This window comes from Aliarcobacter thereius LMG 24486 (assembly GCF_004214815.1).
In the GTDB taxonomy this organism is placed as follows: domain Bacteria; phylum Campylobacterota; class Campylobacteria; order Campylobacterales; family Arcobacteraceae; genus Aliarcobacter; species Aliarcobacter thereius.
The window spans coordinates 115,344-171,689 of sequence record NZ_CP035926.1 but is presented as its reverse complement, the minus strand read 5'-3'; the positions used below and the strand labels follow the sequence as shown (position 1 = coordinate 171,689).

The window sequence follows — 56,346 nt, the reverse complement described above, 5'->3', positions numbered from 1 at the left end:
GTGCAACCGTTAGTTCAACATTTGGTTCAACCGTTTATATTTTGTAGAGTGAAATTATATGTAAAGAAATATTAATATTAGCTTAAGGTTTAAATACTGTTTAAAATCATTTTAAGGCACTTATTAGGCATTATTATCTCTTTTTCGTATATTTGTATGGATTAAGCTAACTTTAAGTTTTAGAGCTGTTTCTGTTTGTTTTTTATATGTATTGATTTTTTACTATTTTTTTTATGATTTTAAAGTAGGGAAAAAATAGGGTAATAAAAAAAAGAAAGAAAAGAAGCAAAAGAAATAAAAAAAATATAAGAAAAGAGTGTTCGTTTTGAAAAATGATACTAATGCCTTAGTATATCGGGCTTAGTGATAGTTTTCAATGTTTGGATTTTTCCATACATCTTGTTTGTATTTTTCCAAACATTTTACTACTATTTTTTGATTTGTTTGTATTCTTCCATACATTTTTATCTTTATTATTATCAACTCCCCTTATTATATCGGCTTTTATAGATATATTTGTTTTATTTTATAAGTTTTTTTTGTTTGTATTTTTCCAAACATTTTAGATTAATTCAAAAATACATGCTAAACTTAAAAATAACTTAAACATAGGAGAGTGAAAAATGTCTATAAATAAAATAATAGGTAAAGAAAGTTTAATAAGAGTTGATACTGGGGAAGTAGTAGAAATGGATATTGTACTTCAAAAACAAAGTGATACACTAAACAAAAGAGGTTGGAGGAGAACAAATATAAAAGAGTTAATGGAAATCTTAGCACTTGTAGGAAATAGAAAGATACAAGTATTAAATCTTTTAATACAAAAAATGAATGGAGCAAATAAAGTAGAAATTACACAAAGAGAAGTTGCTAAAATTTTGAATATAGATTTATCAACAGTATCAGCTGCATTTACTGAATTATCAGGGCAAGATATAATTAAAAAAATTAAGAACAATTATATAATCAATACTACAATAATTTCATGTTTTGGAGATGTAAAAAATAATGGAATCTTAACTAAGGAATATGGCTTTGAATATAAAAATAAAGAAAAAGATAAAATCAAATCTGAACAAATAAGAGTAATTCAAATCTCAAAAAAATTGAAAGAAATTGAAAAATTAAAAGCTGATATAGAACAATTAAATAATAAAAATTTTGTATGTAATAAAATTGCTAATACTAAAAACATAGAAGAGATAGAAATATAAAACTTATTCAAATTCTTTTACATTTCGTAGCTATTCGCTTTTGCGAGTAGCTTAATTTCACAAATGCACTTCATCTTCATTTTTAATATTAAATTATACAGAGAAATGTGTTTGGTCTAATTAGGGATAATATTTTAAGGCAGGATAAGCACCCCCGATGGGGGTGTCTGGCGGAGCCGTGGTGTTCGATTTCATCGATGTTTGTTGAGGAGCTTAACAGCACCTATGGACACTTTGAGGTGTCTAAATTGGAGCTATTGTTTTCTACAAAGCCCCATTGTATGGGTATATTATAACATTTTCTAGAGGTTCTATTTGTGTGTTTTTAGCCTAAAAACAGCATTAATTTAACAAATTGATAAAAAAGAGGTGTCTAAATTGGAGCCATTGTTTTTTACAAACCCTATCTGTATAGGCTTTGTTTGTTTTTTCAGAGGTTCTGTTTATGTATTTTTAGGCTAAAAACAACAAACTATGAAATTATTAAGATATACTTAATTTAAGCTTAAAAATATAAAAATAATAGGAGGGAGTTTTACAATGGAAAAAAAAACAATGCAACAAAGAAGAATAGATTTTTATCAAAATGAGATTAATGTTTTAGAATCTCATCTTAAAGAATTAAAAGAAGAACTAAAAGAAGAAAGAGAGATGAGAAGATTTGAAACTCATCATATTAAAGAAATGTTCACACATCTAAATGATAAAGAAAAAGAAGAGTATGGACATTTTCTTTTGTTTCTTGAGGAAGTGTGATATATTATTTCCTTTTGAAAATCTTAAAAGTTTTTAAGCTTTTAAGAAGAAAAAATATATCTCTAACACTTAACAAAAACAAGAAAATAAAAACTCATTAATCTTTTTTATAAAAATTTTGTATCCTAGCTTTTAAATCTTCTAAACTATCTAAATCATAACTAGCTTTATCTAGCTCTTCTTTTAAAAATTCATAAGATTGTTTTCCGTATTGTTGAGTTTGATTTAGTTCATGCCCTAAAATTACACTAATATGTTCTTCACTAACTCTTCCTTTTCTCATAGCACTAGCTAAGCTATGCCTAAAACTGTGTAAATCTAACAAGATTTCTCTATTTAAGATTTTTTGTAATGTTTCAATACTTAGCCATTCTCTTTTATATTTATTAAAAACTTTTCCAAAAGATTGTCCGTAGCCTTTTTTAGCAGTAAAATATAAATCATCGAATAATCTATCTACCCCTTTTGCTTTTTGTTGTTTTAAAAACTCTTCAAATCCATAATCTAAAATAATTTGAGGTATAGGTATTTTTCGCTTAGAAGCATAATTTTTTAATTTTTGGTCGCTATCTTCTTCTTTTATATCAAATACTAAAACATTATCTCGCTTTACAATTTGTTTTAATTTCACTTGTGCTATTTCGTTTGTTCTTGCTCCACAATGTAATAAAATCAAAGGCATCCAAACTTTTGATGGATTATTTTCTAGATTCTCTTCCAATTCTTCCTTATACCATCTACTAGTAAATAAAGCCTCTAGCTGTTCGTTTTTAAAATCTTTTCTCCTATTCTGTCTAGCAAATTTAACTTGTGAATGATTTAATCTATTTTTATCTAAATACTCTAAATTAACACAATATTCTAAAAAAGCATTAATCCCTATTAGCTTATTTTTAGTTGTCGTGGAATTAACTCTAGTTAAATTTTCTTCTCTTGTAATTCTTATCCATTCTTTATATTGCCCCTCTTTTCCTCTTATTTTTGGTTTAACACCTTTAGCATTTTCGTTTGGCATATCTTGAAAATCATATACAAAATTTAACATCTCTTCTGCTGTTATATCGATTAGATACTCTTTATCGCCCGTAAGTTGTAAAAAAATATCTAAAGGCTTAACATATCTGTGAAGTTCTTTAATTCCTTCTCTTTGTTTTTGAGTTTTAAACATCTCTACAAGTTCTTTAGCTGTGTATGTTTTGTATTTTGCCATTAATGGATTTTCTTTGTAGATTGTTGTTATTTCTTGTTGCCTTTTCTCTTCCATCTCAATTTGTTTTAGATATGCTTGGCTAAGTAGTTCAATCATTTTTTCTTTTTCGTTTGTCTTTTTAATTCTTGTTTCATTATCTTGTTTGTCTAAATGCAGTAACTCTATTTCTGCTTTTAAGGTATCATCAATCAGGAAATTTTGAAGATTTGTATCATTTTTAAATCTAGTTTCTGCTTTTCTAAATTCATCTTCCATTTTTGATTTTTTAATAATTTCATTATATTTTTCAATTTTTAAATCTTGATTAGATGAATGAACTACATCTACCATATTTTTTATTGCCTTATCGATTGCTTTTGGATGGCTTCCACTTCGTAAGATATTATCTTCTGTTATATATTCCCATCTTTGTTCTCTAGCTATTCTTTGCTCACTATAATCTTGTTTTGCTTTTTCTACATATTTACCTATCAGCTCTTTTATATACTTAACATTTTCTTCCCAATTCATTTTTATAACCATCTCCTCTACTTTTGGGTTGATTATACTTGTTATAAACTTAGCTTCTTTGTAGGAATCTGTTTTTAAAGTTATTGTAAAGTTTTTTCTTGTTTGTGGTATTTTTCACTTATAGTAATATTGTTCTCTATGTTTTATTATATAACTCATAATGATTTAACCTTTTTTGGTTCAACCACGGGTTCAACATTTGGTTCAATTTTATGATTTTTTCTCTTTTATTATATAAAAAGTATTTAGAGAGTTCGATTTTATGGGGCTTGTAGGGGTTATATGGTGCGGATGAGAAGACTCGAACTTCCACACCGTGAGGCACTAGATCCTAAGTCTAGCGTGTATACCAATTTCACCACATCCGCACAATATACATAAATGGTACTCCCAGTACGATTCGAACGTACGGCCTACGCCTTAGAAGGGCGTTGCTCTATCCAGCTGAGCTATGGAAGCATAAAAAAAGAATGGGGTAGATAATGGGACTTGAACCCACGGCCCTCGGAACCACAACCCGATGCTCTAACCAACTGAGCTATACCTACCATATTTATTAAAAAAATGGTCGGGGCGAGAGGATTCGAACCTCCGGCCCCCTGGTCCCAAACCAGGTGCGCTAACCAGACTGCGCTACGCCCCGACACGCACCTTTTATCTCAAAAAGTGGACGGAATTATATTATATAATTTATCTTTTGTCAAGTGTTTTTAGGTTTTTTCTTAACTTTTTATCTTTTTCGTATTTTCTAATATATAATTAAAATATTCTTTACTTATATTACTTATCTCTAGCTCGGTAACTTGGGGCACTTTATATGAGTGATTTTTTATAATAGTTTTTCTAACTTTTTTAAACAAATCTTTTCTTGTTTTTATATTTAACAAAAATTCATCCTCTTCATAAAGTTTATCTTGCCAATTATATAATGAAACTATTTTTTCTATTTGAATACATGCTGCTAGTTTTTTATCTAATAGTATTTTTGATAAATTCTTTGCTTCTTTTAGCTTATTACAAGTTGTTTTTACAATAGTAGTTTTCATTTGTTTTTAAACTTCCAAGAACTGCTTTCTAGAATTAATCTAGCTTTATCTTTTAAATCACCTTGAAGTTCTATATATTCATCTTTTATTGCTCCTCCACAAGCAAGTTTTGATTTTAAAAGTTTTAAAACCTCTTTTTTTTCATTCTCTTCTAATTGAAATCTACCAATAATAGTAACTGGTTTGCCATTTCTTTTCTCATATAAAAAAACTAATCTATGTTCATTTTTTGGTAAAATTAAACTCTTTTCTATATTTTTATTTTTTCTATCCTCTTTTTGTGTATCAAAGCTACTTATTTCAAGTTTTGAGCCAATATTTTTTGCTAAAAGATCTGCTAAACTCATTTTAAAGCTCCTTTACTCTTGTTTTTATATCAAGTTCTTCTAAATTTATAAAATCTTTTATTTTATATTGTTCTATAGCAACTCTTCCAATCATTGCTGCATTATCTGAACAATATTTTAATGAACTTAAAAGTAGTTTTGTATCATATTTTGCACAAAGTTCCTCTATATTCTCTCTTAGATATATATTTGCACTTGCTCCTCCAACTATTGCAAAAGTTTTTGGTGCTGATTTTTTAAATAATTTATTTAATTTTTGTAAAATATGTTTTGTTGCTGCTTTTTGAAAACTTGCTGCTATATCACAAATATCATCTTCACTAAGTTCATTTTTTTCTTCTTTTATCTTTTCTATTTCGACTCTAACTGCATTTTTTAAGCCAGAATAACTAAATTCAATATTTGGACTTTGAGAAAGTGGAATAGGAAAAGAAAATCTATTTTCATTTCCTTTTTTTGCTTTTTCCTCAATTATTGGACCACCAGGATATGACAAATTCATCATTTTTGCAACTTTATCAAAACTCTCTCCAAAACTATCATCTAAAGTTCTAGCGACTGTTTTCATACTATTTAAATTATTAGCCTCAATTATTTGAGTATGTCCTCCTGAAACTAAAAGAATTGTTATAGGAAAACACTCTTCTTTTTCAATAAAAAGTGAATATATATGACCTTTTAGATGATTTACAGCTATTAAAGGAAGATTTAAAGCTATACTTATAGCTTTTGCCATAGCAACTCCTTCTGTTAGTGTTACACTAAGTCCAGGAGCATTTGTAACAGCAACTGCTTTTATATCTTTTAAATACTCTTTACACTCTTCAAATATCTTAGGCAATGCTTCTATATGAAGTCTTGCTGCAAGTTCTGGAACAACTCCTCCATAAAAACTATGTTCTAATTCTTGAGATATCTTTTTATGAAAAACTAAGTCTAAACTATCTATCTTTGTAATTGATATTGAACTATCATCACAAGATGATTCAATTGCTAAAATCATTTATCTTCCTATATATTTTGTGAATTCTCTTCACAAACTTCTTCTCTTTTCACCCAGTCTAAAGCACAGTCAAGTTTTCCAAATCCAGCACTTGTATTTATATGTCCAGCATTTTCCATAATTTTCATACCAATATTTAATTTACTTTGCAAATTTATAGCTTCTTCTATGCTCATAAAAGGATCATTTGTAGATGCTGCAATTATTGCTTCTTTTGATTTTAAATTTTTTGGTACAGGATAGGGGAAAAAGCTTTTTGCCTCTTCTAATTCTTTATTTCTAACAGGGGCAACAAGCATTAATTTATCTAAACTAATATCAAGTTCCTCGCAAATATGAAACCATAAGATATTTGCTAAAGAGTGACAAACTACGATTTGTGGCTTAAAATGTTTTATCTCATCTTTTATAAACTCTTTCCACTCATTTAAATTTGGACTATTTTTATTTGGTAATAAAGGAAAAGATACAACATAGTTATCTTTTATTAGATCACTTGCAAGATGTGCTTGCCAATGTGGAAAATCACTTCCATTTAGTCCATGTAAAATCAAAACTCTTTTTCTGCTCATTTTAATTCTCTCTTTTTATATATTTAATATCAAATTTAGCACTTTTTATTCTATCTTCTAAACCCTCTTCAAGTAATTCACAAGATAGTTTATATTTCTCTTTAAAAATAAGTCCAACTAGCTCTTTTTTCTCTATTTCATTCTCTTTTGAAGGATTATGTTTTTTCCACTCTTCAAATTTCTCTTCATAAATATTTACAATATCTTTTTCAAATTTTGTTCTACTATATATTAAATAGATTGTTATTATTATTAAAATTCCAAAAGGAATTAACATATCAATTCCCAAAATAAGCTCTTACTTCTTTATCTATTAAAAAAACATCCTCTATATTTGTAGCTTTTAAAGAAGAAAATTTTTCAATAGCATTTAAAGTTATTTTTGAAATATCTAAAAAACCAATCTCACTATTTAAAAATTTAGAAACAGCTATTTCATTTGCAGAGTTTAAAACAACTCCTAAATCAGGATTAGAAAGAATTTCATCTTTTATTTGCCAAATTGGATATCTATCTTTTTCTATTTTTAAAAAGTTTAAAGATGAAACTTCAAGTAAATCTACTGGCTTTAAAATCTCATCTTCAACTTTATCTAAAATTGCATAAGCTATTGGAAGTTGCATTGAAGTATTTGCAATATGAGCTGTTGTACTTCCATCTGTAAAGTTTATAAAAGCATGAATCATTGATTTTGGTTCTATTATTGCATCAAGTTTTTTTGTATCAAAAAGCCAAGCTGCTTCAAGAAGTTCAAACATCTTATTTGTCATTGTTGCACTATCTATTGTAATTTTATTTCCCATCTTCCAATTTGGATGATTAAGTGCTTCTTTTACAGATACATTCTTTAAGTTTTCAATTGGATAATCTCTAAAAGAACCTCCACTTGCAGTTATTATCATAGAATCTATTTTTTTATTTTGATATAAATACCAAAGTGCAAAATGCTCACTATCTATTGCTCTTAAATTTGTTTTATCTATAAATTTTCCTGCAACAACAAGTGACTCTTTATTTGCTAGACATAATTTTTTATTACACTCTATTGCTTTTAAAGTTGGTTTTAATCCTAAAAATCCAACAAGTGCATTTACAACAATATTTGAAGAGCTATTTTCAATAGCTCTTAAAATTGCATCTTCTCCAAAACTTACATTTTTGTGATTTACTTTGTGTAAATCTTCTTTAAAAGCAATTATCACTTTTTTAGGATTATGCTCTTTTATCTGCTTATTCAAAAGTTCTATATTTCTTCCAGCTACTAAAACTTCAATATCTAAGCTGTATTTTTTTGCAACTTCTAAAGTATTTACACCAATAGAACCTGTACTTCCAAGTATTATCAAATAACTACCCTAAGAAGAACAAGCATCACAACTGCACCAAATAAATATCCATCAACTCTATCTAAAATTCCACCATGTCCTGGTAAAATATTTCCACTATCTTTTACTCCAGCTTCTCTTTTTAGATAACTTTCAAATAAATCTCCAAAAACTGAAGATAAAGATACAATAGCTGCAATAATAATTGAAGCAATAAATCCAATATCATCAATTGAAGTTAAAGCACCTAAAATAACAGCTAAAAGCATACCTCCAAAAACACCTTCTAAAGTCTTATTTGGACTTGTTTCACAAAATTTCGTTTTACCAAAATTTTTTCCTGCAAAATATGCTCCTGTATCAGTAGCTGCAACTATTATTAAAAGCCAAAAAAGTGCTCCAACTCCATATTCACTATAAAGTGCCATCAAAAATACAAAAGATGCAGTAGGATAAAATAGTGGTAAAACCATTTTTTTATCTAGTTTTCTTTTATATGCAAGTTGAGAAGCATATCCCATAGCTACAATGAATATAAGATCAACTGGACTTGGATAAAAATAAACTGCAACCCAAAGTAACACTATATAAACATAAATACTTTTGTCTTCTAGTTTGTATAAAGTTTTTGATTCACTAACAGCAATGATTAAAGCTACTCCAAAAAATAGCCAAAAAATAAAATATGAATCAATAATTCCTAAAATAAGCACAAAAGCAATAAGTGCTATTCCTGTTTTGACTCTTAAAGATAAGTTTCCAATAAGTTCTAACATTTTGTTACCTTAAAATAAAATGTGTATATATTACACAAATTTAACTTTTATTCTAATATATTTATTAAAATTATTGCTTTATAATTGATATAGAAGAATAATATTCTTTATTGTGTATATTCTACTCATAAATTATTTATTTATCTATCTTCTTGAAATAATAATGGACTAAAGTATATTTTTTATATATAATCAAATTTATTTTTATAGAGGAGAATATTATGTTAAAAACTTTTAAAGTTTTATTTTTATCGTTAATTACAATCACTTTTATTACAGGTTGTACACAAAGGGTTACAGATTTTACTGTTATTTCTACAAAAAATGTAGATTTAAATTCTAAATCATTAAAAAGAGCTTCAGAAAGAGTTCGAGGTGAGGATCCAGCTTATATGATTATTATATTTCCAACTGGTACTACTCACTTAAAACAAGCTATAGATAATGCCATAGAAAAAGTTCCAGGAGCAGTAGCTCTTGCTGATGGTGTTGTTTCTTTTACTAGTTTTTATATACCACTTATTTTTGGAAAAACTACTTATGTTGTTGAAGGAACTCCATTAATTGATCAAAATTTAGTTTCTAGTTTACCTTCAAACTATATAATTTCGACTTATAATAATGAGCTAAAAGATTTTGAAACTAAATATGTTTCAAAAGAAGAATTTGAATTATATAAATCTAAATTAAAGTCTTAATTTACAAACTATGAGAGTATTAATTATAAAGTTAATACTCTCTAAGTTTTTCACTCTGAAAATTTAATATTTATTTATTTTAAAGTTAATCTTATATTTTAAAAAGGATCCAATATGAAAAAAATATTTTTATCAATATCTTTGTTTTTAATTACAAGTTCATTGTATGCAAAGCATCCAAATACTGGTTGTGGTCTAGGTAATACAGTAATTAAAGACCAAAGCACAACAGTATCTCAAGTATTGGCAATAACTACTAATGGCTCAGCAAGTCAAACTTTTGCTATTACAAGTGGAACTTTTGACTGTGAACAACCAAAAAGTTTTGCATCAAATGACAAATTAAACAGATTTGTAAATGAAAACATGGATGAATTAGCAATGGATATTTCATCAGGAAATGGTGAAACTTTATTAACTGTTGCAAATTTAATGAATGTTGAAAACAACGATGCATTTTTTGCAAAATTACAAGCTAATTTTTCAGAAATTTATTCAAATGAAAATGTAAGTTCTGCTGAAGTTATTGATACTATTGCAAAACTTATGTAATCTTTCTAAAAAAGTAACAAAGAGTTTTCTCTTTTGTTGCTTTTTTTTATCTCCATTATTTTCAAATGATATTTACAATTTAGCTATTGAAAAGAAATTATATGAAGATAGTTATTTTAAAAAACTGTTTCATTATAAATCATCTAGCAGTGAAATAGATTCTAGTAATTTTTTTATTTCCAAAAATGGTAAATATGATTTGAAAGATGAGTTAATTGAAACTCTAAAAGCCCTAGAAAACGGAACAGATAATATTTTATGTAGGTTTCCATTAAGAGTAGATTTTCTTAAAAATAGTATTCCTAATTTAGATAATATTATTAAAAAATATGAATGTAGTGAATTAGAAGAGTATAAAAAAACTCTAAATGCAAATTTTATAAGCCTTGTATTTCCAGCTTCTCATATTAACTCTCCTGCTTCAATGTATGGACATACTTTTCTAAAAATTTCATCGCAAAAAGATTCTCCTTTATTATCTTATGCTTTAAATTATGCAGCTGAAACAAATGAAAAAAATGGTTTGATTTTTGCTACTAAAGGTATTTTTGGTGGATATGAAGGTAAATATACCATTCAACCTTACTATGAAAAATTAAAAACATATAATAATATAGAACAAAGAGATGTTTGGGAATATGATTTAAATTTAAAAAAAGATGAAATAGATAGATTAATTTTACACTCTTGGGAATTAAAAGATTCATATGCTGATTATTTCTTTTTTAAAGAAAATTGCTCATATTCACTTTTATGGTTATTTGAAGTAGCCAGACCTAATTTAGAGCTAACAAATCATTTTACTTTCAAAACTATTCCTCTTGATACAATAAAACTTTTAGATAAAGAAAATTTAATTGATGATTCAAAATATAGATACTCAACAATGAAAAAAATGAAATATCTTTTGAATGAAAAAATAGAAAATAAAAAGTTTATAAATGATTTTATAAAAAAAGACAAAACACTTGAAGATAGTTTAAGCCAAGAAGACAAAATAGCATATCTAGATCTTAAAATTGCTTATACTCAATATTTAAGAAGTGAAAAAGGTACAGAAAAAAATAAATATGTAAAGAATTATCTAAATACCTTAAAAGAGAGGAGCTCTTATCCAATCTCTTCTGATTTTGATATAAAAGCTCCAACAAATCCTATATACTCTCATAATTCTTCAAGAGTTGGGCTTTTCTATGATTCAAATGATAATTTTGAATTTACTATAAAACCAGCTTATCATGATATTTATGATGTTGAAGATGGTTATTTACAAGGTGCATATATAGATTTCTTTGAATTAAAACTAAAAAAAGAGAAAAATGAAGATATAAAAATCGATAAAATAACTCTTTTGAATATAGAATCTTTCTCTCCAAGAGATCAACTTTTTAAATCACTCTCTTGGACTATAAATACTGCTTATGAAAAATTTGATTTTAACAATGATGACTCTTTTAAAATAAATCCTAGCTTTGGTACTAGTTTTGGTTTAGATTCTACTTTTGCATATATTTTACTTGATTTAAACTCATTTTTTACATCTAAAGAACAGTTTTATTCAGCTGGTACAAGAGTTGGAATAGTTAGTAACTATTTTAAAAATACCAAATTTGGTCTAGATTATCGTTATGCAAAATTTGATAAAGGTTTTGAAAGAAATAGCTTTGAAGCTTTTTATACTTTGAAACTAAATAAAGATTTTGCATTAAATTTAAAATATCTAAATAATGACTTAGAGAAAAATCAAGATAGTCTAAAATTTGGTTTTTATTACTACTTTATCCCTTAAAATCTATATCTTTACAACAATAGTATTATAAGGATTATATAATACATTTGCACCATGTTGTATTTTTACATTTCTTCTTTGTGTATAATCGACTTCAAAAACACCTTTGCTATCAACACTAAACTCAACACACAGCTTAGCAGCTTTTTCTATAAGACTATTTGGAATAGTTTTTTTACTATTTTGTACAATTACATGACAAGATGGTCTATCTTTTAAATGAAACCAAAAATCACTTGCTTTTGAGTTTTCAAGTAGATAAATATTTTCTCTTTCATTGCTTCCAAGCATTATTTTAAAACCTTCAAAGAAAAAACTTTCATAATTTTTCTCTTTCTTTGTTTTTGTTTGATTTTTATCTTTTTTAGGAAGTAAAAACTCACACTCTTCAATACTATTTGAATTTTCAATATTTAATTTTAATTTATTTGCGAAAAGTAATTTATCTTCAAGATTATCTTTCTCTATTTTTATATTATTTGCTTTTTGTTTTGCTCTTTTTGCATTTTTAAAAAGTTTATTTGTGTAAATACTTGGATTTTTTGAGTTTTCAAGTTCTATTTTAATCTCTATATTTTCACTGTTTAAAACTAATATCTCGTTTTGATAAGGTTTAATATTATGAAGATTTGCCAAAATTAAATTTGCTTTTTCATAAATCTCTTTTGCCTCAAGCTCCAATTCATCTTTTTTTGGAAGTTTCTTCAAAATATTTTCTATTTTTTGTATATCTTTTTCTACAATATTAAGTTTTTGTTTTTTAATAAGTTCAAAGTTGTTTTCCTCTTTATTTTCATAAATATTATATAAAAATTCTTCTATATCATCTACTTTTTCTTCTTTAAAAACAATATCTTTTTTTGGAAGAGGAAGAAGTTTTACTCCAACTTTAACAACTCTAAAAGATGAATTCTCATCAATATGTCTTAAGGCTTCAAGCACAATCTCATTTTCATCTAGTATTAGAATATTTGTATATTTACCTGTAAATTCCAACTGCAAAATAGAAATCTCTTTTTTATAAGAGTTTGAAGAGTTTGTAATAAATCTTATTACTTTATCATCATTTAATAAAAATATATTCTCTATTTTCGCATTTGTAAATCTTTTTTGTAAAACTACATCAAAGGGTGCTTGAAACTCTTTTTTTGAAGCTAGTTTTTCTTTAGATTTAAATATCATTGAGTTTGATTTTGTTAAATCAAAATATATGATATTTGAATTATTAAATTCTATTATAATAATATTGTTATCAATTCTTCTTATAATCTTTATAAATTGGGCTTTTACAAGCAGATATTCAACTATATTTTTAAGCAAAAAGTATCTCATTTTTCATTCTCTTTTATTAATTTTTTATTATAATTTTCAGACTATTTTTATATCAAATAGCTATAATTGTACCCAAATTTTATTTAGGAGAATTATATGAAATTATTAAACTTATTGTTGGCTTCTTTTTTAGCTTTAGCAATCACTTCAACTTCACTTATGGCAGATGCTTCAAGAGGTCAAAAAGTTTTTATTAAATTTTTAAAAGAGCCTTGTGGTATGGATGGTGCAATATTTGCTCTAAAGCACACTCAAGATGAGTGGAGACAAATAAAAGCTGATGGAAAAGCTGAAGCTGAAATAATGAAGTTTTGTCCAAACTATGTTGAAGGTTCTGTTAAACCAAACTTACTAAATAGTGTAATGGATTTTTCTATTGAATTTGCTAGTGATTCAGGAAATGTTCCAGCTTGTTAATCAAAATTTACTATAAATGAGTGAATACTCTTTTATAGTGAAAAGTTTTCATAGTTTTCTATTGTTCTTTCAGCAATATCAATCATCTTTATATTCATATTTCTAAAATCACTATTTTTTATTTTTAATAAAAACTTATCATAAACATTTGAATATGGATAGAGTATAAAATATATGTACTCTTTACTATCTGCTTCTTTATTAAGTTCTTTAAACCAAAGTGCTAAAAGTGAGAATAATAGCATTGAAGGATTAAAAGATTCATCTTTTTGTAAAGATTTTGAGATGCTTCTATTTATAAAATTATAAGATTTTAATATAGCTTTTACTCTAAATGAGTTTTGATTCTTTATATAAAAGCTTGAATCTTGCAAAAGGTTATTTAACTGTTTATATATATCACTATTTATTGTTTTAAACTCTTCTTCAAGTAAATCATCAAGTCCTAGATTACTTTTTGAATCTTTATATGAATTTATTAAATCCCTACAAAATAGTAGAAGTGCTTCGGTTTTTATTTTTGAAATATTTAAAATCATTCCAAATTGTAACTTATTTTTATTAAATATCTCTATGTTTTTTTAGATTAAGGCTTTTTAAGATAAAATAGTTGCATTTTAAATTTTAAACATAGATAAAAGGAATTTTTTGGAACCAATTGGTATTTTAAATGATGGTCAAATTTTCGACCTTCAAACTGCAGAAGCTTTAAATATTGTAGGAGATACAATAAAAGCTGACGACTCAAACGAATCTTTAGAGATTTTAAGACATTCAACTGCTCATCTTATGGCTCAAGCTATCAAAGAACTATATCCTGAAGCAAAATTCTTTGTTGGTCCTGTTGTGAATGAAGGATTTTATTACGATTTTAAGGTAAATAATAAAATCTCAGATGAAGATTTACCAAAAATTGAAAAAAAGATGAAAGAGCTTGCAGATAGGAAACTTCCAATTACAAGACATGAAACTTCAAGAGAAGAGTTTTATGAGAAATTCAAAAATGATGAGCTAAAACAAGCTGTTTTAAAAAATATTAAAGATGAAGTAATAACTGTTTATAAACAAGGTGATTTTGAAGATTTATGTAGAGGTCCACATTTACCAAATACAAGAATGATAAGAAGTTTCAAACTTACAAGAGTAGCTGGAGCTTATCTTGGAGGCGATGAAAAGAATGAAATGATTACAAGAATTTATGGAATTTCATTTTTTGATAAAAAAGCTTTGAATGATTATATTACGATGCTTGAAGAAGCTAAAAAAAGAGATCATAGAAAATTAGGAACAGAGTTAGAATTATTTACATTTAATGATGAAGTAGGAGCTGGTCTTCCACTTTGGCTTCCAAATGGTGCAAGACTTAGAAGTAAATTAGAACATCTTTTATATAAAGCTCATAGAGTTAGAGGTTATGAGCCTGTTCGTGGTCCAGAAATTTTAAAAGCTGATATGTGGAGAACTTCAGGACACTATGCAAATTACAAAGAGAATATGTATTTTACAACTATTGATGAGCAAGAGTATGGAATAAAACCAATGAACTGTGTTGGTCATATTCAAATCTTTGATAATGATTTAGTTTCATACAAAGAACTTCCAAAAAAATTCTTTGAATATGGAGTTGTACATAGACATGAATTAAGTGGAGCTATGCATGGATTATTTAGAGTAAGAGAGTTTACTCAAGATGATGCACATATTTTTTGTACACAAAATCAGATAAAAGATGTTATTTTTGAGGTTTTAGAATTTGTTGATTCTCTTTTAAAGCTATTTGATTTCAAATATGAAATTGAAGTATCAACAAAACCAGAAAAAGCAATTGGTGATGATATTTTTTGGGAAACAACTACAAAAGCTATTATGAATGCTTTAGATGAAAAAAATATATCTTATGGAATAGATGAAGGTGGTGGAGCATTTTATGGTCCAAAAATTGATATCAAAATTCTTGATGCAATTGGAAGAAAATGGCAATGCGGAACTGTTCAAATTGATATGAATTTACCTTCAAGATTTAATATATCTTATATAAATGAAAAAGGTGAAAAAGAACAACCTGTGATGATTCATAGAGCAATTTTAGGTTCATTTGAAAGATTTATAGGAATTTTAACTGAACACTGTGCTGGAGAGTTTCCATTTGCAATTGCTCCAACACAAGTTATTTTTATACCAATAGCTGAGCCACATGTTGCTTATGCTAAAGAGTTACAAAAAGAGTTAATTGAAAATGATTTAGACTCATCAATTTATGATATGAATGAGAGTTTAAATAAAAGAATAAGAATGGCAGAGAAACAAAGAGTTCCAATGCTTGTTATTCTTGGTGATGAAGAGCTTGCAAATAAAACTGTGGCTCTAAGAGATAGAAGAAAAAGAGAGCAATCAAATTTAAGCAAAGATGAATTTTTGCAGAATTTAATAAATATACTAAAAGGAAGTAAAATTTGAGTAGAGACAATAGAAAATCAGATGTAATTATGAATGAAGATATTACAGCAAAAGAATTAAGATGTACAAGTGATGATGGAGAGAATTATGGAATAATTACAACTGCACAAGCACTTTCTCTTGCAGATGAAGCTGGTCTTGATTTGGTTCTTATAGCACCTGATGCAAAACCACCTGTTGCTAAGATTATGGATTATAGTAAATTCAAATATCAACAAGAGAAAAAGAAAAAAGAAGCTAAAAAGAATCAGAAAGTTATTGTTGTTAAAGAGATAAAATTATCTGTAAAAATTGCTGAAAATGATATAAATTACAAAGTAAAACATGCAATTGAATTTTTAGAAGATGGAAATCATGTTAAGTTTAGAGTTTTTCTAAAAGGTAGAGAGATGGCAAATCCTGAAGCTGGTGTTGAAGTTCTAAATAGAGTTTGGGCTATGGTTGAAAACATTGCTGTTATGGACAAAGAACCAAAACTTGAAGGTAGATACGTAAATCTTCTTGTAACTCCTAAAAAAGACTAATATTTAAAAGAGAAGTAACTCTTCTCTTTTTATTTTTTTAAACTACCATTAATATCTACTTAGGTATAATGCAAAACTTTTTCATTAAGAAAAATGCAAATTTATATGAAAGGATTTCTTTATGCCAAAAATGAAAAGCGTTAAAGGTGCTGTTAAAAGATTTAAAGTAAAGAAAAACGGATCTATTAAAAGAGGTTCAGCTTTTAGAAGCCACATTTTGACAAAAAAAACTCAAAAAAGAAAAAGAAATTTAAGAGGACCACAAACTGTACATAGTACAAATATAGCTGGAACTCTTTCTATGTTGTGTAAAGCGTAATTACTATTTTTAGTAATTTGTCCCTCCATTTATAATGGATAAGTTCGGTTAAACCGACACCTTATTTAAGTATAACGGTAAAGAAAGGAAAGATATGCCAAGAGTAAAAACTGGTGTTGTAAGAAGAAGAAGACACAAAAAAATATTAAAATTAGCAAGAGGTTTCTATAGTGGAAGAAGTAAACACTTCAGAAAAGCTAAAGAACAATTAGAAAGAAGCCTTGTTTATGCTTATAGAGATAGAAGACAGAAAAAAAGAGATATTAGAAAACTGTGGATTATAAGAATCAATGCGGCTTGTAGATTAAATGATATTAACTACTCAAGATTTATAAATGGTCTTAGATTATCAGGTATTGAACTAGATAGAAAAATACTTGCTGATCTTGCTATGAATGATTCTGCTGCATTTGCATCTTTAGTAGTTTCTGCTAAAGCAGCACTTAAATAATAAATTTGCAATTATAAATAAAAAAGGGAAGAGTTTTTACTCTTCCCTTTTTTTATTGCCTTTAAGTTTTTATCCTAAAGGCTCATTTACTTCTATATTACAATTACTATTTTCACATTTTATAACTGCATCTAAATAGAATATTTCACTCATATCAATTTTCTCTTTTTGCATCTTCATCCATGCTTCAAGTGATCTTGATCCAGCACTACAATGAAATACAATAGATTTATCTTTTGGAAGTTTAGCTAAAATATCTTTTGCACTAAATTTTTCTGCCTCAATATTTATAGAGCCTTTAATATGCCCTTTCTTAAAATCTTTTACTGGCAATACATTTACTATTTGAATATTATTTGGAACTTTATTTGAAAGTATCAACTCTTTTAGCCACTCACCATCAACTGTTCCCTCATCAACACCTATTTTTACACCATTTTTACTAAACTCAGCTTTTGCTTCTTTTTCTACACTAGCTATTTTTTTACTTCCAGCTGTTGTAGCTAAACCCTCTTTTTTCCATTGAGGAACTCCTCCTGCATATACAGATACATTTTTATATCCCATTTCGTAAAGTTGTTTTGCAATTATATGAGACTTTTCACACTCATATCCAGCACAAAATGCAACAATCTTTTCATTCTTATCTATTGGAAATCTTCCTTTTAACTTATCAAAAGCAGTATCTGGAATTGATATACTTCCAATTATAGTTTCTTGCATAAATTTTGCATTTGGTCTTGCATCAACAAGTAAAGCATTATTGTTTTCTAAGTAAGATTTTACTACTACTGTACCAACTTCTAAATAGTTTTTACTTCTCCATTCTGGTTCACCACCACTATATACTTTTATATTTTTATGACCTTTTTCTTTAAGCATATTTGCAACAATTGGACTTTTTACACAAGAATATCCTGCACAAAATACTATTAAATCTTTATTTTTATTAATATTCTCAATCTGCTTATAATCTTCTTTAAAACTTGTATCACTTATATTTATACTTGATGGAATAGTTCCTCGTATATATTTTCCATTTGGTCTTGCATCAATTAACACTGCACTAGCAGAGTCTCTGTTTCCAACACCAACAGCTTTTTTTACACCTTTATAATCAATCTCTTTTAGATTATATTTTTTTATAAGTTCTTTAACTTCACTTGATGGTGCTTTTAAATTACTATCTTCAGAAACTAAAAACATAAATAGACCAGAAATCAATAATATACTTAATATTTTTCTCATTTTATTACCCTTAAAAATTTTAATATTGTTTTTACTATTAGAAGTAAAATAAAGATTATTGCTGTAAAGATTATAGGATGAAAAGATCCAAATCCATAAGCTCCAGCAATAGATAAGTTTTGAATATGAACAATAGGTTGATTTAAGAACTCTTTGTAGTGCATAAGTAAACTTAAGACTACAAAAGTTATTAAAAATAGCTTCAAAGAACTTTTCAAACTATGCTCTACCGCTTAACATTCCATATTGTGTCATTGGTTTCAATAAATAAACTTTTAAAAGCCACCATATCCATCTCTCTTGTATTGGATCTAGTGGAAATGATGGAGTTGGCTTTCCACTCCAGTTAAATTCTGCTAACATAACTTTTCCTAAATCTGTAATTAGTGGACAAACTGTATATCCATCAAATTTTGCTGTAAGCTCTTTTCCTTCCATTGCAGAGATTAGGTTATCTACTAAAACTTTATACTGTTTTCTTACTGTTCCTCCTGTTTTTCCCATTGGAACTGCTGCAATATCACCAAGAGCAAATATATTTTTATATTTAACATGTTGTAAAGTCTCTTTATCAACTGGAACCCAAGATTTTGATGATCCTATTGCAGACTTTCCAATCTCATCTGGAGCTTTTTGTGGAGGAGTTATATGTAAAAAATCAAATTCTACTTCAACTCTTTCATTTTTAGTAATCATTTCATACTCTTCTAAATCTTTGTCGTAAGAACCTTGTTCCTCCCAATATTTATCAAAAACTGCAAGTTTTTTTCCTATATCAACTTCTGTTAAATTATGTTTAAAATTCCATTTGAAATCTCTTTTTATAAATTGTTCTTCAATAGCATCTGCATACTCTTTTACTCCAAAAAGTTTATCTCCATCATCATAATAACTCATATTTACACTTTTTCTAACTTTTGCTTCATTTAGCCTAGAGTTTAATAAATACATAACTTTCTTTGGTGCTCCACCACATTTTATAGGAGTATTTGGTGCTGTAAAAATAGCATTTAAGTCTTCACCTTTTTTTGCTCTTTCTATGAATTTTTTACTCTCTTCCCACATATGAACAGAACTATCAATATTATAAACAGATGTTATTCCACTATTTCCAAAAGTATTAACTATTTTACTTCCATCTCCTGCACTAAAAATATCTCCAATATTTTCAAGCCCTTTTATTGAGCCATAATCCAGTGCAATTCCAGCAGCAACAACTAAAAAATCATATTCCAATATATCTTTGTTTTCTAAAATAACTTTATTTGATTCAGGGTTAAAATCAATAGCTTTACTTTCTATTACTTTAACTTCTTTTGGATAATAATCTTTTGTATCATAATCTATATCATCTTTTGTATATACTCCTGAACCAACAAGTGTAGTTCCTGGTTGATATGATACAGATTTAGGATTTGGTTCAACTATTGTAATATCTGCATTTGATAAATTTCTTAATAGTAAAGCAGCTGTTGAGACTCCTGCTAAACCACCACCAATAATTACAATCTTACCTTTTGCATTACTACTTGCTCTAGCTAAAGTAGCAGCTTGTAATTCACTTCCACCAGCTAAAAATGCTGCTCCTCCGAGTCCTGCTAACTTAAAAGCATCCCTTCTTGATATCTTAGCTTTTTTTAACTCTGCATCAACTATTTTTAATGCTTCGTTTAATTCATCTTTTTTCATACTCTTCCCTTATAAAAATAAGTTTATCTTATCTAATGATATATAATATTTAACTTATTTTTATAAGTAAAAGCTTTATAATGATTATAATTTTAGATTATATTTAAAGCTCTTCGATAGTCGGTTTTATCGTTGATATTGATGAATTCATTTTGATAATCAGAGTTTATTATCTTAAAATTAGTTTGCTTTATTAAATAGTTTATCTTATGTATATTTTCTTCAATCATTTGATTAATAATTTTTAAACACTTGTTAGAAAATACTCCACAAAGATTATGGGTTTTCTCTTCATCTTTAGCAATAACTACATCAAAACCTTCACTATGTTCTATTAGTTCTTTTATAGTTTCTATTTTTACAAAAGGAGTATCAACTGTTATTATAAAAACTTTATCAAATCTTTTTAAAATTGTTTGTAGTGCTAAAATTGGAGAATATATATCTTTATTTTCATCTAAGATTAATTTTGAACTATCTTTTAGAAATAAAAATTTATTTATTTTTGAAGAGATAAAAGTATCATTGAAGTATGGTTTTAATCTATTATATTGATATTCTATTAGAGTTTTTGAAGAAGAAAAAGGAAGAAGAGATTTATCTTCTCCCATTCTTTGGCTTTTGCCACCACTTAAAATAACACAAGGTATTTTAAATGGAATTTGAGTCATTATAAACTTCTAGGATCTGTAATATATCCAGAAATTGCACTTGCAGCTGCAACTGCACTATTTGCTAAATATATTTTTGAACTTCTACTTCCCATTCTTCCAACAAAGTTTCTATTTGTTGTAGATATACATACTTCACCATCTCCTAAAATACCCATATATCCACCTAAACATGCCCCACATGTTGGGTTTGATACAACAGCTCCTGCATCAACTAAAGTATCAATATATCCAAGTTTTGTAGCTTCTCTTAGGATTTTTTGAGTTCCTGGAGTTAAAATAACTCTTACATGACGTGCAACTTTTTTATCTTTTAAAATTTCTGCTGCAACCTTAAAATCACTTAATCTTCCATTTGTACATGAACCAATAAATACTTGATCTACTCTTATGTTGTCAATAACTGCTTGTGAAACACTGTGTCCATTTGATGGTAAAAATGGATAAGCAATTACAGGTTCTAATTTCTCAACATCAATTTCAATAACTTGACAATATGTGGCATCTTCATCACTATAATGAATTTTTGGCTCAGCTCTTAAACCATTATTAGCTTTTGAAACACTATCTAAAAACTCTTTTGTAACTTCATCATAAGCAACTATTCCATTCTTTGCTCCAGCTTCAATAGCCATATTACATAAAGAAAATCTATCATCCATTGATAAATATTTAATTGTATCTCCTGTAAATTCTAAAGCTTTATATAAAGCCCCATCAACTCCTAAAATTCTAATTATTTCTAAAATCAGGTCTTTTCCTGTTACAAAAGGTGCTGGTTTACCTTTAAATACAATTTTAATTGACTCAGGAACTTTAAACCAATTTCCACCAGTAATCATTCCAAAAGAGATATCAGTACTTCCCATCCCTGTACTAAATGCTCCTAAAGCTCCATGAGTACATGTGTGAGAATCTGCTCCAATAATTACATCTCCTGGAATCACTAATCCTTTTTCAGGTAAAAGTGCATGTTCAATTCCCATATCCTTTTCATCAAAAAAGTTTTTAAGATTATGTTTCATTGCAAAATCTCTTGAAATTTTTGCTTGGTTTGCACTTGCAATATCTTTTGCAGGAATAAAGTGATCTAAAACAATAGCAAAACCATCTGGATTTGCAAGTTCTTTAAAACCACCTTCTTCAAAAGCTCTAATAGAAATTGGAGTAGTAATATCATTTCCAATAACCATATCAATTTTGCTTCTTACAATCTCTCCAGCAAAAACCTTTTTTCCAACATGTTCACTAAATATTTTTTCCGTAATTGTTTGACCCATCTTTTATCCTAACTCATTTTTTACTTTTAAATTTTGCCTTAGATTATATCTAAATATTTTTAAGCTTTATCTTTTTGACTTTTTAGCTTTTTTTCTGCTTTTGCATCTTTTATTTGAATAAATATGATTATTGCAACTGATAAATTTATCATCACATCTGCAAAATTAAAAATTGCAAACTCAAATAAATAGTGCCAATAAAAATAATCAACAACAGCACCATATGTAAATCTATCTAAAATATTTGATAATCCACCTGCATATAGTAAAGCTATTGAGAAATAGTATTTATAAAAAATATCTCTATTTAAAAGTAGATAAACAGTTCCAGCTATTACTAAAACAAGCTGTATATATTTTAGATATTCATCTAAAAATGCAAACATTGAAAATGCAACTCCATAATTATATGCAAGTTTCAAGCTCATTACACTTCCGTTTGCATCCCAACCTAAATTTGCAAAACCATACTTTATGATTTGATCTACAATAAATATAACAATGAAAATAATCATTGCTAATTTTAATTTTCTATTCATATTTTATAGAGCTTTTTTAAAAAACTCAATAAGTTTTTCCATTGAATCTTCTACATCTTTTTTACTTTTACCTTCAAGTAAAAGTCTTATTTTGTTCTCTGTTCCAGAGTATCTAATTAAATCTCTAATTCCTTTTTCTCTAATTTGTTTTAAAAGTTCTTCTAATCCTTTAATATTATCCAAAGGAATTTTTTCACTAACTTTCATATTGTGTAAGATTTGTGGATATAAAGTAAATGGATTTAAAGCTTCACTTGCACTCTTTTTTGATTTTATAATCAATGCCAAAACTTGAAGTGCTGATGCCAAACCATCTCCTGTTTTTGCAGCATCTGAAAAAATTATATGTCCACTTTGTTCTCCACCAAAGTTTGAAGAATTTTCTTTCATAAGTTCAAGAACATATTTGTCTCCAACATTGCTTCTTAATAGTTTTATTTTATGTAAATTTAAATAATCTTCTAAAGCTTTATTTGACATAACTGTTGCAACACAAGTATCATTTTTTAGAAGCTTTTCATCTTTTAAATATACACTTAAAGCTCCAATTAATTTATCTCCATCAACAATTTCACCTTTTTCATCAACAACAACTAGTCTATCAGCATCTCCATCTAAAGCAAGACCAATATCAGCTCTATATTCAGAAACTAGTTTTGCAACATTTTCTGGATGCATTGCTCCACAATTATCATTTATATTGAATCCATTTGGTTTATTGTTAATTGTAATAACATCAGCACCAAGCTCTTCTAAAATTGTAGGAGCAACTTTATATGCTGCACCATTTGCACAATCAAGTACAATTCTAAGCCCTTTTAATGTTAAATCTTTCGGAAAAGAACTCTTAATTGAAACAATATATCTTCCAATAACATCATCAATTCTTTTTGAAGAACCAATCTCTTTTCCTGTTGCTTGATTTGATTGAAGTTGTTCATTATTATTAAAGATATTTTCAATAGATTTTTCAGCTTCTACACTTAGTTTATCTCCATGGTTATCAAAAAATTTAATTCCATTATCTTCAAAAGGATTGTGTGAAGCACTTATCATAATTCCAGCATCACATCTCATACTTTCAGTTAAATATGCAATTGCAGGAGTTGGCATTGGTCCAATTTGAATCACATTATAACCAACTGATGTAAGCCCACTAACAAGTGCATTTTCAATCATATATCCACTTCTTCTAGTATCTTTTCCTACAAGTATTTTGTTTGTAGTTGAATGTTTTCTAAAGTGAATTCCAGCAGCTTGAGCTAATTTTATAACAGTTATAACATCTAAAAAATCCCCAGCTTTTCCTCGTACCCCATCTGTTCCAAATAGTTTCATTAAATCTTCCTAAAATTAAACTCTGTTTAAGTTATTTTGGATAGTATTCTATCCTTTAAAAATTTACAAAGAGGTTAAAAAATGGCAAATCATAAATCTTCTGAAAAAAGAGCTAGACAAACAATAGTAAAAACTATTAGAAATAGATTTTTCAAAACAAGAATTAAAAACATAACTAAAGAAGTATTAGTTGCAGTTGAAAGTGCTGACAAAGAAAAAGCTGTTGAAGCTATGAAAGTTGCAAACAAATACTTACACCACTGTGTTTCTAAAGGTATTTTAGCAAAAGGAACAGCAGCTAGAAAAGTAAGCAGACTTCAATTAAAAGTTAATGCAATATAATTTTTAGGCATATATGTTAAAAGATAAACTTCAACCATTTATTGCTAGATTTGAGGAAATAACAAATCTTTTGATGTCTCCTGACATATCTAGTAATATAAAAAGAATGACTTCGCTTTCTAAAGAGCAGTCAAATATTGAACCAATAGTAGAAAAAGCAAAAGAATATATAAAAGTTCTTAATGACATTGAAGAAAACAGACTTATGCTTGATGATCCTGAATTAGGAGATTTAGCAAAAGAAGAGTTAAAAGAGCTGGATTTAAAAAAACCTCAATTAGAAGAAGAGATAAAGTTTCTAATGATTCCAAAAGATCCAAATGATGATAGAAATATCTATTTGGAGCTAAGAGCTGGAACAGGAGGAGATGAAGCAGCGCTTTTTGTTGCTGATCTGTTCAGAGGATATTTAAGATATGCCGAGAATAATGATTGGAAAGTTGAGATTATGAGCTCAAGTGATAGTGAAGCTGGTGGTTACAAAGAACTTGTTTTTCTTGTAAAAGGTGATCACGTATATTCTAAACTAAAATTTGAAGGTGGAACTCATAGAGTTCAAAGAGTTCCTGCAACTGAATCTCAAGGAAGAGTTCACACATCAGCTATTACTGTTGCTGTTATGCCTGAAGTTGATGATGTTGAAGTAGAAATAAGTGAAAGTGATCTAAAAATTGATGTTATGAGAGCTAGTGGAAATGGTGGTCAATCTGTAAATACAACAGATTCAGCTGTTAGAATTACTCACATTCCGTCTGGTATTGTTGTAACAAACCAAGATCAAAAATCACAACATAAAAATAAAGAAAGAGCCATGAAAGTTTTAAAAGCAAAGCTTTATGAAATTGAAATGGAAAAGAAAATGGAAGCTGAAGGTGCCAATAGAAAAGAACAAGTTGGAACTGGAGATAGAAGTGGAAGAATTAGAACTTATAATTTCCCACAAAATAGAATAAGCGACCACAGAATCAATCTAACTTTATATAGATTAGATAGCATTTTAGAAGATGGTTTGTTTGATGAAGTAATTGATCCTCTTATTGCTGATCATCAATCAAAACTTATAGAAGCTAACGGTCTATAAAACTACTATAAAGCATAGTTTTAAGCTATGCTTTATTTATATTTAAACCCAAAAAACAATTTTTTATAAAATTTTATTTTTATTATTAAGAAACACTTAATTTAAGTATTTTATAAGCTAAACTTAAATAATATTCCAACTCATTTAAGAAAGGGAGTTAATAATGAAATTTACTCAAATGGCAAAAGCCAATGAAATTCAAAGAGATTGGATTGTAGTTGATGCAGAAGGTAAAATATTCGGAAGAATCATAACTGAAGTTGCAACAATTTTAAGAGGTAAAAATAAACCTTGCTATACTCCAAATGTTGATTGTGGAGATTATGTTGTAATAATCAATGCAAGTAAAGCTAAATTTTCTGGTAATAAATTAGAAGATAAAAATTACTATACTCACTCAGGTTATTTTGGAAGTACAAAAACTCACAAAATGTCTGATATGATTGAGAAGAACCCAGAAAAACTGTACAAATTAGCTACTAGAGGTATGCTTCCAAAAACTACTCTTGGTAAAGCTATGTTAAAAAAATTAAAAGTATATGCAGGAAGTGAACACCCTCATACTGCTCAAATTAAAGGATAATAGTAATGGCAAAAGTATATGCAACTGGAAGAAGAAAAACAGCAATAGCTAAAGTTTGGTTAGAGAATGGAAATGGACAATTAACTGTAAATGGACAATCTTTAGATCAATGGCTTGGTGGTCATGAGTCAATCAAAAAAAGAGTTATGCAACCATTACAAGTAGCTAAACAAGAAACTTCTGTAAATGTAATAGTAAAAACATTAGGTGGTGGATATTCTGCTCAAGCTGATGCTGCTAGACATGGAATTAGTAGAGCTTTAGTTGCTTATGATGAGCAATTCAGAACTATCTTAAAACCATATGGTTTATTAACAAGAGATGCAAGATCTGTTGAAAGAAAAAAATACGGAAGAAAAAAAGCGAGAAAATCTTCTCAATTCTCAAAAAGATAATTATTATTTATCTTTTACCTATTTTTACAAAGGAGCGACATTGTTGCTCCTTTTTTATTATTTAAAAAATTTATAAAAATGGTTCGTAGGTCCATGTCCTTTACCAATATCTAGTGAGTATTTTATTGCATTTGTAATATAATCTTTCGATATTTTAAGTGCATCTTCTATTTTTTTACCTAAAGCAAGATTGGAAGCAATTGCAGATGAATATGTACAACCTGTTCCGTGAGTATTTTTTGTATCAATCTTCTCTACACAAAATTTATAAAATTCTTTTCCATCATACAAAATATCACAAGCAACATCTTCATTTGAGTGACCACCTTTTACAAGAACATTTTTACAACCCATTTGATGAATCTTTATAGCAGCTTCTTTCATATCTTCTTGATTATTTATCTTCATTTTAGCTATCTCTTCAGCTTCAGGAATATTTGGAGTTAATACATAAGCTAATGGAATAATCTCTTTTATCAAAGTATCAATATTCTCAATATCCATCAAAGCAGATCCATTTTTTGCATACATAACTGGATCTATAACTATATTTTTTGCATCATTCTTTTTTAAAAAATCTGCTACACATTTCATAATCTCTTTACTTGGAAGCATTCCTATTTTAACTGCATCTGGAACGATATCTTCAAAAATAGCAATAAGCTGTTTTTCTACCATATCAACCCTTATATCTTGGATTTCTATTACTCTAAAAGTATTTTCAGCAACAATTGAAGTAATAACACTCATCCCAAATGTTCCAAATGAACTAAATGTTTTTAAATCTGCCTGTATTCCAGCTCCACCACTACAATCACTTCCAGCTATTGTTAAAACTTTTTTCATATATTTTCCTTAATTTTTATAAACTTGTTTTACGGTTTCTGGATTTTCTGTTTGCATTATTTCACTCATAATACAAAAACCTTTTGCACCATTTTCTAAAACTTGTTTATAGTTGTTTTTATCTATTCCGCCTATTCCTAAAATTGGTATTTGACTATTTTTACAAAGTTCTTTTAAAAATTCTAAACCTCTTGGCTCTAAACCTTTTTTACAAGCTGTTTCAAAAATATGACCTGCAATAATATATTTTATATTTTCATTTTGAAGAGTTTTTACTTCATCAAGTGAATGAATAGATACAATAATATTTTCAAAATCTTCTAAACTTCTTTTATATTTTAAAAAATCATCAAAACCTATTTGAATATTTTTAATACCAAGCTTTTTTGCTACATCTATTTTGCTATTTATATAAAAACTTATTTCATATTTTTTACAAATATCTTTAACTTTTTTAGCCAAAAAAAGATATGAACCAAAATCCATATCTTTCTCTCTTAATATCAAAATATCTGGGTTTGAACTACAAAGTTTCTCTATTCGATTTAGAAAATCATCTTTACATAAATTTCTACTTGTAACAAAAACTATCAATCTACAACCTTATATGATTTGTAAATACTGCTTGTAAATCTTTACTTATAAGCATTTGTCTAATTTCATCTAAACTTCTCTCATCTGAAATTTCGAACTGCTCATCACCTTTTTTTTCATCATCATATCCACCAACTGCCACGCTTACTCCTGCTGACATTTTATTTGATACAAGTCCTACAACATTATCTCTAAAAAATCCTGCTTCTCTTGTAGATATCGTAATACTTGCAAATGGCATAAAAAGTCTATAAGCAAGCATTACTTGCAATAATTGCTTCTCATAAACATCGTTTGAACTATTGTTTTTATTGTTTATATATGGTCTTAATCTAGGAACAGAAAAAGAGATTTCAATATCAGGATATCTTTGTAAAATATACTTTGCATGACAAACTGTTGCAAAAGCATCTTTTCTAAAATCATCAAGTCCAAGAAGAGTACCAAATGCAACTCCTCGAAATCCAGCTTTTATAGCTCTTTCTTGTGCATTTAATCTATATGTATAATTTCTTTTTGAACCCCAAAGATGAACACCTTCATATTTTGCTCTATTATATGTTTCTTGATAAATTGATACAAAATCAGCTCCACATTCATGAAGATATTTGTACTCGTCTAAATTTATAGGATAAACTTCAAGTCCAACTGTTGTGAAATATTTTGAAGCAATCTTCACAGCACTAGCTATATATTCAACACTTGTTTTTCTTCTAGCTTCACCTGTTAAAAGTAAAATCTCTTTTAATCCACTTTTTGAGATTTTCATCATCTCTTTTTCTATCTCTTCAAGACTTAAAGATGCTCTTTTTATCTTATTTGTAGCTTTAAAACCACAATAAGTACACTCATTCTCACAATAATTTGCAATATACAAAGGAGTAAAAAGAGAGATTGAGTTTCCAAAATATTTTCTAGTCTGTACAAAGGCTTTTTGAGCCATTTGCTCAATAAACTCTTCAGCTTTTGGAGATAATAAAGTTCCAAAATCCCAAATATCTAATTTATCTTTTTCTAAAACTCTTTGTATATCTTCTTTTGTATACTTTGTATAATCAAAATTATTCACATCTTGTAAAATAAACTCTTCTAAATCTGATTCTATATCGTTTTGCTCTTTATAAAAAAGTTGATGATTTATAGTTTTCATCTACTCTCCTAAAAACCCTGTAAGTGGACTTGAAGCTTCTGCTTTATCTAAAACTCTTCCTAATCCACCTAAATATGCATCTCTTCCAGCTTTTATAGCATTTTTAAATGCTCTTGACATCAAAACCATATCTTTTGCTGTTGCAATTGCTGTATTAAGCATAACTGCATCAACTCCCATTTCCATGGCTTCACATGCTTGTGATGGTTTTCCAATTCCTGCATCAACAATAATTGGAACTTTTATTTCATCTACTAAAATTTGAATAAAATCTTTTGTCTGAAGTCCTCTATTACTTCCAATAGGAGAACCTAAAGGCATAATAGCAGCTGCTCCAGCACTTTCAAGCTCTTTTGCAACATAAAAATCAGGATAACAATATGGTAAAACTGTAAAGCCATCTTCAACTAATAATCTTGTAGCTTCTATTGTTTTACTATTATCAGGTAAAAGATATTTTGAATCACATATAAGCTCTAGTTTTACCATATCTCCACAACCTAACTCTCTTCCTAATCTTGCAACTCTTAAAGCTTCTTGTGCAGTTTTTGCACCTGAAGTATTTGGTAGAAGTTTTATATTTTTTGGAATAAAATCTAAAATATTCTCTTCTCCACCAGCATTTGCTCTTCTTAAGGCAAGAGTAATAATCTCAGCATCACCCTCTTTTATAACTGCTTCTAAAAGAGCTAAAGAGAATTTTCCAGAACCTAAAATAAATCTTGAATTAAACTCATATTTTCCTATTTTTAATATATCATTCATAGCTATTTCCTATTTTTTAAACATCACTTTCTCCAACAAGAAGTCTTAAAACCATATTTGCCTGATGTGCAGCACATATTTGAACTCTTGGAGCCATAAGTCCATTTCCTATTTTTGCTTCAGCTTCTAAATCTCCACAAATGTAAAGATTATTAATAGCTTTTCTTGTTTGTATTAAGTTTGAACTATCATATCCAGCAAGTCCAGAAGCTGCAATTATTGTTGTATTTGGTAATTTCTCTAAAATTCCATTTACTATCATTGCTTTTTGATCTGCTTTATCAAAAGCTTCACAAACTATTTGATATCCTTCAAATAGTTCAACTATATTTTCCTCATCTACTTTTATAGTTTTTATAAGAACTTCTATAAAAGGGTTTATCTCTTTTATCTGTTCTTTTAATGCTTCTGTTTTTGTCATACCTAAATGTCTTACATAGTAAGATTGTCTATTTAAATTACTAGGTTCAACAATATCAAAATCAACTAAAAGGAGTTGTCCAACACCAATTCTTGCTAAAGAAACTGCAATATTTGATCCAAGTCCTCCAAGTCCGGCAATAGCAACTTTACTTGCTTTTAATTTTTTATGAACATTTGGTGTATGTCTTGACATCATCGCACTTTCAAGTTCATCATAAGATGGCATTTTACCTTTTTCTATAAGAACAACAGAATCGCCATCTTTTAGTGCAAGATCTTTATCAATACAAAAACCATTTAAAATAAGCATTGCATTTTTATTTATACTATCCCTTAGTTCAAATGCTGTTTTAAATAAACTACTTTGCTCTTTACCATTTAAAGTAATTTTCATCATCCACCGCCAACAAACCAAACTATTTCTAAACTGTCACTATCTTTTAAAATAGTATTTTTATAATCTTTTTTTGAAACAATTTGTTTGTTTAGTTCAATAGCAATTTTTGACAAATCATAATCTTTTGAAATCAAAAAATCATATAAAGAAAGAGACTCTTTTAAAGTCTCTTTTTTTGAATTTACTACCATTTCAACTCCTTTTTATGCTATTTTATCTCCGTGTTCTTTCATTATTTTTTGAGTTATTTTATATGAACAAAACTTTGGTCCACACATTGAACAAAACTCTGCTTCTTTAAATACATCTTGAGGTAATGTTTCATCATGATACTCTCTTGCTCTATCTGGATCTAAAGCTAGTTCAAACTGCTTATTCCAATCAAAAGCATATCTTGCATCACTCATTTCATCATCTATATCTCTTGCACCTTTTCTATTTCTTGCAATATCAGCACTATGAGCTGCTATTTTATATGCAATAATTCCATTTCTTACATCTTCTGCATTTGGTAAACCTAAATGCTCTTTTGGTGTAACATAACAAAGCATTGATGCTCCATGCCATCCACCAACAGCTGCTCCAATTGCACTTGAAATATGATCATATCCAGCACCAATATCAGTTGTAAGTGGTCCTAAAATATAAAATGGTGCTTCGTGGCAATACTCTCTTTCTATTTTCATATTTCTTTCAATTTGATTTAAAGGAACATGCCCAGGACCTTCAATCATAACTTGAACATCTTTTTCCCAAGCTCTTAAAGTTAAATCTCCAAGAACTTTTAATTCTCTTAATTGTGCTTCATCACTTGCATCTGCTAAACATCCAGGTCTTAAGCTATCACCTAAAGATAAAGATACATCATATTTTCTACAAATATCTAATATTTTGTCAAAAGCTACATAAAAAGGATTCTCTTTATGATAATGCATCATCCAAGCAGCCATCAAACTTCCACCTCTTGAAACAATTCCCATCTTTCTTTTTGCAATATATGGCATAAATTCAAGTAAGAATCCAGCATGAATAGTAAAGTATGAAACACCTTGTTCTGCTTGTCTTTGAATAACTTCAAGCATTTTTTCTATACTTAAATCCTCTATTTTATCTTTTACATCATGTAAAATCTGATAAATAGGAACCGTACCAATTGGAACTGTTGAATGATTTATTACAGCTTTTCTAATCATATCAAGATCTCCACCCGTACTTAAATCCATTATTGTATCTGCACCATATTTTAAGCAAACATTTACTTTTTCTATCTCACCTTCAACATCACTTGCCAATGCAGAGCTTCCAATATTTGCATTTATTTTACAGCTTGAAGCTAATCCAATAGCCATTGGTACTTGATTTGTATGATTAACATTTGATGGAATAATTAATCTTCCTCTTGCTATTTCACTTCTTATAAATTCTGGCTCAAGTTTTTCAACTTTTGCAACATATTCCATATGTGGAGTTATAATTCCTTGCTTTGCATAATACATTTGTGTTCTTACACTATCATTTTTATGCTCTTCTAAAAATTGTTTAATCTTTTCCATTTTAATCTCCTTATCTTTTTGCTATACCAGTTAATTCTTTGTGAACCTTTGCAGGAAAAACAAAAGAAGCCAAATGAATATCAGAACTATAATATTCCATACCCTCTAAAAAGTCAGCTCTATGAAGATTTAAATCAGCTGTTGGATGATATTTCTTTGAAGCAATAATTGCTGTTGTATGCCCAAAATTAAATGGCATAACTATCCAGAAGTGTTCACCAAAAGCTTGTAAATCTTTTTTTAATTTTTCTATATCTTTTGAATAAAATGAACTTTCAACAACTACCAAACCATCATCTCTTAATACTCTTTGCATTTGAGAAACTACTTTAAAATCTATATTTTGTGAATTTAAAATAACTACATCTAGAGATTTATTCTCTTTATTTTCAATATTTGAATACTCTTCAAATAAAAAACTACTCTCTTTTTTGTGTTTTTCACACTCAGTTTTTAGCTCTTCATTTACTTCTTTAAGAACTAAAACATCCTTAGCCCAAATATGCGTACAAAGTGAAATATGTACCATCATTTCAGAAATTATCTTACAGTTTTGCACTTTAAAATCCTTTAGATTGATATATTTTCTTTTATTGTTAGCTTGATTTTTGACCAAAAAAAAAGGTGCTTCTTGCGAAAGCACCTTCTTTATTAAATTTTGTTTATCAAAGTTTATATTTGTTAAATTTAATTCTTTAAAAAATCGCTTCCTACGCTGGTTTTAGCCAACAGGTTCTAAGGGTCAGGTTTTACCTTCTCAACGCTAAAGCGTCCCCCTGCAATAAAAAAAAGCATTCTAACATAAACTTCTCTTAAAAGGAAGTTAAAGATATTTTTTACTAAATAACTATACAATTCTTTATGAAAATTTTCTTTATAAAACTATTATTTTTAATATCATTAAGTGCTTCAACTTTGACTTTATCTATTAGTTCAAGTCCTAGTAGAATAAACCCTATTTTATCTCATGATAGTGCTAGTTCAGAGATTTCAAATTGGCTTTTTAATGGTCTTTTTAAATATGATAAAGATGGAAATATTACAACTGAATTAGCAAAAGAGTATCATTTTGAAACATCTACAAAATTAATAATAAAACTAAAAGAAGATATTTTATGGCATGATAAAGTTAAGCTAACTTCAAAAGATTTAGTTTTTACCTATGAAAAGATAATTGATCCAAAAGTTTTTAACTCAATAAAATCATATTTTAAAGAAGTTAAAAGTGTAAAAGCTCTTGATGATTTTACTATTGAGATAATATATAATAAACCATATTTTAAAGCTTTAGAGATTTGGATGTTTGGACTTTTACCTTATCATTTGTTAAAAGATGAAGAAGATTTAATGACAAGTTCTTTTAATAAAAACCCAATAGGAACTGGTTCATATATGTTAAAAGAGTTCAAAACATCAAGTGATATTGAACTTATTGCAAATGATGACTTTTTTGAAGGTCGTCCAAAAATAGATAGAATTTTATATAAGTTTTTACCAGATTCTAATACCTCTTTTTTGTATTTAAAACAAAATAAACTTGATATTGCTGGATTAACTCCAATGCAAGTTTCAAGACAAATTGATAATAAATTTAAAGAAGATTTTACTATTTTAAAAACTCCTAGTTTTAGTTTTTCATATCTTGGCTTTAATCTTGAAAATCCAAAATTCAAAGATATAAAAGTACGACAAGCTTTATCTTATGCAATTAATCGTCAAGAGTTAGTTGATATACTATTTTTTGGATATGCTAAAGTTTGTAATGGTCCATTTATGCCAAACACTTTTGCTTATAATAGTGAAGTAAAAGATACAAAACAAGATTTAGAAAAAGCAAAAAAACTTTTAAATGATGCTGGTTATAACGAAGAAAATCCTCTAATATTTGAAGTAGTTACAAATACAGGAAATGATATTAGAATAAATACAGCTCAAATAATTCAACATCAGCTTTCAAAAATTGGTGTACAGGTAAAAATTAGAGTTATGGAGTGGCAAGCTTTTTTAAATACTGTTGTTCATCCAAGGAATTTTGAAACAGTAATTTTGGGTTGGTCTTTGGCTTTAATGCCAGATGCTTATCCACTTTGGCATAGTAATAGTGCAAAACTTGGTAGTTTTAATATAGTAAGTTATAAAAATAAAAGAGTTAATGAACTCATAGAAAAAGGGATGATAACTATTGATAAAAAAGAGTTAGCTACTATTTATAAAGAGATTTTTAAACAAATAAGTGATGATTTACCTTATTTGTTTTTATATATTCCAGATGGAATAAGTGCAATAAATAAAAAGATAAAAAATATAGACCCAGCATTTATTGGAGTTATGCACAATCAAAAAGATTGGGAAATAGAAGAATAAAAGGATGAAAATGAAAAAAGAGATGGTTATATTATTTGATTTAGATGGTACACTGTTGGATTCAACAGATGCAATTACAGATACATTTTTACATAGTTTTAAAGAGAATAGCTTTGACTTTAAAGGAAGTGTTGAAGATATAAAAAAAGAGATTGGATATCCACTTGATATTATGTTTGAAACTCTAGGAGTAGATAAAAAAAATGTTTGGGATTTTGTTGATAGTTATAAAAGACAATATAGAAAAGTATCTCTAGCTCAAACAACAATTTTAGAAAATGCTTACGATGCAGTTGTTGAGGCTTCAAAATTTGCAAGACTGGGAGTTGTTACAACTAAAACTGGTTCTTATTCTGTTCCACTTCTTGAAAATCTAAATATTATGCAATATTTTGAGATTTTAACAGGAAGAGAAAATGTTGAAAATCCAAAACCTCATCCAGAACCTATTTTAATCACTTTAGAAAAAATGAATTGTGATATACAAAACTATGATGTTTGGATGATTGGAGATACAAAACTTGATTTAATTGCAGCAAATGAAGCTAAAGTAAACTCTATTGGTGTTTTATGTGGTTACTCAAATGAAGAAGAGCTAAGAAAATATACAAATATTGTAAAAAAGAACTCTTTTGAAGCAGTTAAATATCTAAAATCTATTACAAAATAGTTTATGTTAAATAACTTTGCAAAAATGCTTTTAGCACTTATTATTGGACTTTTTGGTTCAATAATTTTTATCTACCTTCATTTGCCACTTCCTTGGCTTTTGGGGAGTATTTTTGCAACAAGTTTAGCTATAAGATTTGATTTTCTACCTATAAAAAGTCCAAAACTATTTTCAGCTCCAGCAAGAATTTTAATAGGTCTTGCTATTGGAAGTGCTTTTACTCCTGAAATTTTACAATATATTCCACAATATAGTTTTAGCTTATTACTTGTAATACCTTTTACTATTTTAGTAATATTTTTTGGGACATATTATTATTACAAATTCTTAAAATATGATTTAAAAACCTCTTATTTAGGTTCAATGCCAGGTGGAGTTATTGAGATGGTAATAATTGGGGAAGAGCTAAAAGCAAATACCGCAAAGATAACTTTGATGCAAAGTTCAAGACTGTTTTTTGTAGTTATATCTTTGCCTTTTATTATTCAATATATTTTTCAAATAGATATAAGAGGTAACCAGCTTTTAACAACTCCTTTAAAAAATATTGATTTGTTTGAATTTATATTACTTTACTTCTTAGCTACTCTTTCAGCTTTTATAGCAAAAAGACTCAAACTCACAGCTGCATTTCTCATAGGTCCTATGATTTTAGCAATAGTTTTATACTCTAGTGGAAGTTTTTCTGTGGCTATTCCAGATGAATTTTTAAAATTTATTCAAGTTGTTTTTGGAGTAATTATTGGCTTCACTTTTAAAGATGTTCCACTTAAAACAATTTACAAAACAATAATTGCAACTTTTGGACACTTTATTCTTTTAGCTATTTTATGTGCTATTTTTATAGCAATTATATTTTATTTTTTAGATTTTAAAGCTTTAGATATTATGCTTAGTTTTTCTCCAGGTGGACAAACAGAGATAAACTTAATCGCTCTTTTAGTTGGTGCAAATCTTCCTTATATAACTTTACATCATATTGTAAGGCTTATTATTGTTATGAATATTGCACCAATTATTGCTAAAAAATTAAACTAAAGTTTTATATCTTCAATCAAACTATTTATAATCTCTTCAAAACCACTATTTACAGATTTTACAAAACCATAAGCTGTGTTTTCTTCACATAATATCTTTTTATCAAAACTATATGATTTTATAGTTTTATTATTTTCAATAAAATAAAAATTTGCTTTCAAAATAGCATATGATTTATCATCTTCAAAAACTTGATAAAGCTTTATAATCTCACTTCTTAATAGATATTTATACTCTATTCTTTTATCTTTTGAAATAACATCTTTAAAGATATTACTACTATTAAAAGAGTCTAAAAGTTGATTATAAATCATATTAGAAGGTAAACTTATCCATCTGTTCTTTGAATATTCTTCAAATAAATATACTTTATTTGAATACAAAATAGAAGTTTGATTAAAACTCTTATTTACATTTGGTTCTTCAATAAATATAGAATTAACTTTTTTTGATGTTTCTACTTCATTTGTTGGAAAAGTTATTGCATATCTATTTTGCTCTATTAAATCTTGTTTAAAACTACATCCTGCAAATAAAACTGCAAAAACTAAAAACCATAAACTTTTTATATATAATTTCATTTTACTCTCCTGGTCCATTTTTTATAAGACTCTTTTTAAACAATATATCACTTGGACTATTTTCTAATTTTTGTATTAAACTACTTAAACTATTTAGAAGATTATCTAGCTCATTGAAGCTATTTTCACTCATATTTTTCAAATCAAAACTTCCTTTTTGAAGTTCAACTCTTAATTCTTGTACAAAATCATCATACTCTTGTGCTGTTTTTCCCATAGAAACAAAAGATTTTTCTCCTTGACTTGAAAACTTTTGAATACTTGTTAAAACTTCATCAAATTTTCCATCATTTTTTACCAAATATGCCATAAAAGTATCTAGCTTTTCTGTAAGATTATTACTATTTTCTAGAATTTTAGAGAAATTATTTATATTTTTCTCATTTAAAATAGTTTTTGTAAGATGTGCGAACTCTTTTGCAAAATCTCTTGCAAACTCTTCCATAGTTTTTAGTGTTGATTTATGACTTCTTATAACTCCATTATTTGCTACTGTTTTTGAAGCACTACTTCCACCTTTTAACTCAATATATTTTAGTCCTGTTATTCCTAAGCTTCCCAAAATAGCAAAGCTATCTTCTTTTATTGGAGTATCTTTTAAAATAAGAAGTCTTACTGTTATGGCTTCATCTTCATTTTCATCAATATTTATATTATCTACATAACCTATTTCATAACCCAAAAATTTAACAGCTGAGCCAACATTTAGTCCTGATATTGTTTCATTGAAATTTACATAATATGTATCATATTTTTTACTATCCATTCCAAATTTACCAAGCCAAAAAGCAAATAGTAAAAATAGAACAAAAAATGAGATTACAAATATCCCAATCTTATAAAAATTTGTATTGCTATTCATCTTTATTTCCTTTATTCTTTAAAAAATCTTTTATAAATTCATTATCACTACTTTGAGCCTCTTCTATTGTTCCATCAAAAATCTTTTTTCCATTTATTATTATAAATCTATCTAGCATATTTTTTATTGTATCTAAGTCGTGAGTTATTATAATTATTGTCATCTTAAGCTCATCTCTTAGAAAGAGTAATAATTTATTTACCTCTTCTGTACTAGCTGGATCAAGTCCACTTGTTGGCTCATCAAGAAATAAAATCTTTGGGCTAAAAGCTAAAGACCTTGCAAGAGCAACTTTCTTTCTCATTCCACCACTAATCTGACTTGGATATAAAAAAGCACTCTCTTTTTTTAGACCTGCTATTTTAAGATTTGTATATGCTATGTTTTCAATTACATAATCAGGCAAAGAAGTGTACTCTTTAAGCATTACAGAGATATTTTCAATAACATTTAGAAAAGAGAACAAAGCTCCAAACTGGAATAGATATGAAAACTCCAATTTTAATTTTTCTAAATCTTTTTGTTTTATCTTTGTAATATCTTTTGAAAGAATTTCTACACTACCTTTTTGAATTTGATTTAACATAACAAGCTGTTTCAAAAGTACAGTTTTTCCAGAACCACTACTTCCTAAAATACCAAAAATCTCTCCTTGTTTTATATCAAAAGAGATATTATCGTGAACAAGTTTTTTACCAAATCTTGTAGAAATATTTCTTACTTCAACTACATTCATTTTATATTCCTATCTTTGTAAAAATTACAGAGAACACAGCATCTAGTAAAATAACCATAAAAATAGCATTTACCACACTCATAGTTGTATATTTTCCAATACTTGTTGTATTGTTTTGGACTTGAAAACCTCTAAAACAAGCAATAAGTGCAATAAATATACCAAATACAAATGCTTTAAATACTCCTAAAAATAGATGTTTTACTGGAACTTCATTTTGCAATCTATTTATAAATTCTAAATATGTAATATCAAGTGAAGTAAAAGCTACAAGCATTCCACCCATAATTCCCACAATATCACTTAAAAAAACCAATAAAGGAAGAGAAATAGCAAGTGCTAAAACTCTAGGAAGAGTCAAATAAAGTGCTGGTTCAAATCCCATAGTTTTCATAGCATCTATTTCATCTGTTATTTTCATAGCTCCTATTTCTGCTGTGTAGCTACTTGCACTTCTTCCAGCAATTACAATAGCTGTAATAAGTGGGGCAATCTCCCTAAACATAGAGATACTTATCATCTCAACTACAAAAATATTTGCTCCAAACTTTTCAAGCTGTACAGCTCCTTGATAAGCAATAACAACTCCAACTAAAAAAGATGTAACAACTACAATAATAAGTGCTTTATAAGCTGAATTCTCTATTTGTTCTAAAACTGTTTTTACTCTTATTTTTTTTGGTTTAAATAGTGATTGATAGATATGAAAAAACAACTCTCCAACAAAAACAATAAAAAGATTAAAAGTTTTATATATTTTATAGCTTTTTTCTCCAACTTTATAAATGAAGTTCTCTTTTTGTTTCTCTTGTTCTTTTTGTTCAAAGTTGTTCCAATAAAACAAAAATATATTTCTATATTTATCTGCATCTTCAAAATCTAATTGATGTTCTTGTAGAAGTTTTAATTTTGAAACCAAAAATATAGCTGATGAACTATCAAGCTCTTTTAAATCTTTAAAAGAGATAGTAAGATTTTTATTTCTGTGAAAAACAATATCTTTAAATGAGTTTACAATCTTTGAAAGATTCTTTATATTCCACTCATCTTGAAGCTTTAAAATATAGTTATTTTCATTTTTCTCAAGGATGAAATATTTACTCTTTTTCATAATACCTTTCTCTTTTTTTAATAAACTAAAAAGAAGTTTACCAAAATTTTATAAAAAGTATCTTTCTAGAAAGATTTATTTTAATTTATTAAATCCAACTCTTCGCTAATATCTTTGATTAATTTTGAAAGTGGGCGTTTATGTAAATCTTCTAAAATATAAATTCCAAATAAATCTTGTTTTATCTCTTCTTGTGTTTTTTGTGTTAAATCTGATAACTCTTTTATTCTACTATCTGGATATTCTCTTCTTTTTTGAATCATTTCCAAAACTTTATATTTATGGTAATCATATCTATTATTTAAATTTAAACTCTCAATATATTTATCATATTTGTTTGAATAATTTTCTACTAATTTTACATAGAAATCCTCTTCTTTTTCTATTTGAAGATTTGAATTTGAAATAAATGATTTAAACTTTACTCTTTCATCAAAATCAAAATCTTTATTTGTTGGAGAGAACTCAAATAGTATTTTTGAATCTTTAACTTTACTATTACATATATAACAGCTAGGGACTAGATTGTATAAACTCAATCCCAAAAATGGATAATCTGCTTTTTCTAAAACATGATCTAAAGTAAAAGCATTTTTTGTTACATTATTTTTTTGAAAGTATTTATAAAATCAATATTGCAGTAATAACAAGTGTGAACTTCTACATTTTCTTGAAAGAATTTTGATATTTTAGGTTGTAGTTTTGAGATTAAAGGTAAAGAGTTATTTATTTTAGATTTATCATAATTAAAAAACCTTTTAATTTTATTATCATTTTTTTTACCAAGCTTATTTTTAATCTCTATAAGTTTTTCAAAATTTCCACAAAGAATCTCTTTTAATTCATAAATTAATAACTTTTTATAATGCTTATTATAATACTCTTCTAAAGTTAAACCATTAAATTTATCAGCTTTACTTTTTGCAATTTCTTTATAATAGTTATCTTCTGAATTTGATGAATAATTTATTTTTAACATCTTATTTTCTCAATTGCTCAATTTGAGCCTCTAGTCTTTTTATCTCTTCCTCTTTTGCTTTATCATTTCCTAAAACTATCTTTTCTATTTCTATTAAATGATTTTTAATCACTTGTTTTAAATAGTCATCTCCGATAATTGATTGAATTTGCCAAAATTGGCTTTTATGCTCTTTTTCATAAATTTCTTTTTCTTCATCTCTTTGATTTTTGTTTTCTTCTTTAGTTAGTTCTTTTTTCAAAAGTTCTTCATGATATTTTATAATTGATTGAATCTTCTCTTTCGCAAACTCACCCATAAGCCCCTTTTTCATAAAAAATCCATGAGAAAGTAAAGTATGAATATTTGCTCCGAAAGTCTGTTTTCCATCTTCAAAAGGATAAACTTGTTTTCCTTTTTCTAAAAAAATCACATTTTCTTTTGGTAGGTCTTAAAGAATGAATGGGGAATGAGAAGTTATAATAAAATGAAGTTTTTTACCAAAATTAGAAAATATATTTATCAATTCTTTAACATACTTTTTTTGCCAATATGGATGAATACCTAAGTCTGGTTCATCTAACAATATTAAACAATTTGTATTTCTTTCTTTTAATTTTTCATATACTAGAATCATGTCAATAAATTGTTTTCTTTCTCCATTACTTAAATGGAAAATATTTCTCTCTAATTCATCATATAACATCACACTTATTACTTCATCTTTAAGTAGTTCAAAAAAAATGTCTTTATTGTTATTTAAGTAATTATTTATAAAATCTTTTATTTCATAACCATTTCCTTTAATAGAACCTTCGTTCCTATGATTATCTTTTAGTTTTTTAAAAAATATTTTTTTATCTTCTGAGAATTCTTTTATATTTTCATCTTTAAAACTCAATATAACCCTAGTTGGAGTGAAATTAAATTTTAAATTAATTTTTTCTTTGAAAATTTGAAAAATTTTTTTATAGATGTTTTGCTGTAATTTACCTAAATTTAGTATTTCAAAATTTTTACCTTGTAAACAATCTTTAATATAAAGATTTGAATTAGATGTTCCAATATCACAAAAACTACGAAAGTCAATTACATTTGCAGTTTTTATTACATCAGAACTTAGGGATATGCGATTTATTAATTTACTTTTAATATATTTTACTTTACATTCAATTTCTTTTCTAGATGAAATATAAAATTGATTTTCATCTATGTACATTATAATATGATTAGAAGTTTGACTTAAAACATCTTCTATTATACTACTTTTTCCACTCCCATTCTCCCCAACAATAGCAGTAATATTTATATTATCAGGAAAAATACTGATATAATCTTTATTTTCATTTATTGTTAATTCATTTTTCTCTTCATCATATTCACATCTAAACCTAGGCGAAAAACTAAACCCCTGCTTATGTATATTTTTATACTTTTCAACCCACAAATAAACTAATTCCATAGAAAACTCTCTTTTAGATAATTTTTGATTAATCTTAGTCAAAAAGTTCTAAATTGTGATTTAATAGCACTTTACATTTCTTTGGCTATAATTTTTCAAAATTTTAAAAAAATATATAAGAAAAAAGGATATAAAATGCCACTATTAGATAGTTTTAGAGTTGATCACACAATTATGCCTTCACCTGCTGTGAGAGTTGCAAAAACTATGCAAACTCCAAAAGGAGATATTATCACTGTTTTTGATTTAAGATTTTATAAACCAAATGAAAAAATGATGAGTGAAAAAGGAACTCACACTTTAGAGCATCTATTTGCTGGATTTATTAGAAATCATTTAAACTCTTCATCTGTTGAGATAATTGATGTTTCTCCAATGGGTTGTAGAACTGGATTTTATATGAGTTTAATTGGAGAACCAAAAGAACAAACAGTTGCTCTAGCTTGGGAAAATGCTATGAAAGATGTTTTAAATGTAAAAACTCAAGATGATATTCCAGAGTTAAATATTTTTCAATGTGGAACTTGTGAAATGCACTCACTTGATGAAGCAAAAGAGATTGCAAATGATATTTTAAATACAAAAATTGGCATTATGTCAAATGAAAAGTTATTTTTAAGTGATGAAAAGTTAGCAAGTTTAGGAAACTAAAATGATAAATATCTCAATTTTCCAAATGGATTATCTATTTGGAAAATAGTCAAAATATTTTAGTATCTACAGAAGATGGCTCAAATACTCTATATTCAAAAAAATATAATCAACACTTTCACAATACGAAAGATGGTGCTATAAACGAAGCTTTACATAAGCATATTTTTCCAGCTTTTTTATATCATCAAAATAAAAAAGAACTAAATATTTTAGATATCTGTTTTGGTTTGGGTTACAATAGTTTTGCAACTATTTTTTATATCTTAGAAAATAATCTTGATATAAAAATAAATATCTACTCTCCAGAGCTTGATTTTGATTTAATAAAATCTTTACAAAACTTCTCATATCCAAAAGAGTTTGAAAAATTTAGAAATATTATAAATGAACTATCACTTAATCAAAAATATGAAGATGAAAAAATAAAGATAGAGCTTTTTATAGGTGATGCAAGAGAAGTTTTAAAAACTTTTCCAAACAACTTTTTTGATATAGTTTATCAAGATGCTTTTTCAAGTGAAGTAAATTATGAACTTTGGACAAAAGAGTATTTTGAAGATATTTATAAAATATCTAAAAAAGATTGTATTATCACAACTTATGCCATTGCAACTCCTATTAGATTATCAATGTATGAAGCTGGTTTTAAAATATATCAAGATAGAGCTTTAAATAAAAAAATATCTCTAGGATTTAAAAAAGAACAAAATAGTATGGGAAAAGTTGTAAATATGGAGTGGAAACAAGTTGTAAATAAAGAGCTAAAAGCCCTTTATGATTAAAGAGTTGAAACTCTATCCAAAATATATTTTTGTAAATCCCTTTTTGGTACTTCTTCTTTTAAAGCTTGTTGAAAAATAGAGTTTATCTTTGAAGAGTACTCTTTATATGAAAAATATGGAAAATGTAAACTCCATGCTTTTTGAATACTTTGCTTTGTCATACTTGTTTTTAGAAAATCTATAAAATAATTAAAACCCATAAAAATTAAAGCTGTTATTATCATAGCTCCTAAAATAGAAATATGTGGGTCAATATTTGCTAAAGGTTTATGAGTAAGCAAAGATAATGGCACTAAAAAAGATAAAACTAAAGCTATATAAACAAAATAAGCTCTTGTAAGTTTTAATCTAAAACCTAATCTTGTACTATCTGCTTCAAGTCCATTGCTATGCTGTATTGAAGCAACTAATAAGTCTTTTAAAAGTACTGGCTGTTTAGACTTTGAATAAACAAAATCTAAAATCATAGTCAAAATGCTTTTTTCTCTCATATCTTTTCCTAAAAATTAATTTTGTATTTTATCTTACTTTATTAAAATTAGAGTTAAAAACTCCTAATCTGTTGATAATAATTTTCAAGGTACAATCACAAAAAAATATAAAGGAATAGAATGAAATGTATTGAAAGTAAATTATCAGGTTTAAGTTCTGATCTTGGAAAACTAATTTTAAGATTAACTATTGGTGGTCTTATGCTATTTCACGGTTGGGCAAAGATAATTGGTGGAATTGATGGTATTAAATTTCTAACTACAAAAGCTGGTTTTCCAGAATTCTTTGCTTATGGTGTTTATTTAGGTGAAGTTTTATTTCCACTTATGATTGTTTTAGGAATTTTTGTAAGAACTTCTGCTCTGTTTCTTGCTCTTACTATGGTTGCTGCTATATTTTTAGCTCATAGCCATGAAATTTTTGCTTTAAGTAAATCAGGTGGTCCTGTGATTGAACTAGCTTTAATCTACCTTTTAGGTTCTATTGCAATTATGTTTATTGGTTCAGGAAAATATAGCTTAAAGGCATAATATAAAAGAAGTGAATTTATCTCACTTCTTTTTATACATTATAATAATTTGCTTCTTTGTTGTGGACAACAATTGCACAAGTTGTTTGTTCTGGATGCATTTGAAAAGTCTCACTTATTTCAATTCCAAACTCTTCTGGATTTAATAAATCAAAAATATCTCTACTTTGACTAAGTTCTGGACAAGCTGCATAACCTGGAGAATATCTACATCCTACATATTGTTTCATCTGAACATCACTTATTTTATGACCTTCATTTGGAACTATATTCCAATCAAGTCTTATTTGTTTGTGTAAAACCTCAGCTAAAGCTTCTGCTAATTCAACTCCAACACCATGAATTTGATAATATTTTGTAAACTCACCTTTATCATAAAATTCTCTTTCATAATCACTTATTTTAAGTCCTGCACTTGCAAGTGTAAATCCTATAACATCTAATCTATCATTTGCAAAAAAGTCAGCAATACATCTAAAAGGTTTTCTTCTTTGCCTTGGAAACTCCATCACTTTTATAGCTTCACTTAAAGCTGGAACATTTTTTGCCTCTTCAAGATTGTTATAACTATATTTTTTATCAAAAATATATAGTTTATTATCTTTTGCAATACAAGGGAAATAGCTATGAATAGCTATTGGATCAAATACTTTTTTACTAATTAACTCTTCTTTTATAGCTTCATAAGTTGGTTCTACAACTTCTCTTTCATATTTCATAAATACTTCAGGAGTCTGTTTTCCTCTTTTATATCCCCATCTTTGCCTAAATAATACTCTATGATTTATCCAAGAAAAAATAAGCTCTTTATCAAGTTCATCACCTGTTTTTGCAACTCTGTGCCAATATGGTGGAACAATAAATGTTCTTTCTGGCATAGAAATCTCCTCATATGGAGGAATTTCTACTACTTCTTTCTCTACTTTATCACTTGTATCAATTCTTTCAATTAAATCAGAAGCCATTTTTGTATCAAGTTCTCCACCTTTTTCTACTCTTTGCATAGCTATAACACCATCAAAGGCATCTCTACAATAAAATATTGGTCCATCATAAATTGTTCTACAATAATCATCTACAAAGCTTTTTGTAAGAGCAGCTCCACCAAGCATAACAGGAATTTTAAGTCCAAGTTTTTGCATCTCTTCAAGATTTTCTTTCATAACAGCTGTACTTTTTACAAGTAATCCACTCATTCCAATTGCATCTGCATTATGCTCTTTTGCAGCTTCTATAAATTTTGATAAATCAGCTTTAATTCCTATGTTTATAATCTTAAATCCATTATTACTTAAAATAATATCAACTAAGTTTTTACCAACATCATGAACATCTCCTTTAACTGTACCAATCACCATAGTTGTTTCACTTGCTTTTTCTTGTTTTGGCAAATATGGATTTAAAGCATCAACAGTTGTTTTCATAGTTTCTGCACTTTGAAGAACAAATGGAAGTTGCATCTGTCCACTTCCAAATAGCTCTCCTATTACTTTCATTCCATCAATCAACCACTCATTTACAATAATTTCAGGAGCCATCAAATCTTTTAGTTCAAGAACTAAAGGTATCATTCTTTCTTTGTCTCCATCTAAAAGTAATTTCTTTACTTTTTCTTCTGGACTTAAATTTTGATACTCTTCATCACTTTGCTCTGCTTTATCTTCAACATTTGAAAAATGCTCAATAAATTTAAATAGTGGATCACCATCTTTTTGATTATTAAATATTAAATCATCACAAGCTTTTTTATCTTCATCGCTTATTTTATTTAGAGGAATAATATGTTTTACATTTACAATAGCACTTGTAAGTCCTGCTTTTACACAATGATCAAGATAGATAGAGTTTAGATAAATTCTTGCATTTTGAGCAAGTCCAAAAGATATATTTGATAATCCAAGTGTTGTTCCAGCTTCTGGATGTCTTATTTGAAACTCTCTTATTGCTTCCATTGTTTCTATTCCAGCTGTTCTGTACTCTTCATCTCCACTACCAATAGTAAATGTAAGCATATCAAATACTAAATCAGCAGGATCAAAACCATGTCTATTTACACATAAATCAAAAATTCTCTCTGCAACTTCAAGTTTTCTCTCTTTTGATTTTGCCATTCCAATTTCATCAATAACCAAACATACAAGAGCTGCACCAAATTTCTTTGCTAGTTTACAAACCTCATCAAACTTCTCTTCACCATCTTCAAGATTTACTGAGTTTATAATACATCTTCCACCAATTTGTTTTAAAGCAGATTCTAGAGCTTTTATTTGAGTTGAATCAGGCATCAGTGGAAGTGAAATTTTTTGAGAATATAAAGCAACAACTTTATCCATATCTTCTCTTTCATCACGCCCAGCAAATCCAACACTCACATCAATAACATGAGCTCCAGCTCGTACTTGTTGCTGTGCAACACTTAAGGTTCCTTCATAATCGTTTGCCTTTAAAAGTTCTCTAAAAGCTTTACTTCCTGTTGCATTACTTCTTTCACCAATTAAAAGTGGTGCTGGTTCTTGTTTTAATGGAACAATATTAAATAAAGATGCCAATGATGCTTTTAAAAATCCATTAGGAGATTTTGGAACAATATCATTTACAGCTTCACTTAATTGCTTTATATGCTCAGGTGTTGTTCCACAACATCCACCTAAAAATGCAACTCCATTTATCTCTAAAAAACTTTTTTGTAAACTTGTAAACTCTTCAGGTCCCATTGGATAAAAACTTTTTCCACCTCTATTTTGTGGAAGCCCTGCATTTGCATGAACTGAAATAGGAAATCTTGAAACTTCACTAAGTGCTTTTATATGCTTCTCAACTTGAACAGGTCCTGTTCCACAGTTAAATCCTAAAGATAAAATATTAAAAGGTTTTAAGATAGCAGCTATTGCTTGTGCATCTGTTCCTATTAGCATTGTTCCATTTAATTCAATAGTTACTGAAACCATAATAGGAATTTGTGGTGCAACATCATTTAATGCATGTAAAGCTGCTTTTATTTGAAGTGGATCTTGACAAGTTTCAAGTAAAAAAACATCTGTTCCACCATCAGCTAAACCTTGAGCCATTATTTTATAACCATCATACATATAATCATAAGTAATATGTCCAAGTGATGGAAGTTTTGTACCTGGTCCAACAGAAGCTAATACAAATTTTGGACTCTCTTTTGTATCATATTTTGAAATAGCTTTTTTTGCTTGAATAGCTGCTAATTTTGATAATTCATAAGACATATGACCAATTTCATACTCATCTAAAACCCAAGGCATACTTCCAAAAGTGTTTGTAGATATAAAATTTGCACCTGCTTTTGCATAATTTTCATAAATCTCTTCCAAAATATGTGGAGCTGTTAGATTTAGTAGTTCATTACAGCCTTCTAAATCATTGCCTTCAAATTGCCAATATTCATTTTTTATCTCTCTTGCTTGAAGCTGTGTTCCCATTGCTCCATCAATAATTAAGACTTGTTTTTTTATTAACTCTTCAATTTTTTTTAACATCTTTTCTCTTTTTATCTATCTTAAAATCTACTTTCTACAATCTGTTCTTGCATTGTCTATTAAAACTATATATATTTTATCTTCATATTTTGTGATATAAAAAATCATTTGTGAAAGAGTAACAACTTCATAAGAGTTATTTATAATATGTTTTATGAACTTTTGTTCTTCTTTTTTATTTACTTCATAGTTTTTTAGATATTTAATATCTTTTCTTAGTACAAAAACTCCCTCTTCATTCCAGCCATAATTTAAATCTAAATCATAACTACAATTAAATTGTACCTCTTTACTTTGTATATCAAAAGGTTTTACAAATCTATCAATCTCATCTAAGAAATCACTTTTTTCTATAATAAGACTTTTTTCTTTATTATATCTTACTTGATAAAATCCAAAATCTTTATTTAGATATCTCTTATTTAAGTTCTCTAAATCATTCTCTTTCATAAGTTTAATAATATGATTAATTTCATTTTTCATATCATCATTTGGACTTTTCCAAAAAGAACCATCAAATTTTAATGAACAAGCTGAAAAGAAAAGTACAAAAAGAATAAAAATACAATTTTTTATCATCATTTTCCCATATGTTTTTTAAAAATTAATATTACATTGTTTCTTCTTAGAACTTAGTTTAATTTGCTTTTAGCTAAGATTATAGACTTAAAAAATTCAAATCTTTAGGAAAAGAAAATGAACGAAGCTAAATATATATGGATGGATGGAGAATTTACTCCTTGGCATGAAGCAAAAGTACATGTACTATCTCATACTTTACATTATGGAAATGGAGCTATTGAAGGAACAAAAGCTTATAAAACTGTTGATGGAAGATGTGCAATATTTAAATTAAACGAGCACACACAAAGGCTTTTAAACTCTTCAAAAATGACTTTAATGGATGTTCCATTTTCTCTTGAAGAATTAAACAAAGCACAAGTAGAATTATTACAAAAAAATGAACTTACAAACGGTGCATATATAAGACCACTTGTTTATTTAGGTTATGGTGTGATGGGTCTTTATCATAAAGATGCTCCTGTAAAAGTATCAATTTCTGCTTGGGAATGGGGAGCATATCTTGGAGAGGAAGGTTTAAAAAAAGGTGTAAGAGTTAAAATTTCTTCATTTACAAGAACTCCAAATACTTCAGGAATGGGAAAAGCAAAATCTGTTGCAAACTATATGAATTCTCAAATGGCAAAGTTTGAAGCTGTTGAAGCTGGATATGATGAAGCTTTATTAAGAGATGACCAAGGATATATCGCTGAAGCAAGTGGTGCTTGTTTTTTCATTGTTAAAAATGGAAAGTTAATCTCTCCACCAAATGATAACTCTTTAGAATCAATTACTCAAGCAACTGCTATTGATTTAGCACTTGATATGGGAATTGAAGTTATTAGAAGAAGAATAACTAGAGAAGAGATCTATGTAGCAGATGAAGCATTTTTCACAGGAACAGCTGCTGAAATTACTCCGATTAGAGAAGTTGATGCAAGAGTTATTGGGTCTGGAAGTAGAGGTCCTATTACAGAAAAGATTCAAAATGCATATTTTGATGCTGTATGTGGTAAAAACCCAAAATACATAAAGTATTTAACATATATTAACTAATTTTTATTAGTATAATTAAAAAATTTATTAAGGAAAGATATGCCAATAGATAACGACTATTTTAAAAACCGACAGCAAGGGAATAATAACAATAAAAATTCAAATGGAGGAAACTTTCAACCACCATTTGAAACTCCTGAGTTTTTTAAGAATTTAGGAAAAAAAGCAGGATTACTATATCTTGTAATTATCATAATTGGTGCTTTATTCTTATTTAAACCATTTGTTATTATTGAATCTGGACAAGTTGGTATTAAAGCAACAACTGGTAAATACGATAAAGAGCCTTTAAATCCAGGTTTCCATTTCTATATTCCAGTTATTCAAAAAGTAATTGTAGTTGATACAAAAGTAAGATTACTTACATATATGAGTACACAAAACATAGGTTCTTTTGATCAAAGTATTAAAAATAATCCAGCAATAAATGTTCTAGATTCAAGAGGATTACCAATTTCTATTGAATTAACTGTTCAGTATAATATTATTGCAAATGGTGTACCTGAAACAATAGCAACTTGGGGACCTTCTTGGGAAGATAAGATTGTAAATCAAGTTGTTGGAGAAGTTTCAAGAAGTGTTCTTGGTGGATATAATGCAGAAGTTTTACCAATGAAAAGAAATGATGTAGCTGAAAGTCTTGATAGACTAATCAAAGAAAAAGTAACAGAAAGATCAAAAAATGCAGTTATTGTTGAGTCTGTTCAATTAAAAGAGATTGTTTTACCAGAAAAGATTAAAGAGCAAATTGAGAAAGTTCAAATTGCAAATCAAGAATCTGAAAGAGTAAGATATGAAGTTTTAAGAGCAAAACAAGAAGCTGAAAAAAGAGCAGCACTTGCAAGTGGAGAAGCTGAAGCAAAAAGAATTGAAGCTCAAGGTAAAGCTGATGCTGTAACTATTGAAGCTCAAGCTCAAGCTAAAGCAAATAAATTAATTTCTCAAAGCTTAACTCCTCATTTACTTCAAATGCAACAAATTGAAGTTCAAGGAAGATTTAACGATGCTCTAAGAGAAAATAAAGATGCAAAAATATTCTTAACTCCTGGTGGTTCTACACCAAATATTTGGGTAGATACAAAAGATAAAAATAGAGATACTGTTTTAAATAATAAATAATAAAAGAGGAATAAATGAAAAGAGTGCTTATATGTTTTTTAACACTAGCCTCTTTTTCTCTTTGTACAGAAAATACAATTATTGATCTAACTCCTCATATTGACTACTCTGATGCTCAAAGATATGAAAAAGACTTTCCATCAAAACCAGTAAAAAAAAGAGAAGAAAAGAAAAGTGCTTTTGATTTAAGTGTTGATGTTGATGTAAATAAAGAAGAACAAACTATTGATAAGTTTAAATTTGATGTACAAACAGAATTTAAAGGTATAAACTAATGGAAATTTTAGAAAGAATCGACTGGGAAAAGATGAATAATTTAATCCCTGTTATAACTCAAGACAATAAATCAAATGAAGTTTTAATGCTTGCATACACAAACAAAGATGCTTTAAAATTAAGTTTGGAAACTGGTTTTGCACACTATTTTAGTAGAAGTAAACAAAGAATTTGGAAAAAAGGTGAAAGCTCAAATCATACTCAAGAGATTGTAGATATTTTTTTAGATTGTGATAATGATACTTTATTATTTAAAGTTAATCAAAAAGGTGTTGCTTGTCATACAGGAAGAGAATCTTGCTTTTTCCAAAATATTAAAACAGATAAAGTTATTTCTGAAATAAAAGTTGATACAAATTATGGAGTTATTGATTCTCTTTACCATACTATCCAAAATAGGAAAAATGAAGATAGCACTAAGTCTTATACAGCAAAGCTTTTAAAGGGAGACACTAACTCTATGCTTAAGAAAATAGTTGAAGAATCTGGAGAGTTTTGTTTTGCGATAAAAGATAAAAATGAAAATGAATCAATCTACGAAGCTGCCGATATTGTTTACCATGTTTTAGTAGCACTTGCTAGTTTAAATATAGATCCTGACAGAGTAAAACAAGAGCTAAAAAGAAGATTTAATATTTCAGGAATAGAAGAGAAAAATTCTAGAAAAGTTTAAAAAAAGATTAAAACTTCTTATACAACTAAGTTGCATTTAATAATTGCTCGTTATAATGCACAAAATCAAAACTAGTATAAGGAGTTATTAATGACGAATAGTTGTCAGCACTGCTCTAAAAAAATACCAATCTCAAAGGTTTTTTGCTCACCTATTTGCAAAGAGAATTTCTTTCAAAAAATTGCAATATCGGTTCCAAAGCCATTTGTAAAGAAATTATATTTTTTCTGTACAGAAGAAGAGAAAGATTATGAGATTAAAACTTTTGCCAAAAGACATAATTGGCATGAAGAGCTTGTACTTGAAAAAGTTGAAGAACTATTTCAAGAATATTATAAGTGTGGTTAATTTCCACACTTCTACTTAACAAATATGGCACTTTTAGATAATCAAAAAAATATTTTACCACTTAGCTCAATAGCAGAACTTTTAGATAGCAAAACAAGAACTTTAAAAATGTATGAAGAAAAAATGCTATTACCACTTGATGAAGATAGAAAAGTAAAAAGATTATACTCTATTGATGATATAAAAATGATAGCTTTTGTTCACTATTTAGCCTCAATAAAAAGAATAAACTCAAATGGAATTTTATATATTTTATCTATGATAGAAGATAATATGGATGAAAAACATAAACTTGCATTTTTAAAACGAATTGATGAAAAGTTTGAAACTCTTTCAAGTAAAGATTCTGAAACTCCTCAACATTTCTAAAAAAACACAATACATTTAACTCTCTTTTACATAATTACTATATCTTAAAAATAGATAATAATAAAATTATATAAGCTCATTTTTATTTATTAATGTTATAAGCAATCACACTTCTTGTAAAAATATTATATATATTATGTAATATTTTTACATATTTTATGTGAAAAAGGAACATCATGAGTGTAAATATAACTTTAAAAAAACCAGACAAAAGTAACTCCAAGGAGATATTTAAAATTATAAAAGAGTCAAGAACTTTGGATTTGAACTCTGAATATCTATATTTACTTTTATCTACTCACTTTCAAGACTCTTGTAGTCTTGCTTTTATTAAAGATGAATTAGCATCACTTGTTTTAGCTTACTATCTTCCAAATGAATCTAAAACTCTATTTATTTGGCAAATAGCAACAAAAAAAGAATTTAGAGGGAATAATCTAACTCTAAAACTATTAGAAGATATTGTTTCTAGAAAAGAAATAAATAAACTAATCACAACTGTAAGTCCAAACAATATTGCTTCAAGCAAGATATTTGAGAAATTTGCAAAAAATAATAATTCTGAACTTACAAAATCTATACTCTTTTCAAAAGATGATTTTCTAAATTCACATGAAGATGAAGTTTTATTCACAATACATTTAAAAGGAGAAAAAAATGAGAATATTTGAAAAACTAGAATCCGAGGTAAGAGGTTATATAAGAAATTTCCCAACAGTTTTTGAAAAAGCAAAAGGTTCAATTCTAACAGATGAACAAGGAGTTGATTATATTGATTTTTTTGCAGGAGCAGGTACACTAAATTATGGACACAATAACCAACATGTTTCAGATGCTTTGCTAAAATATATACAAAATGATGGAATTATTCATGGTCTTGATATGGCAACAAAAGCAAAAAAAGAGTTCTTGCAATCTTTTGAATCAACTATATTAAAAACGAGAAATTTAGAATATAAAGTTCAATTTACAGGACCAACAGGAACAAATGCTGTTGAAACTGCTTTAAAACTTGCAAGATTAGTAAAAAAAAGAAGCAATGTAGTTGCTTTTACAAATGGTTACCACGGGCTTAGTCAGGGAAGTTTAGCAGTTACAGGAAATAATCAATATAGAGATGAGAGCTATATAAGTAGAATAAATGCAACTTTTATGCCATTTGATGGATATTTTGATGATTCTAATACTTTAAAATATTTTAGAAAATTCATTGAAGATAGTAGTAGTGGGGTTGATTTACCAGCAGCTGTTATAGTTGAGACTATTCAAGGAGAAGGTGGAATTAATGTAGCTTCAAAAAAGTGGCTTCAAGAGTTAGATTCTATTTGTAAAGAGTTTGATATTTTATTAATAATTGATGATATTCAAGTAGGAAATGGAAGAAGTGGAGAGTTCTTTTCTTTTGAATTTGCTGGAATAAAACCAGATATGATTACTCTTTCTAAATCAATTGGAGGTGGACTTCCTATGGCTCTTTTACTTTTTAGACCTGATTTAGATCAATGGAAACCAGGTGAACATACTGGAACATTTAGAGGAAATAACTTAGCTTTTGTTGCTTCTAAAGTTTTAATTGAGACTTACTGGAAAAACGACAATATCTCCAAAGCAGTAAAATATAAAGAGAAAATACTAAAAGATAGTTTAGAAAAAATTGCGAATAAATATAAAAACTCTTATGATATTGAAGTTAGAGGAAGAGGCTTAGTTTATGGTTTTGAGATAAAAAATGATAAATCAATGGCTAGTGATATCTCAAAATATGCTTTTGAAGAAAAACTTATTATTGAAACTTGTGGAAGTGAAAGTCAAGTTGTAAAATTTTTACCTCCACTTCTAATTGAAGAAGAACTTTTAAAAGAGGGCTTAGCTAGATTTGAAAAAGCTGTGGATAAATTGATAGTTTGTAGAGAAAATAATCTTAAAGGGGAGTTTTAATGATAGTTAGGAATATTAAAGATATTATTGGAACAGATAAAGAAGTTTTTGCAAAAGATGGACAATGGTCAAGCAGAAGAATGCTTTTAAAAAGTGATAATATGGGATTTTCTTTTCATGAAACAATAATTAAAGCAAATACTAAAACACATATTCACTATAAAAATCATCTTGAAGCTGTTTATTGTGTAGCTGGAAATGGGAAAATAGAAGATTTAAAAACAGGAAAAATTCACAAAATTTATGATGGAATTATGTATGCTTTAAATAAAAATGATGAACATAATTTATATGGTGGAAGTGAAGATATGAGACTTATTTGTGTATTTAATCCTCCCATTAAAGGAACTGAAAACCATGATGAAAACGGTGTTTATCCACTTGTTGATTAATAAATAGTACAATTTGGATTCATAAAAGGAGTTTTATATGCTTAGATTATTAATTATTTCATTATTTGCTTTATTGTTTATTTCTTGTACAACAAAATCAAATTTAATGCAAGATGAATTTACAGTTTCTAAAAAACAAAATACTTATGATACTTGTGCAAATTTCTCATTTATTAGTTTGAGTAATGATGAGGAATATGGAAAAATATTTACAGAATATATAAATCTTGATTCTTCTTGTAAATGGAATGGTCTTGCTAGAGGATATTTTGTAGCACTATTTATGGATACAATTAAAGCAAACTCTTATAAACTTATTGAACAAAAAGAGTTTAAAAATCTTGAAGTTCTTACTTATATTGTAGATGAAAAGTATTATGTAAATATTATCAATTCTTACTCTGTTTTTGAAGATAAACTAATGATAGATTATAATGGAATTTACTCTACATTTTTAATACAAAACTATGAAAAAGATTATGTAAATATCTATTTAGATAAAGATAGACTTAATAAAAAGTATTTTAATAGTTTAGTAAAATTTAATTTTTTTAAATCATATTTTTCAAAAGAGAGTTCAAATTTTGATAAATAATAAAAGAGAAACTATCTAGTATCTCTTTTATTTAAATTAATTTAATGGCAACCACATCCTGAACCACAACCACCTGATTGTTTTGCTTGATGTTCAGCTTTTATTTTTTGTCCTTCAGTTGAACAAGCACTTACTCCAGCTGGCATAATTGGTTGAATAGACTCATTTGAAATTTCACCTTGATTATCAAGCATTGAAATTATTTTATCAGCAGCCATCATATATCTTTTTGCACTTATTGATTCAGGTTCAAAATATACTATTGGTTTTCCACTATCTCCACCAAGTCTAATTGCTGGTTCTATTGGTAGATGAGCTAAAACTTGAGTATTGTACTCTTTTGCCAAATCATCACAAGTACCTCTTCCAAAGATATCTGATTCTGTATTACATGATGGACATATAAATCCACTCATATTTTCAACAATTCCAGCTACTGGAATATGAAGTTTTGTAAACATATCTAAAGATCTTCTACTGTCATCAAGAGCTACATGTTGTGGAGTTGTTACATTTATTCCAGCACTTACAGGTACACTTTGTGCTAAAGTCAATTGTGCATCTCCTGTTCCTGGTGGCATATCAATATATAATATATCTAACTCTTCCCACAAAATATCTGTTAATAGTTGTTGAATAGCTTTCATAACCATTGCACCTCTCCAAATAACAGCTTCGCCCTCTTTCATCAAAATACCCATAGACATAATATCCACACCATAAGCATTTAAAGGTTTTGCTCTATTTCCTACAACTTCAACTTCTACTCCATTTACTCCCATCATTCTAGGAATATTTGGTCCATAAATATCAGCATCTAGAATACCTACTTTTTTACCTTGCATTGCACTTGCAATTGCTAAGTTTACAGTTGTTGTTGATTTACCAACTCCACCTTTTCCTGAACTAACCATCACAATATGCTTAATTTGTGGAGTCATATTTTTTCCACTTACACTATTGCTTTTTTGTGCTTCAACTTTTGGTTTATTAAAAGTCAAAGTTACATTTAAATCTGATAATACTTTTGGAATCTCTCTTCTTAATTCATCTTCAACCTCTTTTGCTGTTGAAGTAATATC

67 protein-coding genes, 4 tRNA genes and 1 riboswitch (1 of these 72 cut by a window edge) are annotated in these 56,346 nt (G+C 27.6%); of the genes, 30 read left to right on the top strand and 41 right to left on the bottom strand.

The genetic code is table 11. The features are described 5' to 3' along the window. Window positions 1-623 precede the first annotated feature (623 nt). Both ATH_RS00945 and ATH_RS00940 read left to right on the top strand, forming a co-directional pair. Window positions 624-1,214, top strand: a complete 591-nt coding sequence (locus ATH_RS00945; RefSeq protein WP_066185282.1) for a replication/maintenance protein RepL — start codon at window positions 624-626, stop codon at window positions 1,212-1,214. Window positions 1,215-1,754: 540 nt separating this feature from the next. Then, on the top strand, window positions 1,755-1,970 hold the full coding sequence (locus ATH_RS00940) for a hypothetical protein (RefSeq protein ID WP_066170351.1): 216 nt from the start codon (window positions 1,755-1,757) through the stop codon (window positions 1,968-1,970). A 97-nt stretch (window positions 1,971-2,067) separates the two neighbouring features. On the opposite strand, the gene ATH_RS00935 is transcribed toward ATH_RS00940, so the two are convergent. From ATH_RS00935 to ATH_RS00880, 12 genes are all read right to left on the bottom strand, one after another. Then, the gene (locus ATH_RS00935) at window positions 2,068-3,690 is read right to left on the bottom strand and encodes a site-specific integrase (protein WP_170167566.1); all 1,623 of its coding nucleotides are present in this window, start codon (window positions 3,688-3,690) and stop codon (window positions 2,068-2,070) included. 283 nt (window positions 3,691-3,973) lie between these two features. After that, a tRNA-Leu gene (locus ATH_RS00930) sits at window positions 3,974-4,058 on the bottom strand. 14 nt (window positions 4,059-4,072) lie between these two features. Next, window positions 4,073-4,149, bottom strand: a tRNA-Arg gene (locus tag ATH_RS00925). Between the two features lie 12 nt (window positions 4,150-4,161). Next, window positions 4,162-4,238: transfer RNA gene (locus ATH_RS00920), tRNA-His, on the bottom strand. A 17-nt stretch (window positions 4,239-4,255) separates the two neighbouring features. After that, window positions 4,256-4,333: transfer RNA gene (locus ATH_RS00915), tRNA-Pro, on the bottom strand. 79 nt (window positions 4,334-4,412) lie between these two features. Further along, window positions 4,413-4,736: a divalent-cation tolerance protein CutA gene (gene cutA, locus ATH_RS00910; RefSeq protein WP_066182469.1), complete on the bottom strand. Its 324-nt coding sequence runs from the start codon at window positions 4,734-4,736 to the stop codon at window positions 4,413-4,415. Next, window positions 4,733-5,083 carry a translation initiation factor gene (locus ATH_RS00905; RefSeq protein WP_066182466.1) on the bottom strand — a complete coding sequence of 117 codons (351 nt, stop codon included), beginning with the start codon at window positions 5,081-5,083 and terminating at the stop codon, window positions 4,733-4,735. The genes cutA and ATH_RS00905 overlap by 4 nt, the downstream gene beginning before the upstream one ends. A 1-nt stretch (window position 5,084) precedes the next feature. Beyond that, a complete protein-coding gene (gene tsaD, locus ATH_RS00900; protein WP_066176032.1) occupies window positions 5,085-6,086 on the bottom strand; it encodes a tRNA (adenosine(37)-N6)-threonylcarbamoyltransferase complex transferase subunit TsaD in 1,002 nt (333 codons plus the stop codon). Between the two features lie 8 nt (window positions 6,087-6,094). Beyond that, a complete protein-coding gene (locus tag ATH_RS00895; RefSeq protein ID WP_066182463.1) occupies window positions 6,095-6,658 on the bottom strand; it encodes an RBBP9/YdeN family alpha/beta hydrolase in 564 nt (187 codons plus the stop codon). 1 nt (window position 6,659) lies between these two features. Beyond that, window positions 6,660-6,947 carry a hypothetical protein gene (locus tag ATH_RS00890; RefSeq protein ID WP_066176039.1) on the bottom strand — a complete coding sequence of 96 codons (288 nt, stop codon included), beginning with the start codon at window positions 6,945-6,947 and terminating at the stop codon, window positions 6,660-6,662. Next, the gene (gene dxr, locus ATH_RS00885) at window positions 6,937-8,004 is read right to left on the bottom strand and encodes a 1-deoxy-D-xylulose-5-phosphate reductoisomerase (RefSeq protein WP_066182461.1); all 1,068 of its coding nucleotides are present in this window, start codon (window positions 8,002-8,004) and stop codon (window positions 6,937-6,939) included. The genes ATH_RS00890 and dxr overlap by 11 nt, the downstream gene beginning before the upstream one ends. Continuing rightward, on the bottom strand, window positions 8,001-8,759 hold the full coding sequence (locus ATH_RS00880) for a phosphatidate cytidylyltransferase (protein WP_066390003.1): 759 nt from the start codon (window positions 8,757-8,759) through the stop codon (window positions 8,001-8,003). Before ATH_RS00880 ends, dxr begins: the two co-directional genes overlap by 4 nt. A gap of 221 nt (window positions 8,760-8,980) precedes the next feature. On the opposite strand from ATH_RS00880, the gene ATH_RS00875 reads away from it, so the two are divergent. The 3 genes from ATH_RS00875 (at window position 8,981) to ATH_RS00865 (ending at window position 11,798) form a co-directional block, all read left to right on the top strand. Beyond that, window positions 8,981-9,457, top strand: coding sequence for a hypothetical protein (locus tag ATH_RS00875; RefSeq protein ID WP_066176048.1), 477 nt, complete (start codon window positions 8,981-8,983; stop codon window positions 9,455-9,457). A 114-nt stretch (window positions 9,458-9,571) separates the two neighbouring features. Beyond that, on the top strand, window positions 9,572-10,009 hold the full coding sequence (locus tag ATH_RS00870) for a DUF3015 family protein (protein WP_066390004.1): 438 nt from the start codon (window positions 9,572-9,574) through the stop codon (window positions 10,007-10,009). Then, complete coding sequence (locus ATH_RS00865) at window positions 9,993-11,798, top strand: Lnb N-terminal periplasmic domain-containing protein (RefSeq protein WP_066390005.1); 1,806 nt, start codon at window positions 9,993-9,995, stop codon at window positions 11,796-11,798. The genes ATH_RS00870 and ATH_RS00865 overlap by 17 nt, the downstream gene beginning before the upstream one ends. A gap of 3 nt (window positions 11,799-11,801) precedes the next feature. Here ATH_RS00865 and ATH_RS00860 read toward each other — a convergent pair whose 3' ends face one another. After that, window positions 11,802-13,130, bottom strand: a complete 1,329-nt coding sequence (locus ATH_RS00860; protein WP_066182449.1) for an NFACT RNA binding domain-containing protein — start codon at window positions 13,128-13,130, stop codon at window positions 11,802-11,804. Between the two features lie 96 nt (window positions 13,131-13,226). Here ATH_RS00860 and ATH_RS00855 point away from each other — a divergent pair, with 96 nt between their 5' ends. Then, entirely contained in the window at window positions 13,227-13,547 is a 321-nt protein-coding gene (locus ATH_RS00855) for a cytochrome C (RefSeq protein WP_066182446.1), read from the top strand. A 32-nt stretch (window positions 13,548-13,579) separates the two neighbouring features. Here the strand turns inward: ATH_RS00855 and ATH_RS00850 are convergent, their stop codons facing one another. After that, window positions 13,580-14,086, bottom strand: a complete 507-nt coding sequence (locus tag ATH_RS00850; protein ID WP_066182444.1) for a hypothetical protein — start codon at window positions 14,084-14,086, stop codon at window positions 13,580-13,582. Window positions 14,087-14,195: 109 nt separating this feature from the next. On the opposite strand from ATH_RS00850, the gene thrS reads away from it, so the two are divergent. The 4 genes from thrS to rplT all read left to right on the top strand — a co-directional run bounded on the left by thrS (window position 14,196) and on the right by rplT (window position 17,298). Beyond that, complete coding sequence (gene thrS, locus ATH_RS00845; protein WP_083190913.1) at window positions 14,196-16,004, top strand: threonine--tRNA ligase; 1,809 nt, start codon at window positions 14,196-14,198, stop codon at window positions 16,002-16,004. A gap of 29 nt (window positions 16,005-16,033) precedes the next feature. Continuing rightward, the gene (infC, locus tag ATH_RS00840; RefSeq protein ID WP_171017858.1) at window positions 16,034-16,528 is read left to right on the top strand and encodes a translation initiation factor IF-3; all 495 of its coding nucleotides are present in this window, start codon (window positions 16,034-16,036) and stop codon (window positions 16,526-16,528) included. 121 nt (window positions 16,529-16,649) lie between these two features. Beyond that, complete coding sequence (rpmI, locus tag ATH_RS00835; protein WP_066182436.1) at window positions 16,650-16,847, top strand: 50S ribosomal protein L35; 198 nt, start codon at window positions 16,650-16,652, stop codon at window positions 16,845-16,847. A 94-nt stretch (window positions 16,848-16,941) separates the two neighbouring features. Next, window positions 16,942-17,298: a 50S ribosomal protein L20 gene (gene rplT / locus ATH_RS00830; RefSeq protein WP_066170394.1), complete on the top strand. Its 357-nt coding sequence runs from the start codon at window positions 16,942-16,944 to the stop codon at window positions 17,296-17,298. Window positions 17,299-17,367: 69 nt separating this feature from the next. Here the strand turns inward: rplT and ATH_RS00825 are convergent, their stop codons facing one another. The 7 genes from ATH_RS00825 to glmM all read right to left on the bottom strand — a co-directional run bounded on the left by ATH_RS00825 (window position 17,368) and on the right by glmM (window position 24,063). Then, window positions 17,368-18,546, bottom strand: coding sequence for a rhodanese-like domain-containing protein (locus ATH_RS00825; RefSeq protein ID WP_066390007.1), 1,179 nt, complete (start codon window positions 18,544-18,546; stop codon window positions 17,368-17,370). After that, window positions 18,543-18,764 (bottom strand): hypothetical protein, encoded by a 222-nt coding sequence (locus ATH_RS00820; protein WP_066182430.1) that lies wholly within the window; start codon window positions 18,762-18,764, stop codon window positions 18,543-18,545. Before ATH_RS00820 ends, ATH_RS00825 begins: the two co-directional genes overlap by 4 nt. A gap of 1 nt (window position 18,765) precedes the next feature. Further along, a complete protein-coding gene (locus tag ATH_RS00815) occupies window positions 18,766-20,235 on the bottom strand; it encodes an NAD(P)/FAD-dependent oxidoreductase (protein ID WP_066182427.1) in 1,470 nt (489 codons plus the stop codon). A 92-nt stretch (window positions 20,236-20,327) separates the two neighbouring features. Further along, a complete protein-coding gene (locus ATH_RS00810) occupies window positions 20,328-20,906 on the bottom strand; it encodes an NTP transferase domain-containing protein (RefSeq protein ID WP_066182423.1) in 579 nt (192 codons plus the stop codon). After that, entirely contained in the window at window positions 20,906-22,186 is a 1,281-nt protein-coding gene (locus tag ATH_RS00805; RefSeq protein ID WP_066182421.1) for a 3-isopropylmalate dehydratase large subunit, read from the bottom strand. The genes ATH_RS00810 and ATH_RS00805 overlap by 1 nt, the downstream gene beginning before the upstream one ends. A 59-nt stretch (window positions 22,187-22,245) precedes the next feature. After that, on the bottom strand, window positions 22,246-22,725 hold the full coding sequence (gene lspA, locus ATH_RS00800; RefSeq protein ID WP_066182418.1) for a signal peptidase II: 480 nt from the start codon (window positions 22,723-22,725) through the stop codon (window positions 22,246-22,248). 3 nt (window positions 22,726-22,728) lie between these two features. Then, window positions 22,729-24,063 (bottom strand): phosphoglucosamine mutase, encoded by a 1,335-nt coding sequence (glmM, locus tag ATH_RS00795; RefSeq protein WP_066182415.1) that lies wholly within the window; start codon window positions 24,061-24,063, stop codon window positions 22,729-22,731. Window positions 24,064-24,144: 81 nt separating this feature from the next. Here glmM and rpsT point away from each other — a divergent pair, with 81 nt between their 5' ends. From rpsT to rpsI, 4 genes are all read left to right on the top strand, one after another. After that, entirely contained in the window at window positions 24,145-24,405 is a 261-nt protein-coding gene (rpsT, locus tag ATH_RS00790) for a 30S ribosomal protein S20 (protein WP_066182412.1), read from the top strand. A gap of 13 nt (window positions 24,406-24,418) precedes the next feature. After that, window positions 24,419-25,486, top strand: coding sequence for a peptide chain release factor 1 (prfA, locus tag ATH_RS00785; protein WP_066182409.1), 1,068 nt, complete (start codon window positions 24,419-24,421; stop codon window positions 25,484-25,486). A 163-nt stretch (window positions 25,487-25,649) separates the two neighbouring features. Then, on the top strand, window positions 25,650-26,069 hold the full coding sequence (rplM, locus tag ATH_RS00780; protein ID WP_066170422.1) for a 50S ribosomal protein L13: 420 nt from the start codon (window positions 25,650-25,652) through the stop codon (window positions 26,067-26,069). Window positions 26,070-26,074: 5 nt separating this feature from the next. Further along, entirely contained in the window at window positions 26,075-26,464 is a 390-nt protein-coding gene (rpsI, locus tag ATH_RS00775; RefSeq protein WP_066170425.1) for a 30S ribosomal protein S9, read from the top strand. Between the two features lie 57 nt (window positions 26,465-26,521). Here rpsI and thiD read toward each other — a convergent pair whose 3' ends face one another. The 8 genes from thiD to ATH_RS00735 are packed head-to-tail and all read right to left on the bottom strand — an operon-like array spanning window position 26,522 to window position 32,751. Then, window positions 26,522-27,310 carry a bifunctional hydroxymethylpyrimidine kinase/phosphomethylpyrimidine kinase gene (gene thiD, locus ATH_RS00770; RefSeq protein WP_066182404.1) on the bottom strand — a complete coding sequence of 263 codons (789 nt, stop codon included), beginning with the start codon at window positions 27,308-27,310 and terminating at the stop codon, window positions 26,522-26,524. 9 nt (window positions 27,311-27,319) lie between these two features. Beyond that, entirely contained in the window at window positions 27,320-27,904 is a 585-nt protein-coding gene (locus ATH_RS00765; RefSeq protein ID WP_066182401.1) for a thiamine phosphate synthase, read from the bottom strand. Window position 27,905: 1 nt separating this feature from the next. Continuing rightward, window positions 27,906-29,054, bottom strand: coding sequence for a 2-iminoacetate synthase ThiH (gene thiH / locus ATH_RS00760; protein WP_066182398.1), 1,149 nt, complete (start codon window positions 29,052-29,054; stop codon window positions 27,906-27,908). Next, window positions 29,055-29,819, bottom strand: a complete 765-nt coding sequence (locus ATH_RS00755) for a thiazole synthase (protein ID WP_066182395.1) — start codon at window positions 29,817-29,819, stop codon at window positions 29,055-29,057. A 16-nt stretch (window positions 29,820-29,835) separates the two neighbouring features. Further along, a complete protein-coding gene (gene thiF, locus ATH_RS00750; RefSeq protein ID WP_066183265.1) occupies window positions 29,836-30,636 on the bottom strand; it encodes a sulfur carrier protein ThiS adenylyltransferase ThiF in 801 nt (266 codons plus the stop codon). Next, window positions 30,636-30,830, bottom strand: coding sequence for a sulfur carrier protein ThiS (gene thiS / locus ATH_RS00745; protein WP_066182392.1), 195 nt, complete (start codon window positions 30,828-30,830; stop codon window positions 30,636-30,638). The genes thiF and thiS overlap by 1 nt, the downstream gene beginning before the upstream one ends. A 12-nt stretch (window positions 30,831-30,842) precedes the next feature. Beyond that, window positions 30,843-32,192 (bottom strand): phosphomethylpyrimidine synthase ThiC, encoded by a 1,350-nt coding sequence (gene thiC, locus ATH_RS00740; RefSeq protein ID WP_066182389.1) that lies wholly within the window; start codon window positions 32,190-32,192, stop codon window positions 30,843-30,845. A gap of 10 nt (window positions 32,193-32,202) precedes the next feature. Further along, entirely contained in the window at window positions 32,203-32,751 is a 549-nt protein-coding gene (locus ATH_RS00735) for a class I SAM-dependent methyltransferase (RefSeq protein WP_228140828.1), read from the bottom strand. A 131-nt stretch (window positions 32,752-32,882) separates the two neighbouring features. Continuing rightward, window positions 32,883-32,980: riboswitch (TPP riboswitch) on the bottom strand. Between the two features lie 73 nt (window positions 32,981-33,053). Between ATH_RS00735 and ATH_RS00730 the strand changes: the two genes are divergently transcribed. The 3 genes from ATH_RS00730 to ATH_RS00720 are packed head-to-tail and all read left to right on the top strand — an operon-like array spanning window position 33,054 to window position 36,264. After that, the gene (locus ATH_RS00730) at window positions 33,054-34,556 is read left to right on the top strand and encodes a peptide-binding protein (RefSeq protein ID WP_207501247.1); all 1,503 of its coding nucleotides are present in this window, start codon (window positions 33,054-33,056) and stop codon (window positions 34,554-34,556) included. A gap of 10 nt (window positions 34,557-34,566) precedes the next feature. Then, the gene (locus ATH_RS00725) at window positions 34,567-35,226 is read left to right on the top strand and encodes an HAD family hydrolase (RefSeq protein ID WP_228140829.1); all 660 of its coding nucleotides are present in this window, start codon (window positions 34,567-34,569) and stop codon (window positions 35,224-35,226) included. Window positions 35,227-35,229: 3 nt separating this feature from the next. Continuing rightward, a complete protein-coding gene (locus ATH_RS00720) occupies window positions 35,230-36,264 on the top strand; it encodes an AbrB family transcriptional regulator (protein WP_066182386.1) in 1,035 nt (344 codons plus the stop codon). Here ATH_RS00720 and ATH_RS00715 read toward each other — a convergent pair. The 8 genes from ATH_RS00715 to ATH_RS00680 all read right to left on the bottom strand — a co-directional run bounded on the left by ATH_RS00715 (window position 36,261) and on the right by ATH_RS00680 (window position 41,974). Continuing rightward, a complete protein-coding gene (locus ATH_RS00715; protein WP_066182383.1) occupies window positions 36,261-36,845 on the bottom strand; it encodes an ABC-type transport auxiliary lipoprotein family protein in 585 nt (194 codons plus the stop codon). The genes ATH_RS00720 and ATH_RS00715 overlap by 4 nt on opposite strands. Window position 36,846: 1 nt before the next feature. Then, the gene (locus ATH_RS00710) at window positions 36,847-37,707 is read right to left on the bottom strand and encodes an MlaD family protein (RefSeq protein WP_066182380.1); all 861 of its coding nucleotides are present in this window, start codon (window positions 37,705-37,707) and stop codon (window positions 36,847-36,849) included. Beyond that, complete coding sequence (locus ATH_RS00705) at window positions 37,700-38,443, bottom strand: ABC transporter ATP-binding protein (protein ID WP_066182377.1); 744 nt, start codon at window positions 38,441-38,443, stop codon at window positions 37,700-37,702. Before ATH_RS00705 ends, ATH_RS00710 begins: the two co-directional genes overlap by 8 nt. 1 nt (window position 38,444) lies before the next feature. Further along, window positions 38,445-39,554 (bottom strand): MlaE family ABC transporter permease, encoded by a 1,110-nt coding sequence (locus ATH_RS00700; protein WP_066182374.1) that lies wholly within the window; start codon window positions 39,552-39,554, stop codon window positions 38,445-38,447. An 80-nt stretch (window positions 39,555-39,634) separates the two neighbouring features. Further along, window positions 39,635-40,099, bottom strand: coding sequence for a hypothetical protein (locus ATH_RS00695; protein WP_066182371.1), 465 nt, complete (start codon window positions 40,097-40,099; stop codon window positions 39,635-39,637). 53 nt (window positions 40,100-40,152) lie between these two features. After that, entirely contained in the window at window positions 40,153-40,533 is a 381-nt protein-coding gene (locus ATH_RS00690; protein ID WP_066182368.1) for a hypothetical protein, read from the bottom strand. 1 nt (window position 40,534) lies between these two features. Continuing rightward, a complete protein-coding gene (locus ATH_RS00685; protein ID WP_066182365.1) occupies window positions 40,535-40,945 on the bottom strand; it encodes a hypothetical protein in 411 nt (136 codons plus the stop codon). A gap of 18 nt (window positions 40,946-40,963) precedes the next feature. After that, a complete protein-coding gene (locus ATH_RS00680) occupies window positions 40,964-41,974 on the bottom strand; it encodes an AAA family ATPase (RefSeq protein ID WP_066185293.1) in 1,011 nt (336 codons plus the stop codon). Between the two features lie 135 nt (window positions 41,975-42,109). Here ATH_RS00680 and luxS point away from each other — a divergent pair, with 135 nt between their 5' ends. Both luxS and ATH_RS00670 read left to right on the top strand, forming a co-directional pair. After that, the gene (gene luxS / locus ATH_RS00675; protein WP_066183252.1) at window positions 42,110-42,625 is read left to right on the top strand and encodes an S-ribosylhomocysteine lyase; all 516 of its coding nucleotides are present in this window, start codon (window positions 42,110-42,112) and stop codon (window positions 42,623-42,625) included. Between the two features lie 38 nt (window positions 42,626-42,663). Next, complete coding sequence (locus tag ATH_RS00670; protein WP_066182359.1) at window positions 42,664-43,410, top strand: tRNA (5-methylaminomethyl-2-thiouridine)(34)-methyltransferase MnmD; 747 nt, start codon at window positions 42,664-42,666, stop codon at window positions 43,408-43,410. Here ATH_RS00670 and ATH_RS00665 read toward each other — a convergent pair. Then, window positions 43,407-43,901: a hypothetical protein gene (locus ATH_RS00665; protein ID WP_066182356.1), complete on the bottom strand. Its 495-nt coding sequence runs from the start codon at window positions 43,899-43,901 to the stop codon at window positions 43,407-43,409. The two genes, ATH_RS00670 and ATH_RS00665, sit on opposite strands and share 4 nt — an antisense overlap. A gap of 120 nt (window positions 43,902-44,021) precedes the next feature. On the opposite strand from ATH_RS00665, the gene ATH_RS00660 reads away from it, so the two are divergent. After that, a complete protein-coding gene (locus ATH_RS00660; RefSeq protein WP_066182354.1) occupies window positions 44,022-44,432 on the top strand; it encodes a DoxX family protein in 411 nt (136 codons plus the stop codon). A 31-nt stretch (window positions 44,433-44,463) separates the two neighbouring features. Here the strand turns inward: ATH_RS00660 and metH are convergent, their stop codons facing one another. Continuing rightward, window positions 44,464-47,937 (bottom strand): methionine synthase, encoded by a 3,474-nt coding sequence (gene metH / locus ATH_RS00655; protein ID WP_066182351.1) that lies wholly within the window; start codon window positions 47,935-47,937, stop codon window positions 44,464-44,466. Window positions 47,938-47,964: 27 nt separating this feature from the next. Next, entirely contained in the window at window positions 47,965-48,516 is a 552-nt protein-coding gene (locus ATH_RS00650) for a hypothetical protein (RefSeq protein ID WP_066182349.1), read from the bottom strand. 117 nt (window positions 48,517-48,633) lie between these two features. Between ATH_RS00650 and ATH_RS00645 the strand changes: the two genes are divergently transcribed. The 10 genes from ATH_RS00645 (at window position 48,634) to ATH_RS00600 (ending at window position 55,264) form a co-directional block, all read left to right on the top strand. Next, window positions 48,634-49,554: a branched-chain amino acid transaminase gene (locus tag ATH_RS00645; RefSeq protein ID WP_066182347.1), complete on the top strand. Its 921-nt coding sequence runs from the start codon at window positions 48,634-48,636 to the stop codon at window positions 49,552-49,554. A gap of 39 nt (window positions 49,555-49,593) precedes the next feature. After that, on the top strand, window positions 49,594-50,673 hold the full coding sequence (locus ATH_RS00640) for an SPFH domain-containing protein (protein ID WP_066182340.1): 1,080 nt from the start codon (window positions 49,594-49,596) through the stop codon (window positions 50,671-50,673). Window positions 50,674-50,687: 14 nt separating this feature from the next. Continuing rightward, window positions 50,688-50,948, top strand: coding sequence for a hypothetical protein (locus ATH_RS00635; RefSeq protein ID WP_066182337.1), 261 nt, complete (start codon window positions 50,688-50,690; stop codon window positions 50,946-50,948). Next, window positions 50,948-51,622, top strand: a complete 675-nt coding sequence (gene hisIE, locus ATH_RS00630) for a bifunctional phosphoribosyl-AMP cyclohydrolase/phosphoribosyl-ATP diphosphatase HisIE (RefSeq protein ID WP_066182334.1) — start codon at window positions 50,948-50,950, stop codon at window positions 51,620-51,622. Before ATH_RS00635 ends, hisIE begins: the two co-directional genes overlap by 1 nt. 90 nt (window positions 51,623-51,712) lie before the next feature. Continuing rightward, on the top strand, window positions 51,713-51,970 hold the full coding sequence (locus tag ATH_RS00625) for a hypothetical protein (protein WP_066170498.1): 258 nt from the start codon (window positions 51,713-51,715) through the stop codon (window positions 51,968-51,970). 24 nt (window positions 51,971-51,994) lie between these two features. After that, entirely contained in the window at window positions 51,995-52,339 is a 345-nt protein-coding gene (locus ATH_RS00620) for a MerR family transcriptional regulator (protein WP_066182332.1), read from the top strand. A gap of 176 nt (window positions 52,340-52,515) precedes the next feature. After that, window positions 52,516-53,010: a diaminobutyrate acetyltransferase gene (gene ectA, locus ATH_RS00615; RefSeq protein WP_066182329.1), complete on the top strand. Its 495-nt coding sequence runs from the start codon at window positions 52,516-52,518 to the stop codon at window positions 53,008-53,010. Then, entirely contained in the window at window positions 52,997-54,277 is a 1,281-nt protein-coding gene (gene ectB / locus ATH_RS00610; protein WP_066182326.1) for a diaminobutyrate--2-oxoglutarate transaminase, read from the top strand. Before ectA ends, ectB begins: the two co-directional genes overlap by 14 nt. Then, a complete protein-coding gene (locus tag ATH_RS00605; protein WP_066182323.1) occupies window positions 54,277-54,669 on the top strand; it encodes an ectoine synthase in 393 nt (130 codons plus the stop codon). Before ectB ends, ATH_RS00605 begins: the two co-directional genes overlap by 1 nt. A 37-nt stretch (window positions 54,670-54,706) precedes the next feature. Continuing rightward, window positions 54,707-55,264 carry a hypothetical protein gene (locus ATH_RS00600; protein WP_066182321.1) on the top strand — a complete coding sequence of 186 codons (558 nt, stop codon included), beginning with the start codon at window positions 54,707-54,709 and terminating at the stop codon, window positions 55,262-55,264. A 41-nt stretch (window positions 55,265-55,305) separates the two neighbouring features. Here the strand turns inward: ATH_RS00600 and ATH_RS00595 are convergent, their stop codons facing one another. Beyond that, window positions 55,306-56,346, bottom strand: the 3' portion of a protein-coding gene (locus ATH_RS00595) for an Mrp/NBP35 family ATP-binding protein (protein ID WP_066182319.1). Its footprint extends 126 nt past the window's final position; only the last 1,041 of its 1,167 coding nucleotides appear in the window; its start codon lies beyond the right edge, outside the window; it ends in the stop codon at window positions 55,306-55,308.

Excerpts from the sequence above, each read along its gene's own strand:
- ATH_RS00945 (WP_066185282.1), top strand. The coding sequence starts at position 624 with ATGTCTATAAATAAAATAATAGGTAAAGAAAGTTTAATAAGAGTTGAT.
- ATH_RS00940 (WP_066170351.1), top strand. The coding sequence starts at position 1,755 with ATGGAAAAAAAAACAATGCAACAAAGAAGAATAGATTTTTATCAAAAT.
- ATH_RS00935 (WP_170167566.1), bottom strand. The coding sequence starts at position 3,690 with ATGAATTGGGAAGAAAATGTTAAGTATATAAAAGAGCTGATAGGTAAA.
- cutA (WP_066182469.1), bottom strand. The coding sequence starts at position 4,736 with ATGAAAACTACTATTGTAAAAACAACTTGTAATAAGCTAAAAGAAGCA.
- ATH_RS00905 (WP_066182466.1), bottom strand. The coding sequence starts at position 5,083 with ATGAGTTTAGCAGATCTTTTAGCAAAAAATATTGGCTCAAAACTTGAA.
- tsaD (WP_066176032.1), bottom strand. The coding sequence starts at position 6,086 with ATGATTTTAGCAATTGAATCATCTTGTGATGATAGTTCAATATCAATT.
- ATH_RS00895 (WP_066182463.1), bottom strand. The coding sequence starts at position 6,658 with ATGAGCAGAAAAAGAGTTTTGATTTTACATGGACTAAATGGAAGTGAT.
- ATH_RS00880 (WP_066390003.1), bottom strand. The coding sequence starts at position 8,759 with ATGTTAGAACTTATTGGAAACTTATCTTTAAGAGTCAAAACAGGAATA.
- ATH_RS00875 (WP_066176048.1), top strand. The coding sequence starts at position 8,981 with ATGTTAAAAACTTTTAAAGTTTTATTTTTATCGTTAATTACAATCACT.
- ATH_RS00870 (WP_066390004.1), top strand. The coding sequence starts at position 9,572 with ATGAAAAAAATATTTTTATCAATATCTTTGTTTTTAATTACAAGTTCA.
- ATH_RS00860 (WP_066182449.1), bottom strand. The coding sequence starts at position 13,130 with ATGAGATACTTTTTGCTTAAAAATATAGTTGAATATCTGCTTGTAAAA.
- ATH_RS00855 (WP_066182446.1), top strand. The coding sequence starts at position 13,227 with ATGAAATTATTAAACTTATTGTTGGCTTCTTTTTTAGCTTTAGCAATC.
- ATH_RS00850 (WP_066182444.1), bottom strand. The coding sequence starts at position 14,086 with ATGATTTTAAATATTTCAAAAATAAAAACCGAAGCACTTCTACTATTT.
- infC (WP_171017858.1), top strand. The coding sequence starts at position 16,034 with ATGAATGAAGATATTACAGCAAAAGAATTAAGATGTACAAGTGATGAT.
- rpmI (WP_066182436.1), top strand. The coding sequence starts at position 16,650 with ATGCCAAAAATGAAAAGCGTTAAAGGTGCTGTTAAAAGATTTAAAGTA.
- rplT (WP_066170394.1), top strand. The coding sequence starts at position 16,942 with ATGCCAAGAGTAAAAACTGGTGTTGTAAGAAGAAGAAGACACAAAAAA.
- ATH_RS00825 (WP_066390007.1), bottom strand. The coding sequence starts at position 18,546 with ATGAGAAAAATATTAAGTATATTATTGATTTCTGGTCTATTTATGTTT.
- ATH_RS00815 (WP_066182427.1), bottom strand. The coding sequence starts at position 20,235 with ATGAAAAAAGATGAATTAAACGAAGCATTAAAAATAGTTGATGCAGAG.
- ATH_RS00810 (WP_066182423.1), bottom strand. The coding sequence starts at position 20,906 with ATGACTCAAATTCCATTTAAAATACCTTGTGTTATTTTAAGTGGTGGC.
- ATH_RS00805 (WP_066182421.1), bottom strand. The coding sequence starts at position 22,186 with ATGGGTCAAACAATTACGGAAAAAATATTTAGTGAACATGTTGGAAAA.
- lspA (WP_066182418.1), bottom strand. The coding sequence starts at position 22,725 with ATGAATAGAAAATTAAAATTAGCAATGATTATTTTCATTGTTATATTT.
- glmM (WP_066182415.1), bottom strand. The coding sequence starts at position 24,063 with ATGAAACTATTTGGAACAGATGGGGTACGAGGAAAAGCTGGGGATTTT.
- rpsT (WP_066182412.1), top strand. The coding sequence starts at position 24,145 with ATGGCAAATCATAAATCTTCTGAAAAAAGAGCTAGACAAACAATAGTA.
- prfA (WP_066182409.1), top strand. The coding sequence starts at position 24,419 with ATGTTAAAAGATAAACTTCAACCATTTATTGCTAGATTTGAGGAAATA.
- rplM (WP_066170422.1), top strand. The coding sequence starts at position 25,650 with ATGAAATTTACTCAAATGGCAAAAGCCAATGAAATTCAAAGAGATTGG.
- rpsI (WP_066170425.1), top strand. The coding sequence starts at position 26,075 with ATGGCAAAAGTATATGCAACTGGAAGAAGAAAAACAGCAATAGCTAAA.
- thiD (WP_066182404.1), bottom strand. The coding sequence starts at position 27,310 with ATGAAAAAAGTTTTAACAATAGCTGGAAGTGATTGTAGTGGTGGAGCT.
- thiH (WP_066182398.1), bottom strand. The coding sequence starts at position 29,054 with ATGAAAACTATAAATCATCAACTTTTTTATAAAGAGCAAAACGATATA.
- ATH_RS00755 (WP_066182395.1), bottom strand. The coding sequence starts at position 29,819 with ATGAATGATATATTAAAAATAGGAAAATATGAGTTTAATTCAAGATTT.
- thiF (WP_066183265.1), bottom strand. The coding sequence starts at position 30,636 with ATGAAAATTACTTTAAATGGTAAAGAGCAAAGTAGTTTATTTAAAACA.
- thiS (WP_066182392.1), bottom strand. The coding sequence starts at position 30,830 with ATGGTAGTAAATTCAAAAAAAGAGACTTTAAAAGAGTCTCTTTCTTTA.
- thiC (WP_066182389.1), bottom strand. The coding sequence starts at position 32,192 with ATGGAAAAGATTAAACAATTTTTAGAAGAGCATAAAAATGATAGTGTA.
- ATH_RS00730 (WP_207501247.1), top strand. The coding sequence starts at position 33,054 with ATGAAAATTTTCTTTATAAAACTATTATTTTTAATATCATTAAGTGCT.
- ATH_RS00725 (WP_228140829.1), top strand. The coding sequence starts at position 34,567 with ATGAAAAAAGAGATGGTTATATTATTTGATTTAGATGGTACACTGTTG.
- ATH_RS00720 (WP_066182386.1), top strand. The coding sequence starts at position 35,230 with ATGTTAAATAACTTTGCAAAAATGCTTTTAGCACTTATTATTGGACTT.
- ATH_RS00715 (WP_066182383.1), bottom strand. The coding sequence starts at position 36,845 with ATGAAATTATATATAAAAAGTTTATGGTTTTTAGTTTTTGCAGTTTTA.
- ATH_RS00710 (WP_066182380.1), bottom strand. The coding sequence starts at position 37,707 with ATGAATAGCAATACAAATTTTTATAAGATTGGGATATTTGTAATCTCA.
- ATH_RS00705 (WP_066182377.1), bottom strand. The coding sequence starts at position 38,443 with ATGAATGTAGTTGAAGTAAGAAATATTTCTACAAGATTTGGTAAAAAA.
- ATH_RS00700 (WP_066182374.1), bottom strand. The coding sequence starts at position 39,554 with ATGAAAAAGAGTAAATATTTCATCCTTGAGAAAAATGAAAATAACTAT.
- ATH_RS00690 (WP_066182368.1), bottom strand. The coding sequence starts at position 40,533 with ATGTTAAAAATAAATTATTCATCAAATTCAGAAGATAACTATTATAAA.
- ATH_RS00680 (WP_066185293.1), bottom strand. The coding sequence starts at position 41,974 with ATGGAATTAGTTTATTTGTGGGTTGAAAAGTATAAAAATATACATAAG.
- luxS (WP_066183252.1), top strand. The coding sequence starts at position 42,110 with ATGCCACTATTAGATAGTTTTAGAGTTGATCACACAATTATGCCTTCA.
- ATH_RS00665 (WP_066182356.1), bottom strand. The coding sequence starts at position 43,901 with ATGAGAGAAAAAAGCATTTTGACTATGATTTTAGATTTTGTTTATTCA.
- ATH_RS00660 (WP_066182354.1), top strand. The coding sequence starts at position 44,022 with ATGAAATGTATTGAAAGTAAATTATCAGGTTTAAGTTCTGATCTTGGA.
- metH (WP_066182351.1), bottom strand. The coding sequence starts at position 47,937 with ATGTTAAAAAAAATTGAAGAGTTAATAAAAAAACAAGTCTTAATTATT.
- ATH_RS00650 (WP_066182349.1), bottom strand. The coding sequence starts at position 48,516 with ATGATAAAAAATTGTATTTTTATTCTTTTTGTACTTTTCTTTTCAGCT.
- ATH_RS00645 (WP_066182347.1), top strand. The coding sequence starts at position 48,634 with ATGAACGAAGCTAAATATATATGGATGGATGGAGAATTTACTCCTTGG.
- ATH_RS00640 (WP_066182340.1), top strand. The coding sequence starts at position 49,594 with ATGCCAATAGATAACGACTATTTTAAAAACCGACAGCAAGGGAATAAT.
- ATH_RS00635 (WP_066182337.1), top strand. The coding sequence starts at position 50,688 with ATGAAAAGAGTGCTTATATGTTTTTTAACACTAGCCTCTTTTTCTCTT.
- hisIE (WP_066182334.1), top strand. The coding sequence starts at position 50,948 with ATGGAAATTTTAGAAAGAATCGACTGGGAAAAGATGAATAATTTAATC.
- ATH_RS00625 (WP_066170498.1), top strand. The coding sequence starts at position 51,713 with ATGACGAATAGTTGTCAGCACTGCTCTAAAAAAATACCAATCTCAAAG.
- ATH_RS00620 (WP_066182332.1), top strand. The coding sequence starts at position 51,995 with ATGGCACTTTTAGATAATCAAAAAAATATTTTACCACTTAGCTCAATA.
- ectA (WP_066182329.1), top strand. The coding sequence starts at position 52,516 with ATGAGTGTAAATATAACTTTAAAAAAACCAGACAAAAGTAACTCCAAG.
- ectB (WP_066182326.1), top strand. The coding sequence starts at position 52,997 with ATGAGAATATTTGAAAAACTAGAATCCGAGGTAAGAGGTTATATAAGA.
- ATH_RS00605 (WP_066182323.1), top strand. The coding sequence starts at position 54,277 with ATGATAGTTAGGAATATTAAAGATATTATTGGAACAGATAAAGAAGTT.
- ATH_RS00600 (WP_066182321.1), top strand. The coding sequence starts at position 54,707 with ATGCTTAGATTATTAATTATTTCATTATTTGCTTTATTGTTTATTTCT.